This window comes from Fulvimarina thalattae, from assembly GCF_040239565.1.
In the GTDB taxonomy this organism is placed as follows: Bacteria; Pseudomonadota; Alphaproteobacteria; order Rhizobiales; family Rhizobiaceae; genus Fulvimarina.
Map to the genome: position 1 here is coordinate 112,688 of NZ_JBEHWS010000001.1, position 56,461 is coordinate 169,148.

Sequence of the window (56,461 nt, forward strand, 5' to 3'; positions counted from 1 at the left end):
GGGGCGCTCGCCTATCTTTCGATGTGCGATCCTGCCGGCCCGCGCGTGATCTGCGTCACCTATCAGCCGCACGAGGTCGACCCGCAAGTGAGCGTGCTGCTTGCGGGCGGTTACCAGCGGATCGACGAGAAGACCGTGCTTCTCGATCCATGCCTTGCCTACGACGAATGACGTCGGCCTCGTTTCATCTCTCTCGGCAGAGGAGTCCCATGCGGAAGTCGCCACGCATTGTCATGGCCATCGCGGCCTTCGCTGCCGTCTACGGCGCCATCGTTGTACGCCTCGCCGAATTCGCGAACGATAAGCCGACGCCGGCGGTGCTTGCGCTTTCATCACCATCGGCCGCGCGTCCGGATATCGTCGACCGCAACGGGACGACGATGGCGACCGATCTGCCGGCAAGCTCGATCTTCGCCGAGCCGCGGCGCATCGTCGATGTCGACGAGGCTGTCGAGAAGCTGACGGCGGCTTTGGGCGATCTCGATCCGGTGGCGATGCACCGGCTGCTTTCTTCCAAATCGGGCTTTGCGTGGATCAAGCGGCGCGTAACGCCGGCCGAGCGGCAGGCGGTGTTCGCGCAGGGCATTCCCGGCATCGGCTTTCGCACAGAGACCCAGCGGCTCTATCCGAACGGGCCGAGTGGCGCCCATCTCCTCGGAACGGTCGACGTCGACAATCGCGGGACGGCGGGGATCGAGCGCTGGATCGACCGTGAGGGGCATGCGAGCCTGCGAGACGCAGGCCTCGACTTCACGCGCGAGGATCTCGAGCCGGTGGCCCTCAGCATCGACAACCGGGTCCAGCACGCGGTGCGCGACGAACTCGTCGAGGCGATCGAGAAATTCGACGCGGTCGCGGGCTCCGGCCTCGTGCTCGACGTGAGATCCGGCGAGGTGATCGCTCTCGTCTCGCTGCCCGATTTCGATCCGAACCAGCCGTCCGATGCCCTCAAGCCCGACCGGATCAACCGGATGAATGTCGGCACCTACGAGATGGGCTCGACCTTCAAGGCGCTGAACACGGCGATGGCTTTGGATTCCGGCCGTTTCGACATTCGCTCGGTGCTCGATGCCTCGAAGCCGCTGCAGTTCGGGCGCTTCCGTATCAATGACTATCGCGGCGAGAAGCGGCCGCTCACAGTGCCGGAAGCCTTCATACACTCCTCCAACATCGCGATGGCGAAGATGGCGATGGAGATCGGCGTCGACGGACAGCGCGATTTCCTCAAGCGTTTCGGCCTGCTCGACCGGTTGACGACCGAGCTTCCGGAGACGGCATCCCCGATCCTGCCGAGAGACTGGCGGCTCTTGAACACGGCGACGATCTCCTTCGGCCACGGGCTTGCGGTGACGCCGCTTCAGGCGAGCATGGCGATCGCCGCGCTGGTGAACGGGGGAACGCTGATCCGCCCGACCTTCATCAAGGACGCGCCGCTCGATGGTCGCATCCTTCAGACGGGACTCGTCAGCGACCGGACGGGCGAGGCGCTGCGCTATCTGATGCGCCTCAATGCCGAGATCGGCTCTGCGAAGAAGGCAAATGTCGAAGGCTTCCATATCGGCGGCAAGACCGGAACCGCAGAGAAGGTGGTGAACGGCCGCTACGCCAAGGACAAGGTGCTCACCTCCTTCATGGGCGTCGTGCCGGCGGACGAGCCGCGCTACCTGATCCTCGTGATGCTCGACGAGCCGAAGGGCTCCAGTGAGACATACGGCTTCCGCACCTCCGGCTGGAACGCGGTGCCGGTCGCGGGCAAGCTGATCGAGCGCGTGGTGCCGATGCTGGGGATCGCGCCGGACTGGGAGCGGCGCCCGGCGTTTCCGCAGATGATCGCGGCGCACGCCTTCGGTTCGGAACGCTTTGGCCCGGGCCGGCAGGACTTGATGCTGCCCGTCGTCGAAGAGAGCTGGAGCGGGCCGCGGGCGGTCGAACGGCCTGAAGATGTTTCACCGTGATGAAAACGGGATTTCTGCTCCGGATCGACCTTTCGCGATCTGCCTTTCAACCCCCAACGAAAAAGGGCGGCCCCGAAGGACCGCCCCATGTGGATCAGGTGCTGTGTGCGCCTGAGCGTCGGACTTAGAAGTCCATGCCGCCCATGCCGCCCATTCCACCCATGCCGCCAGCGGGCATTCCGCCGCCGCCGCCGTTGTCCTTCTTCGGCGCTTCCGAGATCATCGCCTCGGTGGTGACGAGAAGGCCGGCAACGGAGCCTGCGTCCTGCAGGGCCGAACGGACGACCTTGACCGGATCGACGATGCCCATCTGGATCATGTCGCCGTATTCGCCGGTCTGTGCGTTGTAGCCGAAGGAGAGGGACTCGTTCTCGAGGATCTTGCCGACCACGATCGAGCCTTCGCCGCCCGCGTTCTGGACGATCTGACGGATCGGAGCCTGAAGCGCCTTGCGGACGATGGCGATGCCGGCGTCCTGATCGGCGTTTGCACCCGTGATGTCGAGGGCGTTCGAAGCGCGGAGAAGCGCGACGCCGCCGCCGGCAACGATGCCTTCTTCAACGGCCGCGCGGGTCGCGTTGAGGGCGTCGTCGACGCGGTCCTTCTTTTCCTTCACTTCGACTTCCGTCGAACCGCCGACGCGGATGACGGCAACGCCGCCAGCGAGCTTGGCGAGACGCTCCTGGAGCTTCTCACGGTCGTAGTCCGAGGTGGTCTCCTCGATCTGCGCCTTGATCTGGCCGACACGGGCCTTGATCTGCTCGGCTTCACCGGCACCATCGACGATGGTGGTGTTTTCCTTGGTGATCGAGACCTTCTTGGCGCGACCGAGCATGTCGAGGGTGACGTTTTCGAGCTTGATGCCGACGTCTTCCGAGACGACCGTGCCGCCGGTGAGGATCGCGATGTCCTCAAGCATGGCCTTGCGGCGATCGCCGAAGCCCGGTGCCTTGACGGCAGCGATCTTCAGGCCGCCGCGGAGCTTGTTGACGACGAGCGTTGCGAGGGCTTCGCCTTCGACGTCCTCACCGATGATGACGAGGGGCTTGGACGACTGAACGACCGATTCCAGAACCGGCAGCATCGCCTGAAGGTTGGAGAGCTTCTTCTCGTGGAGAAGGATATAGGCGTCTTCGAGTTCGGCGACCATCTTCTCGCCGTTCGTGACGAAGTACGGCGACAGGTAACCGCGGTCGAACTGCATGCCTTCGACGACTTCGAGCTCGGTCTCGGCGGTCTTGGCTTCCTCGACCGTGATGACGCCCTCGTTGCCGACCTTCTGCATCGCGTTGGCGATCATCTGACCGACTTCGGTCTCGCCGTTTGCGGAGATCGTGCCGACCTGTGCGACTTCGTCGGAGGTGTCGATGGAGCGGGCGGCCGTGCCGAGCGCTTCGACGACCTTCAGGATGGCGGCGTCGATGCCGCGCTTGACGTCCATCGGGTTCATGCCGGCGGCAACCGCCTTGGCGCCTTCGCGGACGATGGCCTGAGCGAGAACGGTCGCGGTGGTCGTGCCGTCACCGGCCTTGTCGTTGGTCTTGGAGGCGACCTCGCGCACCATCTGCGCGCCCATGTTCTCGAACTTGTCTTCGAGTTCGATCTCCTTGGCGACCGAAACGCCGTCCTTGGTGATGCGCGGAGCGCCGAAGGACTTGTCGATCACGACGTTACGGCCCTTGGGACCGAGCGTCACCTTCACTGCGTCGGCGAGGATGTCGACGCCGCGCAGCATGCGTTCGCGAGCGTCGCGGCCGAACTTGACTTCTTTAGCTGCCATGTGGGTTTCTCCTCAGCGTGCCGTCAAAGGCCACGCTTTGTTGAATGAAATTGGGAAGAGTTCGAAAGGCTGATCAGCCGGCTATTCAGCCGACGATGCCCATGATGTCGGACTCTTTCATGATGAGCAGGTCTTCACCGTTCAGCTTGACCTCGGTGCCCGACCACTTGCCGAAAAGGACGCGGTCGCCCTGCTTGACGTCGAGGGCAATGACCTTGCCGCTGTCGTCACGTGCGCCGGAGCCGACGGCGACGATCTCGCCTTCCTGCGGCTTTTCCTTCGCGGTGTCCGGGATGATGATCCCGCCAGCGGTCTTCGCTTCGGACTCGACGCGGCGGACGAGCACGCGGTCGTGAAGCGGACGGAAGTTCGCATCTGCCATGTTCTTTGAACCCTTGTTGTGCGACATGCCGGACCCTTTTTTAAGGTTTAGGCATCCGGCTCGAAAACTTTTAGCACTCATCGGTGACGAGTGCTAACGGCAGCGGAGATAGGAGAGGAAGCGCGTCCGCGTCAAGCGGGGACATGCAAAAAATGTCGCAGCGCGCGCCGGATGTGGAGACGGTTCGCGAGAACCACAAGAGGCAATCTTGACCCGGCTCTCCATATGCCCCTAACGCCAAGGGGCGACACGCGATTGAAGGAACTGCAATGGCCGAGACGACCGCCGAAGAGAGCCGAAGGATCGAGACGTTGAAGGACGTTACCGACGGATATGGCGCCATCATCTGCGACGTCTGGGGGGTCGTCCATAACGGGGTTTCGAAATTCGCCGCCGCCGAGGAGGCTTTGCTGTCGGCTCGGCACAACGGGCTGAAGGTCGTGCTTCTCACCAATTCGCCGCGTCCCCATGACGGCGTGGTCGCGCAGCTCGAGGGCATGGGCTTCGACGGCAATGCCTACGACGACATCGTGACCTCCGGCGATGCGACGCGCGAACTGATCGCCAAGGGCGAGGGGCCGATCTATCACATCGGGCCGGAGCGCGATCTCGATCTCTTCAAGGGGCTCGAGGCCGAACGGGTGCCGATGGAGGAGGCGACCCGCGTCGTTGCCAGCGGTCTCTTCGACGACGAGAGCGAAACGCCGGACGATTACCGCAAGCTGCTGAAGGATCTGCGCGACCGCGAACTGCCGATGATCTGCGCCAATCCCGATGTCGTCGTCCAGCGCGGCGACAAGCTGATCTACTGCGCCGGGGCAATCGCGCGCGAATATGCAGCGCTCGGCGGCTCGGTCGCCTTTGCCGGCAAACCGCACACGCCGATCTATGAACTCGCCGCCGAGCGGATCGGCTTCGGTGACGACGAGCGTTACAGGATTCTGGCGATCGGCGACGGCATGCCGACCGATATCCGCGGGGCGCATTCGTTTGGGCTCGATGTTCTGTTCATCACGCGTGGTATCCATGGCGATGAACTGGATTCGATCGATCCCAGCGCCGAGAGCGTGACGCGGCTTCTCGACAAGAACGGCCTTCGGGCCCGCTATTACATGCCGGCCCTGAGGTGATCTTGGCCGAGCCTTCCAAAGCGATCCGGCGGCTCGGCACCGTCGAGCATTGCCCGGACGACATCAAGGGCGGTGTCGTCGCGATCGGCAATTTCGACGGCGTGCATCGGGGTCACCAGGCTGTTCTGGAGAAGGCGGCGGAGATCGGGGCGGCCGAGAACCGGCCGCTTCTGTGCCTCACCTTCGAGCCCCATCCGCGCACGGTCTTCGTGCCGGACAGGCCCGTCGCGCGGATCACGCCGGCGCCGATGAAGGCGCGCATTCTGGGCCTTCTCGGCTTCGATGTGGTGATCGAGCAGCCCTTCACGAGGGATTTTGCCGGCATCGCACCGGAGGCGTTCGAGCAGGACGTGCTCGTCGAGGCGCTGGGCGCGGCCCATGTGGTCGCGGGTTTCGACTTCCATTACGGCGCGAAGCGCTCTGGAACGCCGGAAGGCCTCGGCAAAGCGGGGCTCGCCCTCGGCTTCGGCGCGACCCTCGTACCGGCGTTTGAGGACGAGGGTGGTGAGAGCGTTTCGTCGAGCCGTATCCGTGCGGCTTTGGGCGAGGGAAGGGTGGAGGAAGCGGCCGGCCTCCTCGGCTATCGCTTCACGATCCGGGGCGAAATCGTCCACGGCAAGAAGCTCGGCCGCACGCTTGGCTATCCGACGGCGAACCTCGTGCTTCAGGACGAACTGCTCGCCCACGGTATCTATGCGGTGCGCTTCCGCCGCGCCGATGGAACGCTTCTCGATGGGGTCGCGAGCTATGGCCGGCGCCCGACCTTCGACGACGGGGCGGCCCTCTTCGAGACCTTCGTCTTCGACTTTTCCGGCGATCTTTACGGTGAGACGGTCGAGGTATCGCTGGTCTCGCGCCTGCGTGGCGAGGAGAAGTTCGACAGCGCCGAGGCGCTGGTCGAGCAGATGAACCGGGATGCCGACGAGGCGCGGGCGGTACTGGCGGAAATCGCGCCGCTCTCGCCGCTCGATCGGGCGATTTCCTTTTGAACCACGGCGGTCCGGGCAATCCGGTCGCGCTGATCACCGGGGCGACCTCCGGTCTGGGTCTCGCGCTGACGCGTCGGTGGGCTGGGCGCTACCGGCTGGTTCTGACAGGCCGGCGCGCGCTGTTTCCGGAGGCGCTGCCGGACGGCGCTTTCTATGTCGCGGCCGATCTTGCGGATGGTGAGGAGGCAACCGCCCGGTTGGAGACGGCACTTGAGGAAGCCGGGATCGACCGGCTCGATCTCGCCGTCCTGAATGCGGGGACCGGCCGCTACGGCGACCCGTTCGAGGAGGATGCTGCCAGCATTCGCGAAACGCTCGCCGTGAATCTTGCCGCGCCCGTCTTTCTGTCGCGCCTTCTCTTTCCGCATCTCGAACGCACCCACGGCCGGCTTGTCCTGATCGGCTCGGTCGCGCATCGCGGTTCCGGCAACCTCGCGGCCTACGCTGCCTCCAAGGGCGGACTCGATGCGTTTGCCCGCGCGCTGCGCGAGGAATGGCGCGGCCGGGTCGGCGTTTCGATGATCCATCCCGGCCCGATCGCGACGGCGATGCACGAAAAGGCCGGCTTCGATCCGAAGGGTATGCGGCGGATCTTTGCCTCGCCGGAGCGTATGGCTGCGATGGTCGAGCGCGCGATGACAAAGGAGCGGGCGGTTCTCGGACTGGGCCGCGTGCTTGCGCACAAGCTGACCCATGGAGCGCGGTTTTGAAACGCGCGCTTGTGACCGGGGCGGCGGCTGGGCTCGGGCGGGCGATGGCCGAACAGCTTGCCGGCGAGGGCTGGGAGGTCACCGGCCTCGACCGGGACAAGGGTGCACATGTCGCGATCCGTGCCGATCTCGCCGACCCACAGGAGCTGGATCGCGCGTTGGGCGAAGCGATTGCTGCCGGTCCCTATGACCTCGTCGTTCTCAATGCCGGCGTCTCGGCGACGGGGCGGTTCGAGGCGATCCCGCAAGACGTTCATGGGCGGGTGCTCGCGGTGAATGCGGAAGCGTCGATCGTCTTTGCCAACGGTCTCGTCAGAACGGGTGCTTTGAAGCCGGGTGCGGGCCTCGTCTTCGTGTCCTCGCTCTCTCACTTCGTGGGCTACCCGGGCGCAGCGAGTTATGCCGCCTCGAAATCGGCCGTCGCGGTCTATGCGAAGAGTATTCGCAAGCCGATGAAGACGCGCGGCTATTCGGTGACGCTCGCCTGTCCCGGTCCGATGCAAACGGGACAGGCCGAACGCCATGCACCGCCGGCTGCGCGGGCAGACAAGCGGATGACGGCGGAGGCCGCTGCGAAAGCGATCGTGAAGGCCGCTCTCGCCGGGCGCTTTCTTGTTGTCCCGGGCGTGCCCAACCGCGTCTCATCACTCTTCGGTCGCCTCGCGCCGCGCCTTGCGACCCGCACGATGCGCAAGCTGATCTATGCCAAGCTCGATCGCGACGTCTGGTAAGACAGGCTGTTTCCACGACAGGCATAATCGCGGCTGGCTTTCTGGCACATACGGTTCACTTGAGCGTTTTCGCATTCCAGTCTCGCCGGAAGCCTTGGCTTCACGTTATCAAGCCTAACTGAAAAGGTAGGTCTGCAAGAAGTCGGGACGGGAAGCTTCAAGACGTCGTCCCGCTCGCGAGAAGAACGAAAGTGCTGTCCGATGCTCGAAATTGTCGAACAACTCGAAGAAAAGCGCACTGAGGCGCGTCTGGGCGGAGGGCAGGCGCGCATCGACAAGCAGCATGAGAAGGGCAAGCTGACGGCCCGCGAGCGGCTGGATGTCCTGCTCGATCCCGGCTCGTTCGAGGAATACGACACCTTCAAGCTCCACCGCGCCACCGATTTCGGCATGGGAAGCCAACAATATCCGGGTGATGGCGTCGTCACCGGCTGGGGCACGATCAACGGCCGGCCCACTTACGTCTTCTCCCAGGACTTCACGGTCTTCGGCGGATCGCTTTCGGAGACCCATGCCGAGAAGATCTGCAAGGTGATGGACCTTGCTGTCCAGAACGGCATCCCGCTGATCGGCCTCAACGATTCCGGCGGCGCGCGTATTCAGGAGGGCGTCGCCTCGCTGGGCGGCTATGCCGAGGTGTTCTGGCGGAACGTTCAGGCCTCGGGCGTCGTGCCGCAGATTTCCGTCATCATGGGTCCCTGCGCGGGTGGCGCGGTCTATTCGCCGGCAATGACCGACTTCACCTACATGGTCCGCGACACCTCATACATGTTCGTGACCGGGCCGGACGTCGTGAAGACCGTCACCGGAGAGGTGGTGACGGCCGAGGAGCTCGGCGGCGCGACCACCCATACCAAGAAGAGCTCCGTCGCCGATGCCGCCTTCGACAACGATGTCGAAGCGCTCATGGAGGTGCGCCGGCTCTTCGACTTCCTGCCGTCCTCATCGCGCGAGACCGCGCCGACGCTCGACGTTCACGATGATCCGAACCGGCTGGAAAATTCCCTCGATACCCTCGTGCCGGACAATGCGAACACGCCCTACGACATGCGCGAGGTGATCGAGAAGATCGCCGACGAAGGCGACTTTCTCGAAATCCAGAAGGATTTCGCTGGCAATATTCTGGTCGGCTTCATCCGCATGAACGGCCAGTCCGTCGGTGTCATCGCCAATCAGCCCATGGTGCTCGCCGGCTGCCTCGACATCGACTCATCTCGCAAGGCCGCCCGCTTCGTGCGCTTCTGCGATGCCTTCAACATCCCCATCCTCACGCTGGTCGACGTGCCGGGCTTCCTGCCGGGCGTCAGCCAGGAATATGGCGGCATCATCAAGCACGGTGCGAAGCTGCTCTTCGCCTATGCCCAGGCGACGGTGCCGAAGGTCACCGTCATCACCCGCAAGGCCTATGGCGGGGCCTACGACGTGATGGCGTCGAAGCACATCCGCGCCGACGTGAACTATGCCTGGCCCTCGGCACAGATTGCCGTGATGGGTGCCAAAGGCGCATCCGAGATCATCCACCGCAAGGATGCCGGCGATGCGGACAAGCTCGCGGCTCATACGAAGGAATACGAAGACCGCTTCGCCAATCCCTTCATCGCAGCCCAGCGCGGCTTCATCGACGAGGTGATCATGCCGCATTCGACGCGGCGGCGGGTGCTGCGGGCGCTGGAAATTCTCAAGACGAAGGACGTGCCGGAGCCGATGCGCAAGCACGACAATATTCCGCTGTGAGGCGAAAGCGCGTTCACGTTTCGACCGACGGTCCGTCACGGCTCGCCGTCGGCCCGAGCCTCGATATTTAGCCTCCTGCGATGCGCCGCATCGCCTCATGAATTCGAACGAAGACAGGTCCCAATCGATATGGCCGACGAAACCAAGTTTCCACCCGAAAAGAACCTTCCCGCAGGCTATGTGCCGGCAAAGGTCTGGAACCCGGACGTCGAATCCGGCGGCACCTTCGCCTCGATCAACCGGCCGACCGCCGGTGCGCGGGATGAAAAGGAGCTACCGGTCGGCAAGCACCCGTTGCAGCTCTATTCCATGGGCACGCCCAACGGCGTCAAGGTGACGATGATGCTGGAGGAGCTTCTCGCCGCCGGGCATGCGGACGCAGAATACGACGCCTGGCTGATCCGCATCCACAAGGGCGACCAGTTCGGTTCCGGCTTCGTGTCGATCAATCCGAATTCCAAGATCCCGGCGATGATGGATCACAAGCCGAAAGGCGGCGACGACCCGGTGCGCCTCTTCGAATCCGGCTCGATCCTTCTCTACCTCGCCGAAAAGTTCGGCGCCTTCCTTCCGAGCGACCTACGCGGACGTACCGAAACGCTCAACTGGCTGTTCTGGCAGATGGGCGCGGGCCCGTTCCTCGGCGGCGGCTTCGGCCATTTCTACGCCTATGCGCCGATGAAGATCGAATATGCCATCGACCGCTTCGCGATGGAGGTGAAGCGCCAGCTCGATCTTCTCGACAAGCAGTTGAAGGAGAACGAATATATCGCGGGCAGCGACTACACGATCGCGGACATGGCGATCTGGCCTTGGTACGGACGCCTTGCGGCCCACGGTGCCTATGACGATGCCGGCACCTTCCTCGCCGTCGACGAATACGAGCATCTTCAGCGCTGGCGGAAGCAGATCGGCGCGCGCGAGGCCGCCAAGCGCGGCTCGATGGTCAATTCCACGACCGGCGATCCCTCGACCCAGCTCCACGAGCGCCACGACGCCTCGGACTTCGAGACGAAGACGCAGGACAAGATCGGGGACGGCGAATAGTGGCTGACTGCCCCGAGATGACTGGCTACCCCGGCAGTCCTTCGGGATTGCCGGGGAGCGGCTTACAGTTCGCGCTTTGTCGCGCCAATCCGAACGGCACGACGACGGTGATCGAGCGGCAATCTCGATGCGGGTCGCCTCTTCTGGCTCTTCAACCGAGAGATTGTGCCCGTCGAGCATCCATTCGACCCGCAATAATACGAAGCCCTGCTGCGCATCGACGAAACCATCGCCCGTAAGACGAACCCCGAGGTTTTTCAGGAGGTGCTGGAAGTATAACCGTTAGATCACCTCTGTTTCAACCAGAAAGACCGCCGGTTACCCGGTCAAAAGATTGGCCAACACGAAGCAAGATCATCGATGTCTAAAGAAACCAGTAAGTTCCTGTCCTACATCCTGCGTCATGCGCCAGACACTATCGGTCTGACGCTGGGCGAAGGCGGCTGGGTTGGAGTGGACGAATTGATCTCGAAGGCGCGAGCGGCAGGTAAACAGCTCGACGAAGAGACGCTGAAGCAGATCGTGGCAACTAGCGACAAAAAGCGCTTTACGCTTTCAGATGATGGCCGACACATACGAGCGGCGCAGGGGCATTCGGTGACGGTTGCGCTCGGCCTCGAACCAGTCGAGCCCCTCGACGTGCTATATCACGGTACCGCAACTCGGGTCCTCGATGTCATCTTGGCTGAAGGTCTGGCTCCACAAAGCCGCCAGCAGGTCCATCTGTCGTCTGATGAAGAGACGGCGGTGAAGGTCGGTATGCGTCACGGCAAGCCGGTTGTCCTAGCAGTCGACGCCAAGCGTATGCAGGCTGACGGTCATCGTTTTTTTCGGGCTGACAACGGCGTCTGGCTGACGGACGCCGTGCCGCCCGCATATCTTGAAGTTCTTTCGCCTAGAGGTTGATTTCAGTGTTCAGTAAAATCCTCATCGCCAACCGGGGCGAGATCGCCTGCCGGGTCATGAAGACCGCCAAGGAGATGGGGATCGCCACCGTGGCGGTCTATTCGGATGCCGATCGCGATGCCGTCCATACGCGGATGGCGGACGAGGCAGTGCATATCGGACCGGCGCAGGCGAACCAGTCCTATCTGGTCGCTGACAGGATTATCGCGGCCTGCAAGGAGACCGGGGCGGAGGCCGTCCATCCGGGCTACGGCTTCCTGTCGGAGAACGCGAAGTTCTGCGAGGCGCTGGAAGCGGCAGGCATCACCTTCATCGGGCCGAAGCCCAAGGCCATCAAGGCGATGGGCGACAAGATAACCTCCAAGGAGATCGCGGCGAACGCGGGCGTTTCCACCGTGCCCGGCCATATGGGCCTGATCGGGGATGCCGAGGAAGCCGCCAGGATCGCCGCCGAAATCGGCTATCCGGTGATGATCAAGGCGTCGGCCGGCGGCGGCGGCAAGGGCATGCGCATCGCCTGGAACGACGAGGAGGCCAAGGAAGGCTTCGCGCGTTCGAAATCCGAGGCCGCGTCCTCCTTCGGCGACGACCGCATCTTCATCGAGAAGTTCGTTGAGGAGCCCCGGCATATCGAGATTCAGGTTCTCGCCGACGCCCATGGCAACTGCATCTATCTGAACGAGCGGGAATGCTCGATCCAGCGGCGCAACCAGAAGGTGATCGAGGAGGCGCCGTCTCCCTTCCTCGACGAGGACACCCGCCGCAAGATGGGCGAGCAGGCGGTGGCGCTGGCGAAAGCCGTCGACTACCAGAGTGCCGGCACGGTCGAGTTCATCGTCGACAAGAACCGCAATTTCTACTTCCTCGAAATGAACACCCGGCTTCAGGTGGAGCATCCGGTGACGGAGCTGATCACCGGCGTCGATCTCGTCGAAGAGATGATCAGGGTCGCGGCCGGCGAAAAGCTGTCGCTCACCCAGGGCGACATCGGCATCAAGGGCTGGGCGATCGAGTCCCGCATCTATGCGGAAAACCCCTATCGCGGCTTCCTGCCCTCCACCGGCCGGCTCACCCGCTACCGCCCGCCCGAAGAGGGCAAGGCGGCGGACGGCACGATCATCCGCAACGACACCGGCGTCACCGAAGGCTCGATGATCTCGATGTTCTACGACCCGATGATCGCCAAGCTCTGTACCTGGGGTGAGACGCGCGATAAGGCGGTGGCCGCGATGTCGGATGCGCTCGACGCCTTCGTCGTCGACGGGATCGAGCACAATGTGCCGTTCCTCTCGGCCATCATGCGCCATCCGCGCTGGCAGTCCGGCGAGATTTCCACTGGCTTCATCGCCGAGGAATATCCGGACGGGTTCGAGAACGTCGAGCCGGACGCCGAGACCTTCACTCGCATGGCGGTTGCCGCGACGCTGATGGCCCAGCGCGCGACGCGCCTGCCGAGGGATGCGAGCGGCCAGCGGCTCGAAAGCCTGCTGCCGCAACAGGAGGGCTTTACCCGGGTGGTGATGGTGCCCCTCGGCGAGGGCGAGCGCACAGTCTCGATCACCGAGGCAGGCATCTCGGTGGACGGCGCAGAGCCGGTCGAGGCCGAGATCGCGTGGCAGCCCGGCGCGATTACAGCCGAACTAACCTTTGGTGGCCGCACGAGCATCCACCGGGTCAATCCGATCACCTCGGGCTACCGGCTGCGCGGCGCAGGCTTTGACGTCGCGCTGAAGGTCTACCCGCCGCATGTCGCGCCGCTCGCCAAACTGATGCCGGAAAAGCTGCCGCCGGACCTTTCGAAATTCCTGATCTCGCCAATGCCCGCCGTCGTCATGACGCTCTCGGCCAAGGAGGGCGATCAGGTTCACGAGGGCCAGATCCTCGCGGTGATCGAAGCCATGAAGATGGAAAACGTGCTAAGAGCCGAGCGCAGCGGCACGGTCTCGAAGGTCGCGGTCTCCGAAGGCGACAGCCTAGCGGTGGACGACGTGATCATGGAGTTCGAGTAGAAGAGAAGGCGCGGCGGTAAGGGCCGCTGGCACCAGTTCTTTGCCGGCGCGACGCGACACGATCATTTTGAGCGAGACATTCGATACCGTCGAATGCGACCTTGCTCTCAATCGGCTTTCGAACGGAGGAGTTCGAGCGACATGGACGACAAAGCGGCAACCGATCTTGACCTCAACGCGGCTCCCGCCAGCGATGCGCCCTCCTGGGAGGAGATCGCGAAAAAGGAGCTGAAGGGCCGCGACATCCTCGATCTGTCGACCAAGACGCCGGACGGGCTGACGATCAAGCCGCTCTACGGCCCGGACGACCTGCCCGAAGGTGTCGGTGAGGCCCTGCCTGGCGTCGCGCCGTTCATGCGGGGGCCGCGCGCCACCATGTATGCCGGCCAGCCCTGGACGATCCGCCAATATGCCGGCTTCTCGACGGCGGAGGAATCCAACGCCTTCTATCGGCGCAATCTTGCGGCCGGGCAGAAGGGCCTCTCCGTCGCCTTCGATCTCGCCACCCATCGCGGCTATGATTCCGATCATCCGCGCGTTTCCGGCGATGTGGGCAAAGCGGGCGTCGCGATCGACAGCGTCGAGGACATGAAGATCCTCTTCGACGAGATTCCTCTCGATCAGATGAGCGTCTCGATGACCATGAACGGCGCGGTCATCCCGACCCTCGCGATGTTCATCGTCGCGGCGGAAGAACAGGGCGTCGAAAAGACAAAGCTCACCGGGACCATCCAGAACGATATCCTGAAGGAGTTCATGGTCCGCAACACCTATATCTATCCGCCCGAGCCATCGATGCGGATCGTCGCGGACATCATCGCCTATACGGCTGCCGAGATGCCGAAGTTCAACTCGATCTCGATCTCCGGCTATCACATGCAGGAGGCCGGAGCGACGACCGCGCAGGAGCTCGCCTACACGCTGGCTGACGGTATGGAATATGTCCGGGCCGCCATGGCGCGCGGGCTCGACGTGGACCGGTTCGCACCGCGCCTCTCCTTCTTCTTCTGCATCGGCATGGACTTCTTCAAGGAGGTCGCGAAACTCCGCGCCGCCCGGATGCTGTGGGCGAAGATCATGGAGGATTTCGGCGCGACGGACGACCGCTCCAAGATGCTGCGCACCCACTGCCAGACCTCGGGCGTATCGCTCACCGAACAGGACCCCTACAACAACATCGTCCGCACGGCTTACGAGGCGCTGTCGGCGGTGCTTGGCGGCACCCAGTCGCTGCACACCAACGGCTTCGACGAGGCGATCGCCCTGCCGACGGATTTCTCCGCCCGCATCGCCCGCAACACCCAGCTCATCCTCCAGCACGAGACCGGCGTCACCCGCACGGTCGATCCGCTCGGCGGGTCTTATTACGTAGAGGCACTGACGAAGGACCTTGCCGACAAGGCACTGGAGCTGATCGAGGAGATCGAGCAGGCCGGTGGCATGACCAAGGCCGTCGGGGCCGGCATTCCGAAGTCGCGCATCGAAGAGTCCGCCGCCGCCCGGCAGGCCCGCATCGATCGCGGCGAGGACGTGGTGGTCGGCGTCAACCGCTACCGGCTGGAGAACGAGGACGCGATCGACTTCCTCGTCGTCGACACCGAGGATGTGCGCAAGAGCCAGATCAAGCGCCTGAAAGAGGTTCGACGCACACGCTCGAAGACCGAATGCGAGGCGGCGCTCTCCAAGCTCGAAGACCTCGCCCGCTCCGGCGAGGGCAATCTTCTGGAAGCGGCAGTGGAAGCCGCCCGCAAGCGCGCGTCCCTCGGCGAAATCTCAACCGCCATGGAACAGGGTTTCGGAGGCCGGCACGTGGCGACCCATACCCTCAACAAGGGCGTCTATGCCGATGCCTATGAGGGCGACCCGGAATACGACGTTCTGAAGAAGCGCATCGCCGAACACGTCGAGACGACCGGAAAAACCCCCAAGGTGCTCGTCGCAAAGCTCGGCCAGGACGGGCATGATCGCGGCGCCAAGGTCATCGCCTCGGCCTTTTCCGATCTCGGCTTCGACGTGGAACTGTCCGATCTCTTCGCGACCCCGCAGGATGCCGCGAAACGTGCATCGGAACTCGGCGTCGACGTCGTCGGCGTCTCGACCCTCGCCGCCGGCCATCTGACCCTCGTGCCGCAGCTCATCGAGGAGCTGAAGACGATCGGCAGCGAAGACATCCAGGTCGTCTGCGGCGGCGTCATCCCGGCACGCGATTACGAGCCCCTTTTCGAGGCCGGTGTCGCCGAAGTCTTCGGCCCCGGCACCAATGTCCTAGACGCCGGCCGCTCTCTCCTTGGCATCATCCAGGGCGAGCGCCGTAACACGCGCGTGCCGCTGCGGGAGCAGACGAAGGACGGCTCGCGCAGGCAGGCGTAACCGCAAGTCCACGGGAAGGAGCCGAGATGAGAGCCCTGTTGAGCGAAACGCCCGGCGGGCCGCAATCCCTGCGGCTGGTCGAGATCGACACGCCGGAACCGGCGGCAGATGAAATCCGCATCCGCATGGAAGCGGTGGGCGTCAACTATCCCGACATGCTGATCATCGAGGACCGGTATCAGATCCGGCCCGAGCGGCCCTTCGCACCAGGCAGCGAGATTGCCGGAACGGTGGAGGCGATCGGCTCCGATGTCGAGGGATTTTCGATTGGCGATCGCGTGATGGCGGTGCCTCTCTACGGCATGATGGCCGAGAGCGTCTGCGTGAAGGCCGGGTTCTGCCATCGCTTTCCAGACGATATGCCGTTCGAGACCGCGGCAGCACTCCAGATGACCTACGGCACTGCCCTCTATGCTCTGACGGAGCGGGGCGATTGCAAGCCGGGAGAAAACGTTCTCGTGCTGGGTGCAGCCGGCGGCGTCGGGCTCGCCGCCGTCGAACTAGGCAAGGCTCTCGGTGCGCGCGTCGTCGCCGCGGCTTCTTCTGAGGAGAAGGTCGCGATCACGGTCGAGCATGGCGCGGAAGACGGTATTGTCTATCCCAAGGGCGAGATCGACAAGGAGGCTTCCAAAAGCCTTGGCAAGGCGTTCAAGTCTGCCTTCGGCGGTAAGGGGCCTGACATCGTCGTCGATATCGTTGGCGGCGCCTACAGCGAGCCGGCGCTGCGGTCCCTGCGCTGGGGTGGCCGCCATCTCGTGGTCGGCTTTCCCGCCGGCATCGCCTCGATCCCGCTCAATCTCCCGCTTCTGAAGAGCTGCGATATTCGCGGCGTCTTCTGGGGTGAGGCGGTGTCCCGCGATCTCGATGCCCATCACAAGGCGATGGACCGCCTCATCGAATTTGCCCGGACCGGCGCGATCAAGCCGCGCATCCACGCGACCTACTCTTTGGCAGAAGGCGCCGATGCAATCGCGGCTCTCGGCTCGCGCGGCGTTATCGGCAAGGTTGTGGTCGTGCGGTGATTGCTTGTCGGACTTAGGTTCGGAACCTTATCGGCCGCTTGTTCAGGCGGCTGCTCCGGTCTCTGCAATTCCCAGCGTCCGGTGCAGATAGCCCTTGTTCTTTGTGAGATCGGCGATGGTATAGCGGCCGAGGGTGGAGAGAAACGCCTCCAGCGCCTGACGAAGGGCGGAGTTCAGTTCGCAGCTGAAGATCAGCGGGCAGTCGGCGCCCGCCTCGAAGCACTCGGCCATCAGGAAGCTTTCTTCCGTCAGCTCCACGACCTCGCGCAGATTGATCTCGGAAGCCTCCCGCGCCAGCCGGATACCGCCATTGCGGCCTCGAACCGTCTCCACGAAACCGGCCGAGACCAGCGGGTTCAGGATCTTGAACATGAAGGGTTCGGGAGCGGAATAGGATCTGGCGATCTCGCCGAGCCGGCTGAGCCGATCTTTGTTGACCGCCAGATACATCAGAATCCGGATCGCGTAATTCGTCTGCCGCGTAAGGCGCATGGACGGTCCCGTCTAAACAAGAGCTGCTCTCTCCAATTTAGAACGCTTCCAGAGTGAAGGAAAGGGCCCAGCGCGTGTCGATTTGCCGCAAAAAGGAAAACGAGCAGAGCGGTGGCACGTTTTGCCGCGTAACATCGTCCGTTTTTCGGCTGCGCCATGACCGTCCGTTGCGATCCTGGCCCCGCCGATCGGGATTGGGTGCCTGATGGGCTTTTAATGCGAAAAATTTGGCCTCGCCCATCCTGCGCAGAGGGCTGGGCCGTATGAGAGCCCTGTTCGGCCGCGACGATCCCTAGAAGAACTGACGGGAAGCGATCCAGTGGCGGGCTTAGAATTCGAGCCGGGCCGAAAAGCCGAACGAACGGCCCGGACTTCTCGGAGGCTCGACCGAGGAGAATTCCTGGCCGTAGCGAGCGGCCGGAATAGGTCTCGTCGAAGATGTCGTCGGCCTTGGCCTTGAGGGTGAGGTTCTCGAACTCATTCGGGTTTTACTCCATGACGGCGTTGACCACGGTGTAGCCTTCGAGCGACCGGGTCGCATCACCGTCGATACCGCCACCTGCCGGCGGGTCTTCATCGAGGGCGAATTCTGCATCGGCGCCGCAGGTCAGCCTGTAACGGTCGATCCGCTGGACTGCCGCCAGGGTGAAGACATCGCCGAGAGGCGCGGTGAAGTAAGTGCCGTAAAAGGCGTCCGCTCTGGAGCCGTCGATCTCTTTCTTGATGCTGGCGAAGCCCGCATTCACTGAGCCCATCGAGACGTGGAATTCGTTGGCGACCGTTCCGTTGAAGCTCTCCCCATCGCCGTCATAGGAAGTCACCAGATCGCTGAAGAGCGCGTGTTCGGGCGTCGTCAGGCTTTCTAGGCGGTCTTGCCGAGACCGCTCAGTAGACCCGGGCCGGTGCCGTCCACCTCGAAGCCGTCGTCGTCCTCATAGGCGTCGCCATCGACCCGATTGGCGAAGCCGAGGATCTCGTAACGAAGGACCGCGCCATTTTCTCTGGCGTTTGCCGCGGCCATCGAATAGAAACATGACTATCATAGTCAAATTCAATTGGAGCTCGGGATCGCGTGATATCCGGGGCTGTTGCTCCGCTGCATTGAAGCCGGAGGAGTACCAGAGAGAAGTGAGCATTCATCGCATATGATATTCGCAGCGTTCGTGCCATCGGCAGGCCTGGGCCGTTGCTGATGTCAATTGAAAGCGAGCGCTCTGAGCTTTCGTTTATTCGAAGGTTTTGCGTACCAAGCTTGAAGCGCATGAGCTGGAGCGGCTTGCATGAACGCATTAGAGATAACGCAGCGTATTGCATCGTCGCTGTCATTTCCGGCCGGTCATAGAAGTGCCCTGAGCGCGGACCACTCAATTGCGTCGTATCGGCCTCGCTCGGAGGTCCTTTTCGTTTATAAACCTGATCAGGTCCGCACGATACGATGGTTCGGGCCTTGCCGCCCGGTTCGCCCGCCGCCCCGCCGCGATGGAATTCGCCAGCCCTATGCTTCGACGCTTCTTTGCTTACTACCAGCCCTATAAGGGGCTGTTCCTTCTCGATTTCGGCTGCGCGGTGCTGGCCGGGCTTCTCGAGCTCGGCTTTCCGATCGCCGTCAAGGTCTTCGTCGATGATCTTCTGCCGGGCGGAAACTGGCCGTGGATCGTCGCCGCGACGGTCGGGCTCCTCGTGATCTATCTCCTCAACACCGGACTGATGGCGATCGTGACCTATTGGGGTCATATGCTGGGGATCAATATCGAGACGGAGATGCGCAGGCGGGCCTTCGACCACCTGCAGAAGCTCTCCTTCGGCTATTTCGACAACGTCAAGACCGGCCACCTCGTCGGCCGCCTCACCAAGGATCTCGAAGAGATCGGTGAAATCGCCCATCACGGGCCGGAAGATCTCTTCATTGCGGTGATGACCTTCATCGGGGCGTTCCTGCTCATGCTCTTCGTGCATGTCGAGCTGGCGTTGATTACCGGCGTCATCGTGCCGGTCGGGGCATGGCTCACGACCCGCTACGGGGCGCGCATGACAGCGACCTGGCGCGCGATCTATGCCTCGATCGGCGACTTCAATGCGCGGATCGAGGAGAATGTCGGCGGCATCCGCGTGGTGCAAGCCTTCGGCAACGAGCATTACGAGCGGCGGCTGTTTTCGCGCAACAACGCCGAATATCGCCGCCGCAAGCTCGACGCCTACAAGATCATGTCCTGGTCGCAGTCGCTGAACTACTTTTCCATGCGGCTCACCCAGGTGATCGTCATGGTGGCGGGCACCTATTTCGTCATCGCCGGCGACCTCACCAATGGCGGCTTCGTCGGCTTCCTTCTGCTGGTCGGGGTGTTCTTCCGCCCGGTGGAGAAGATCGCTGCGGTGCTGGAGACCTATCCGAAGGGCATTGCCGGCTTCCGCCGCTATTGCGAATTCCTCGATACCGAGCCCGAGATCGAGGATCGGCCGGGAGCGGTCGATATGAAAACCGTTCGGGGCGCGGTCGCCTTCGACCATGTGCGCTTTGCCTACGGCAACGGCCTGCCGGTACTGAAGGATGTAAACTTTGCGGCGAAGCCTGGTGAGACGATCGCATTTGTCGGCCCCTCGGGAGCCGGCAAGACGACAATCTGCGCCCTCCTGCCGCGCTTCTACGATGTCTCGGGCGGCGCGATCCGTATCGACGGCACGGATATCCGCGATATGACGCTCGCCTCGCTGCGCGAGCATGTCGGCGTCGTCCAGCAGGATGTCTTCCTCTTCGGCGGAACGGTGCGCGAGAACATCGCCTATGGCCGGCTCGATGCGAGCGAAGAAGAGATCGTTTCGGCGATGCGCCGGGCCTCGCTGGAGGCGACTGTCGCCGCGCTCCCCAACGGCCTCGACACGATCGTCGGCGAGCGGGGCGTGAAGCTCTCGGGCGGCCAGAAGCAACGGCTGTCGATCGCCCGCATGTTCCTGAAGGACCCGGCGATCCTCATTCTAGACGAGGCCACCTCGGCGCTCGACACGGCGACAGAGCGGCAGATCCAGGCGGCGCTCGCCGAGCTTTCGAAAGGCCGCACCAGCCTCGTCATCGCCCACCGCCTCTCGACCATCCGCCATGCCGACCGCATCTGCTTCGTCGAGGGCGGCGAGATCGTGGAGACCGGCTCACATGCCGATTTGATGGCAAAGGGCGGCGCCTATGCGAAGCTCGTCGAGGCGCAGTCCGATCTCGACTGGAATTCGGACTTCGTCGCAGCCAAGGGCAAGGCGCGGCTGAGCCTCGCCTGAGTGGGCGGAGCGAAGGCTCCCGCTGACGGCAGGCCTCTTGGGAGTAGCTTCAGGCAGCTTCGTCCGTCTCACACACGCTTCGGGCAGGTGCCGCAGAAGCGGCGGCTGACGCAGGTGTATTTCAGGCAACAGGTCTCGCGAACCGGGCGCATGGCGACGCCGTTCGGCTCGCCGGCATCGCTCAGATCGATGTGACGCCAGCCGATTGCGGGAGCGAGATCGGGTGCGATCGCTTCCATGAACCGCATGAGTCCTACGCGCACGGGCTCTTCCGGCGCGCCATGGCGGCGCAGGACGAGAAAAGGCGCGGCGAGGCCGATCGCATTGTTGCTTGCCAGGAGCGAGGGGGCGATGGTGGCCTTCGGCAGGCTGATCGTGTTCAGGACGTCGATGGTCAACCCCACCAATGCGCGACAATCGGAGATGCTGCCGGGTCGAACCGCTGCGAAATGAGCGATGGGCCGCCGGGCCTCCTTCGGGCGATCGGCGAGCCGAACACTTTCATGCGCCGATCCCGCGGGGACTTCACCGCGGATGAGCCAGAGCGTCGCGACCGCCGAGAGGATGGAACGGGAAAGCGCGCGGTGTAACTGCGCATGGGCGATCTTGTTGGAGGGGGCACCCAGCGCCCTCTGCTTCATGCAGGCTTTCGTCAGAGCGGCGGGGCCGAGCCGGCGTGCCAGGGTGTCGCCTGCTTCTGGCGATCCCGTCGCGGACACCGCGAGTGCTTCGAGCTCCTGCAAGCCGGTCGGTGCGGCGAATTCCGCAAGCTTGAGGAAGTCGCTCCGCAGGGCGTTCCCCTCACCCGCATTCGGCGTTGTGACGAGACCGTTATCTGCTTCGACAAACCCCATCAGCGCATTTGGAAGCGGATCGGAACCGAAAAGCTCATCGAATTCCGCCCGGCTTCGCGGGGGATCGGCGGGAAGGGCGACGCCCGGCGCACGGTGTCCACGGCTGCCTGGTCGATCAGTCGGTTGCCGGATGACCGGACGAGGCGGATGCCCGAAGCCCCGCCGCGCGCCGTCACGGTGAAGGAGACCGTCGCTGTGCCTTGCGCGCGCTGGCGCCGCGCCGATGCCGGATAGCGCTGCGCGCGGCGGATGCGGGCGAGCACCTGACCGGAATAGTTCGAGCGCGCCTGCGAGGAGTTGACGCCGGAACGACCGCCGCCACTTCGTGCCGCGCGGCCGCTCTCGCGTGAGCCGCGTTGCGCATTCGCCTGCTGGCGGCCCTTATTGCCGCTGCGTGCCTTTGTGCGCTCTGCCCTCTGTGCCTGTTTCTTTTTCTGTGGCTTGGCCTGCTCCTGCCGTGCCTTCGATCTCTCCGGCGGATCCTGGGCGACGCGGCGTGGCGGCGGATTCGGCCGGCGTGTCGGCTGGGGCACGTTGTCCGGCTGCGCCGGCATCGCTTCCACCGTCTCGGTGACCGTGGCGAAGCTCGTCGCCTCCGGTTCGATGGCTGCGACCTCCGCCTCTTCAGACATCTCCGCCGTTTCGGTGGGGTTCTCGGTGACTGTTTCCACGGCCTCGGGCTGTACGTCCGGCGCCGTTTCGGCGACCATCGTCTCGGGCGGCGCTTCCTCGACCGCTTCGGCCATCTCGACCGGCTCGGTGACTTCGGATGTCTCCGCTTCCACGGTCTCTGTGGTTTCGGCCGCGGTCGCGGTTTCCGCCTCGCTCGTCTCCTCGCCCTCGGCTAGCGCATCGAAGGGGTCGCCGGAGACCGCCATTTCGAGGCCCGGCCCGCCCTCCATCATTGCCGGCTCCTCGTTGCTGGCAGCGGAGGCCAGCCAGAGCGCGACGCCTCCATGGATGGCGAAGGAGAATACGAGGGCCGAAGTCATTGCGCGGCGGGAAAGGGCCATGGCTTAAAGGCTCCCGCCTGAACGGGTGACGATCCGGGCCTCGAAGCCCGCCTTTCGCATGGCGCGCAGTAAGGCGATCAGGTCCGTCGCGGGAAGCGCGCGATCGGCGGTGACCGCAACCGGTTCGCCCGCGACCTGCGCATCCGCGCCGTCGGATTCGCCAGCAGGGACCGGCGCGGCACGGGTCTCAGCGAGCATCGCGAGGAGCGCCTCCTCGCTCAGCGTCTGACCGCCGTAGAGAAGCCCGCCATCAGCCGTGATGCCGACGGGCTCCGCCGGCGGACGCGTGCGTTCTGCCTCGCTGGTGCGGATCAACTGGATATCGCCGTCGGTTTGCGTGGCGATCGTACCGGCGAGCAGGAAGAAGATCAGCATCAGGAAGACGATGTTGATGAGCGCTATCGTCGGGTCCTGGCCGCGGCGTTTGACGGGGCGGGTGAGCTTCATGGGACGGTATCCGAACCTTTTACGTCAATCCGCGACGGAAATCGCGGCGAAGCCGGCGCGCCGGGCTGCTTCGACCGCCCCCACCAGCGTCTGGCTGTCCGCGCCCTCGTCGACCTTGATGAGAAGCTTCTCGCCGCCGGCCTCGCGCAGGCCGGTCAGATGGGCGACGAGGCCGTTCTGCTCGATGGTCTCGCCGTTGATGGAGATCGCCCCTTCGGCTTGCGCACGAAGCAGGACGTCCGGCACCGAGCCGCCGCTCGCGCCCTCGGGCGCGGGGGCTGCGATATCGACCTGCTGGTGGCGTACGAAGGTCGAGGTCAGCATGAAGAAGAGGAGCAGCAGGAAGATCACGTCGATCAGCGACGTCATCGACAGGCCTGCGCGTCGTGCCCGTTTCGCCGCGATGCGCATGGCGTCACTCGCCCGGCGCGAGGCCGGCCTGAGTGGACGGCGCGGCGCGTTCCGATGCAGCCGCGCGCGGCTTGGCGTCTACCGCGCGATCGGTGACGCGGCGGGTGAAGATCGCGGCGATCGCGGTTTCCATCGCGACGCGCTCGTTCTCGATGCGCCCGTCGAACCAAGTCGTAAGCAGCTGGGCGGGCATTGCGACGGCAAGGCCGACAGCCGTCGTCAGGAGGGCCACCCAGATGCCGCCGGCAAGCTGGGAGGGGTCGATATCGGAGCCAGCGCTCTGCATCGCCTGAAAGGCCTCGATCATGCCGAGCACGGTGCCGAAGAGGCCGAGCAGCGGCGCGATCTGCGCGATCGCTTCCAGCAGTCGAAGGCCGGAGCCGAGCGAATGGAGCCGCTCGGTCGCGATCCGCTGGACATCTTCCTCGACGGTCTGACGCGCCAGCGAGGACGTCATCGAACCGCGAATGGCCGAAGCGACGACACCGGAGACCGGTCCGCGTCCGCTTTCTGCCGCCTTCAGCGCGCCGGCATTGTCACCGCTAACCCAGGCTTCGATCGCCCTATTGCTCCCCCGCCGGCGGCCGACGCCCTCGCGGGAAAACTGCCAGAGCTTGAGGATAACGACGGCAAAGGCGACCACCGACAGGACGGCCAGAATGACGACGACGAAGCCACCGAGCTCGTAGATATCGGTAATGGGCTGAAGCAGCAGGGAAGCATTCATTGGATCAAAACGCTCGAATAAAACCGAAAAGACGCCGCCCGTATGGGACGGGCTGAATCAGAGGCCGAAGGTGATCTCGCCCCGCGAGCTGGCCGAGAGTGCCGAGGCGCAGGTCTCGTTGGTCACACCCTCGCCCTCGCAGGCGGAAACGTCGTTGACGAGAACCCGGTCGATCTTGTCGCAGGACGAGCCCGACAGATTGAACTCGCGCACCTTCGTACGGCCTTCCGGCATGGTGCCGAAATCGAGAACGAGCAGGCGCTCGATCAGGCCCTCTGGATTGAAAAGCACGATTTCGAAGGCCGCCTTGGAGAGATCGGTACCAAGCTTGTTCGTCGTGACGAAGCCGAGCCGACAGCCGTTATCGGTTGGGACGGCGCGATTGAGCTCGATCGAAAAGGCCTGTTTCTCTGCGGCAGATGCGGCGTCGGCCGCTTTTTCCTGCGCGAGCGACGGACCGGAAATGATGAGAGCGGCAAGGCTTGCGAAGGCGGCGGCGCAGCGCAGGCGGTATGAGATCGGCATTCGATGTCCTGAGAAGCGGTTGGCGTTTCCCACGCCGTACATAAATAAGATTATTGAAGTCAAGTTATTGGCGCAGATTACTCTCGTTATCCGAGCGTCATGACGGCAAATGACCTCCCGTTTCACTCGGATTTGACCTTAGAAGCATTCTAGTCTCTGTTTTTGGAGTATTCTAAACTGCCGGTTGGAGTAACTCGGCTCTCACTTTTGCGGACCACGACCTCGAAGGCAAGTCAGATATTTGACAAAAAGAATCGAGTTCATGCAGTCATGTCCCGGTACTCGCTCCCTTCGGGTGCCATCCCATAAGGATCGTCATGACCTTTTCCGCACGCCCAGCCGTTTTCGGCCGCACTCCGATGGCCGCCCTCGTGCTCCTTGGGGCTTTCAGCTTCGCCGCACCGGCGTTCGCCCAGAACTCCGGCGATGCCGAAACCCTGACAGTTCAGACCAATCAGGGTGAGACGAGCGTTCCGAAAGATCCCAAAACCGTCATCGTCTACGATCTGGCGTCCCTCGATACGCTGGATGCGCTCGGCGTCGGCATAGACGGCGTGCCTGACGCACCTTTCCCGGAGACGCTCGCAAAGTTCGGCGAGGATGGGACGGAAAAAGCGGGCACGCTGTTCGAGCCCGATCTCGAAGCGGTCAAGGCGCTGCAGCCGGACCTTATCGTGACGGGCGGGCGCTCGATGGGGAAGACAAAAGCCTTGTCGAGCATCGCGCCGACCATCGACATGACCGTAGACGCGGACAATTTCGTCGAAAGCGCATTCGACCGCGCCGAAGTTCTGGCGGAAATCTTCGGTCGCCAGAAAGAGGCTGAGACCAAGATTGCCGAACTTCGCGCCTCGATCGAAGAGCTGAAAAGCGAGGCGAAAGATGCCGGTACTGGGCTCATCCTATTGACGACCGGCGACAAGATCAGCGCCTTCGGGCCTGGCTCCCGCTTCGGCGTGCTGCACGATGCCTATGGTATCGCGCCCGCCGATACGGGCTTCGGGAAGGGCGACCACGGCGAGGCGGTCTCGTTCGAATACATCGCCAAGACCGATCCGGACTGGCTCTTCGTCATCGACCGCGATGCGGCGGTCGGTCGGGGTTCCGCCGCGGCACTGCTCGACAACGAGCTCGTGCACGGCACGAAGGCGTGGTCGAAGGGGCAGGTCGTCTATCTCGATCCGGGTGACTGGTATCTGGCGGCCTCGGGCCTGCGCGCGATGCGGAGCGCGGTCGATCAGTTGAGCGAGGCCTTGGCGAAAAAAGGATCGTAGACGGCGGTTACAGCGGAGCGGGGCGCTGGAGCGAGGCATGCGATGGGGATCGCGTGCCTCGCTCGCTTTCACTGGTCCGGCCGCCCGCCAATATTCCGCGAACCCGGTCCGTCGCCTCCGCCTTAGAATTTTCACCGGATCACAGTTACCCATCGCTCGATCCTTTTGGCGGGAAGGCTCGGGCTTCTCTGTCTCGCCGTCATGAGCCTGATGGTCGGTGCTGGCGATCTCTCCGCCCGCTGATCGTTCCCGCCATGGACGAGGATGCTTGGCGATCGACGAGGAAGAGAACGAGGGATGTAGCCTCGTTCGCAGTGAGCTGCGGCAGGGCGCCGTCCACAGCGCCGACACCATCTCCCTTGCCGAGCGCTTCGCCGCCGGTCCCGATCGCGCCGTCCAGAACATAGAGAAACGGCGAGAGGCCCGGCATTGTGAGAACTTCGATCTCGTCTCCCGCATCGAGGCGCGTGTCGAAGACGTGAACCGCGTTTCGAAAGGTCAGCGGAGCCTCGCTTCCCTCCGGCCCGGCGACATGGCTCCACTCACACCTCGGCGTTCCCTCCGGCCGGTCGAAGAAGGCGATCTCGGGCGATAAATCGGCATCGCGGGGCCGCACGAAGATCTGAAGCATTTCGACGGGCTCGTCGGGCGTTCGCTCCTCGTGCCAGAAGCTCTTCCCGGCATTCATCATCATCAGCTTGGTCGCCGAAATCGGGATCTTATGGCCGGTCCTGTCCGCGTGCAGCATGGCGCCGCGCCACATGTAGCTGAGGATCTCGTCGTTGACGTGCTTATGCATCGGAATGACCGTCCCGACATCGAGACTGGCGTGGTCGAAGGACGCGAGCGGTCCGAAGGCAGGGTCCGTCGAGGCGCCGGCGATCAAACCCGGTCTCACCCGCTCGATGCGAAAGGGGCCCATCGTGAAGGTGATGCGCTGCGATGCGCGCAGGATCTGCATGATGTGATCTTTCTCGGACGAAACGGAGTGGGGCCAGCAAAGCGGTAGCTTTTTCGATTAATCCGCCCTGCCTAATTATTCGCCTTCGCGCGGTCCTCTCTGCCGGTGAACGGGTGCTCAAATGGCGTGACGGCGCGATAGCCGGCATTGACGGGGATCAAAAGGAGGACCGCCAGAAGAATGGCGGCGTGGGCCTATTCGCCATGCACGATCACCGTTGCGGCCGCAGCCGCCATCAGCGTAGCCGCAAGAGCGGTGGCGAAAAGTCGTGTTTTCGGAACAGCGATCAGAAGGGCTGCCGTCAGTTCCAAAAGACTGGTCATACCATAAAACCCGTCCCGATAGCCGTAGTGACGCTAATCCTCGACGATCGCTTCCGGCGGAAAGAGATTGATCGAATCGCCGAGGACGAAGAACGCGGCGAGCGCCCGTCATAGAGATTTCGCCAATCTGGCCTGGTCATCCCGTTTTCCTCGATCGAAGTGTCGTGCCGCATGAATGCTTAGTTGGCACTACGGCCGGCAGTGCGGCTGGCGGGTTGCCTCGCCGATGCAGCGCCTGTGTCAGGATGCAAGCGCTCCATATTGCCGGCGGTGCCAGAGCAACGGAGCGCGATCGGTCGCGGTCTCGATGTCGACGACGCAGCCGGCGAGGAGCCAGTGACTCGGTGTTTCGATCGCACCGATCACCTCGCAATCCATGGCGACGAGAGCGTTCTCGAGCTTGGGATGGCCGGATTTCCAGGCATTCCATCGACCATTCTCGAAGCGTCTTTGGGGATCGCCGAAACCGGCAAAGGCGTTCGCGATGCCGCTCTGGTCTTCGGCGAGCATGGCGAAGGAAAAGCCGCCGATGGTCCCGACACGTTTGGCGAGCTGACTTGTCCGGTCGAGCGAGATCAGGATCGTGGGCGGTTCGACCGATAGGGAGAAGAAAGATGTGACCGTCCGGCCCAGGCGCTCGCCGCCCGATCGCACCGTCGCAAGGCCGACGGTCGCGCCGAGGGAGGCCATGGCGTCGCGATAGCGGGCTTTGTCGACGACCGGCCGCAGGGGCGTTTGCAGACGCATCAGGTCCGATCGCAGATCGTTTTCGGATACTCTCACGAGTAACGCTCCCGGCTTTCGATTGTGGCAGCGCATGTCGCGCTACCTTTGTCGGCGGGACTCTTCGAGGGGCCCGCCGCTGTCGGCCGCAGCATGCCACCGGCACGGCCTTCGTCGGGGTTTACAACGAAGGACCGCCCCAGCGGATTGCGGCCAGGCTCGCCTCAGCCGAGATTGGCTTCGGCGAACTCGTAATTGGCGAGATTGTCGAGGAAGTTAGTCACATAGTCAGGACGACGGTTACGGAAGTCGACGTAGTAGCTGTGCTCCCAGACATCGAGCCCGAGAAGTGGCTTGCCTTCGCCGGTCGCGATCGGGTTTGACCCGTTGGCAGACTTGGTCGCCTTCAGCTTGCCATCCGTTCCGAGCACGAGCCAGGCCCAGCCCGAGCCGAACTGACTGGTGGCCGCCGTCTTGAAGGCCTGCTTGAAGGCCTCGACCGAGCCGAAGTCTTCCGTGATCTTGGCTTCGAGCTTGCCCGGCAGCCGGCCACCTTTCGGCGAGAGCGCGTTCCAGAAGTGGATGTGGTTCCAGTGTTGGCCGGCCTGGTTGAAGACCCCGGAACGGTCCGCATCGTCCTTCACCAATGCGATGATCTCTTCCAGCGATTTGCCCTTCAGGTCGTCGTTCTTGTCGACGAAGCCGTTGAGCGCCGTGACATAGGCCTGATGGTGCTTGTCGTGGTGGAGTTCGAGTGTCTCCTGGCTCATGCCACGGGCGGCGAGAGCCGAATGGGCATAGGGGAGGGCGGGAAGTTCGAAAGCCATGGGAAATCTCCTGTTTTCAGGCCCCGGCGCTTGCGTCGAAGCGATGGGACGATTATTTTCCAAGTAGAAGCTTTGAAAAACGTCGCAAGGAATATGTCAAGCAATCTCTTGGAAAATTCTGTGCACGCCACCCGAAAGCCATCGGACCGGATTCTGATGACCCTCAAGATGCACGGGGCGATGACCGCGGCGGCACTGGGGCGCAAGCTCGGCACGACGGCTGAAGCCGCGCGCCAGCAGCTCGTGCGGCTCGGTGATGAAGGGCTTGTCGCCGCGACGAGCACGCCGGCCGGCCGTGGCCGCCCGACGCAGAACTGGGAGCTGACAGAGGCCTCGCAGACGCGCTTTCCCGACACGCATGCCGCGCTGACCGTGGAGCTCCTCGACAGCATCCGTTCGACGCTCGGCGAGGAGGCGCTGAACAGCGTCATCGCCACGCGTGAAGCCGCCACACTCATGACCTACCAGCCAGTGATGGAACAGCGCGAGCGCCTGGGAGACCGCGTCGCAGCGCTCGCCGAACTGCGCTCCGCCGAGGGCTATATGGCCGAGTGGGAAGAGCGCGACGACGGCTCGCTGCTCCTCATCGAGAACCATTGTCCGATCTGCGCCGCGGCTTCGTCCTGCCAGGGTTTTTGCCGGGCCGAACTGCAAATCTTCAAGGCGTTGCTTGGCCCAACCGTCGCGGTGGATCGGACCGAGCACATCGTCGGCGGTGGGCGCCGCTGCAGCTATGTCATACGGGAGGCCTGAGCCTTGGCGACGTCACGCCTCACCGCAGCGCGTGCTGCGGGTACCGTTCCGACCCGCTCTCTGCCCGGCCTCGACGAGACGTTGATCCGCCGCGTGGTTTCGCGGTTCTATGCGGCCGCGCGCGAGGACGATCTCCTTGGGCCGATCTTCAGGCGCGTCGTACCGGACGAGGACTGGCATCATCATCTCGACACGATCGCCGACTTCTGGAGTTCGTCCTTTCTCGGCACAGGCCGTTACGACGGCCGGCCGATGCCAAAGCATCTGGCGATCCCCGAACTGGACGACGCGCATTTCCGCCGCTGGCTCGCGCTTTTCAGGGCGACTGTCGAAGAGACCTGCCCGCCAAGCGTCGCGGGTGCCTTTATCGAACGCTCTGAGCGGATCGCCAACTCGTTCCGCATCAACATCAAGATGCGCCGTGGTGAGGATATTCTTCACCTGCAGCCATTAGAGCGGGAGCATCTCGACGCCGGCGGCGTTGGGACGGACAGTTCAACACGGTCCCGAGAAAGACGAGCGAATGATCAGCGCTGATCCGAAGACTGTGGGAGCGGAGGCGGACTTCGACCTCACGCGCCGCAATACGCTCGGACTGGCGGCTCACGCGCGGTATGGTTCTCTTGTGCAGACGGTGGACGAGATCGAACCGCTCGTCCGTTTCGCTGAAGATTCGGGGCTTCCACTCGTGGTGCTTGGCGGAGGGAGCAATGTCGTCCTGGGGCCCAAGATCGAGGCCGTGGTCGCCGTCCTCGCGACAAAAGGGCGTAGGTTCGAAAGACAGGACGACGGCAGCATCCACCTCACCGCGCAAGCCGGCGAGGACTGGCCCCACTTCGTCGAATGGAGCGTCGAACAGGGCTTTGGCGGGCTGGAAAATCTTGCCGGCATTCCCGGAACGGTAGGCGCCGCGCCGGTGCAGAACATCGGTGCCTACGGCGTCGAACTCGCCGATCGCTTCGAGGCTCTGACCGCCTTCGACCGGGTGGAAAAACAACTGCGCGTCTTTCGCAAGCAGGATTGCCGTTTCCGCTATCGCCAGAGCGTCTTCAAGGACAATCCCGGCCGCTTCGTCATCGTCGAAGTGACGTTCCGGCTGCCCGGAGACTGGCAGCCGATCCTCGGCTATGCCGGTCTCGACAGCCTCACCGGAACCGCCGACCCGAACACCGTCATGCAGCGTGTCCTCGCCCTTCGCGGCAGCAAGCTGCCGGACTGGCGGATCATCGGAAACGCCGGGTCCTTCTTCCACAATCCCGTCGTATCGCAGGCGGTTGCCGACGGCATCGAGGGGGTGCCGAAATATCCGCAAGCCGACGGCACGGTGAAACTCTCGGCCGGTTGGCTCATCGAGAGTTGCGGCCTGAAGGGCCACCGGGTCGGTGATGCGGGCGTCTACGAGAACCATGCCCTGATCATCGTCAATCACGGTCACGCCGATGCGCACGACATCGACAACCTCTCCAAGACGATCAGGACCGCAGTTGAGAAGCGCCACGGCGTCACGCTGCAGCAGGAGCCGCTGGATATCCGTTGATGTTCAGCGCGCCTCAGGCGCTTGCCATTTGTCTGCAGGCGACGCCGGTGTCCAAAAGTACTCGCCTGAAGCGACATGCTATGCTGAGGCTATAGCCCTCGAAGAATGGGACGGCAACGAAGACCGGCGGCGACATCGTCCCCGCTGACGACCCGGTAAACCTCGCCTCATAGACGGATCTCTGCGAGCGCGGTATCTCGACCATCCATCAGGTTTCGGTCTCCCCGCCCAATCTCTCGATCAGCGGCAACATCTTCATGGGCCGAGATATCCCCGGCCGGGCTGGCGGCATGGACATCCGTTGCTCGGACTACACGACATGCCGCTGCTCATCGGCGGCCCGAACCTCCTCAATGAGGATGAGATCGGCGACACGGTGAATTCCTTCGGCAGCTATGGCTTGCAGGACCACACCGACATGGCGGCCTGACCCAGAGCCAATTCAATCTCGCGGACTGATTTTGACGGCGATCACTTCGGAGGCCGCCGTTTTCTCATTTGTAGCTGGCAACAAGCGTCCTCACGCTATCTCGTGGATGGTCGCGGAGAGCGAGTTCCCTTCCATTCGGAGGGTAGCGAGCGTTATGGGAAGCCGGAAGCGTCTGGGGCCGGCGCTGCCCGGATTCAGATAGAGAAGGCCATCGACAATCTCGGTGCCGGGTCGATGGGAATGGCCCGAGATCACGACGTCATGCCCTTCATCGGCGGGGTCGAACGTGAGATCGTTTCGGTCGTGGATGATGAAGATGCGCCGGTCCAGCAGTTCAACGCATGCCGTTTCCGGAAAGTCCTGCGCCCAGTCCGCATGGTCGATATTGCCGCGAATGGCCGTGACCGGCGCGATCTCGGCAAGGCGCGTGACGATATCCGGTTTGCCGATGTCGCCGGCATGGATGATGTGTGACACCCCTTCGAGCATCTCTATGGCTTCGGGGCGCAACAGGCCGTGCGTATCCGAAATGACCCCGATAACCGATGTTTCGCTCACCGTGCCCGACCCCGTGTCATGATCCTGGCCGTCGACGAACAGCCTCTTTTACGTTCCGCAGAACGTACGATAGGGCCCTTTTCGTTCCGGCGGCAGGTTTGCAAAGTCGGCGAACTCCGCGCGTTCCTCAAAAGGTTTCGCAAGCGCCTCGTTGAGGCGCTCGAACGGCGTGAGATCATTGCCTAACGCTGCGGTGAGAGCTTCTTCCACCAGATGATTTCGCGGAATGATCGCCGGGTTCACCGCATCCATTGCGGTACGGCGCTCGCCTGTGTCCCTCGGCTCTGTCGCAAGGCGTTCACGCCAGCGGGCTGCCCAGCCGTCGAAACCAGCCGGCTCGTCGAACAGGTCGCGTGGAGAGGTATGGCCTTCCTTGTCCTCTGTCGCTTGGCTCAGTTTGCGGAAGGTCAGGGTGAAATCCGCCTTCTGGTGCGCCATGAGGGCTAGAAGATCGTTGATCAGTTCGGCATCTGCCGGTTGCGAAGTCTGCAATCCGATCTTGGCTCTGAAACCGTCGAGATACGAGGTCTCGAATGCCGACGCGAAGCCGGACAGGATTTCTTCCGCGATCTTGACGGCCTTGTCCTGATCGGGATCGAGAAGCGGCAGCAGGCACTCGGCGAGACGCGCGAGATTCCAGCTCGCGATGCTCGGTTGATTGCCGTAGGCATAGCGCCCCTGCCGGTCGATCGAGGAGAAAACCGTGGCCGGATCGTAGCTGTCGATGAAGGCGCAGGGACCGTAATCGATCGTTTCACCAGCGATCGACATATTGTCCGTGTTCATGACGCCGTGGATGAAGCCGACATGCATCCATCGGGCAACGAGGCTTGCCTGACGCATGGCCACAACCTCCAACAGCGCCTCGTATGGATTGGGTGCTTTCGCAATCGCGGGATAGTGCCGCTCGATGACATAATCGGCGAGCTGGCGTATCGCGGTTTTATCGCCCCGTGCGGCGAAGAACTGGAACGTGCCAACCCGCACATGGCTCGAAGCGACGCGTGTGAGGATTGCCCCAGGAAGCTCCGTTTCCCGGTAGACCGGATCGCCGGTTGCGGTCGCGGCGAGTGCGCGCGTCGTCGGTATGCCGAGTGCGGCCATCGCCTCGCTGACGAGATACTCGCGCAGGACCGGGCCGAGCGCGGCCCGCCCGTCGCCGCTGCGGGAAAAGGCGGTCGGCCCGCTCCCCTTCAGCTGGATGTCCCGGCGCCGGCCATTCCCATCGACGATTTCGCCGATGAGGATCGCGCGACCATCGCCGAGCTGTGGGACGAAATTACCGAACTGATGCCCGGCATAAGCGGCAGCGATCGGATCGGCGCCGGAGGGCAGCCGATTGCCTGACAAAATCTCGGCCCCTTCGGCTGTATCGAGCGCATCCGCGTCGAGCCCGAGTTCCTCGCAGAGAGGTCGGTTCAGCTTGATGAGGCGTGGAGCCGTCACCGGCGTCGGCATGATCGGCTGGTGAAAGCTCTCGCCGAGCCGCGCATAGCTGTTGTCGAAGGAAAAATGTGCCGTCATCCGTTCCGCCCTGATCTCGTCGCCCGTTCTTTCATTCGAACGGAAACGTGGCGTCGATGATGCCCGATTGCGAGAGTTTCACCGGGCGAATTCGGCACGAAACTCCCGCCTAATCCGGCCGCGTAGCCGAAATCGCATAGCGGTGCTGGGCAACGCGCTCCAGCCATTTCGATAAGCCAAAGCTCCGCCGTTGCGCCGCATGAATGCGCCAGAGGCGCTTCTCGATCCGGATATCGATGAAGCCCGCTTCGGCCAGCATCCTGGCAATTTCTTCGGCGCGCGCGCCATCGGCGAAGTGAACACGCGAGAGAATATCGCGGTGCGTCCGCATTCGCTGCGTCAACTCAGCTGGTCCTTGTGCGCGCAGTGTTTGCCGGAGTTCTGAAAACCAGGCCAGGGCTCTGGCCGTGCGGCTCTGGTTCACGAAGTCACCATCGACGAGGAGCAGGCGCCCGCCCGGTCGCAGAACCCGGTGCCACTCGCGGAAAGCGGCGACCGGGTCGACCAGCGTCCAGACGAGATGCCGCGTGACGACCGCATCATAGGTCTGGTCGGGCTCCATCGTACGCTCGGCATCTGCGGTGAGGAAGCGGATATTGCGACCTTGTGCTTTCGCCTTTTGGCGCGCCCGTTCCAGCATGGGCTCGGACCAGTCGAGCCCTGTCACGCGCCAGCCGAGACCGTCGAGGAGGAGGGAGACGACGCCGGTACCGGAGGCGAGATCGAGCACCATCCGCCCGCCGCCTTCGCCAAGATGCCGACGCATCAGTTGCTGCCATGCAGCTTCTTCCGCGCCCGGCACGATCGCATGACCCGGTTCGTCATCGAAGTTTTCCGCCCGATCGGACCAATAGGCCTTGATCTCCTCGCGCAGGCCGAAATTCGCAGTACTCAACGCCACGATCCCCGTTAAACGTCTTTCGATGTCACTTTAGACTTATTCCAGTTCTAAAGAACGATCATCGAAATCGCTGAAAACTCTCTTTGAAACGATTCTAATCTTTACAAGTTAGAATGGTTACAGATTATATTATTTGACACCAAGATCATCGCGCAATAGCGTCGCCGCGAATTCTCTTCAGCGGAACCGATCGATGTTCAGACACAGCCGATGGGCGGGCAGCCTTGCTGCGGCCTCATTCTATTTCCTTGCCTCAATGACGGCCGGCGCGGAAACCGTGACCATCGAGGACATTGCCGGGCGCAGTGTGGAAGTCGACGTTCCCGTGAAGAGCACGATCCTCGGCGAAGGGCGGCTGATCTATGCCCTTGCCGCGATCGAGACCGAAGACCCGTTCGGCAAGGTGGTCGGCTGGCGCGACGATCTGATGAAGGCGGACCCCGACACCTATGATGTCTATCAGGCGAAATATCCTGAGATCGACGATCTGCCGACGTTCGGCGGCATCAAGGACGGCACGTTCGACGTCGAGCAGGCGATTGCCCTCGATCCGGACATCATCGTTATGAATCTGGAAGCCAAAGGCGCGACCGAGGACGCTGGGCTGGTCGAAAAGCTCGCCGCCGTCGACATTCCGCTGGTCTATATCGATTTTCGCGAAGCGCCGATCGAGCATACCAGCAAGAGCCTCGAAATCCTCGGCACGCTGTTCGGCAAGGAAGATCGGGCGCGCGAACTGATCGAATTCCGCGATGCCGAGATCGCCAAGGTCGCGGACCGTCTCGCCGAAGCGAACCCCGATAAGCCACTGGTCTTCGTCGAGCGCGCTGCAGGCTATTCGGAAGAGTGCTGTATGTCCTTCGGCAACGAGAATTTCGGCAAGATGGTCGAAATGGCCGGCGGCATCAACATGGCGAGCGAATTCATTCCCGGCACGTTCGGCACGGTCAATCCGGAGCAGATCATCGCCTCCGATCCGGACGTGGTCATCGCAACGGGGGCCCAGTGGGAGGCCTATGTGCCCGGCGGCGCGTGGGTGGGCCTCGGGCCCGGCTCGGACATGACGGAGGCACGGCGCAAGCTCGCCGCACTGACCGAGCGTCCTGCCTTTACCGGTGTGAAGGCCGCCGAGAACAACGAATTTCATGGCGTCTGGCACCAGTTCTATAACAGCCCCTACCAGTTCGTCGTGATCCAGCAGATGGCAAAGTGGCTGCACCCGGAGCTTTTCGAGGACCTCGACCCCGAGGCGACCTTCAGGGAGCTGCATGAGCGATTCCTGCCGGTCGACTACCAACCAGGCTATTTCGCATCACTCGCTGCCGATCCTTCATGACATTGGCGGTATCCGAAACAGGGACTGGACGGACCATGACAGGGCGCGAGCGATATCGCGCCCTGTCGGCGCGTCGTCTCGCCATTCTCGTGGCGCTCGGGGTCGCGCTCTGCCTGTCGGTGGCAGTCGATCTGTCGCTAGGGCCGGCGCGCTACAGCCTTTCCGAGGTGCTTTCCGCTCTCTTCGATCCTTCGGGCGTCGATCGCCAGCTATCCGTCGTGATCTGGGAGATCCGCATGCCGGTCGCGCTGATGGCGATCAGCGTCGGCGCCGCGCTTTCGCTTGCTGGCGCAGAGATGCAGACGATTCTCGCCAATCCGCTGGCAAGCCCCTTCACTCTTGGCATCTCGGCGGCCGCAGGCTTCGGTGCCGCCGTTGCGATCGTCTTCGGCGCTGCACTGATTCCGGCGCTTGTCGATTACGTGGTGCCGGTCAACGCCTTCCTGATGGCGATGCTCGCGGCCGTTCTGATCCATGTTTTCAGTCAGATGCGCGGGGTCACGGTGGAGACGATCGTCCTCCTCGGCATCGCGCTGGTCTTCACCTTCAACGCCCTTCTGGCGCTTCTCCAATATCTCGCAAGCGAACAGGCGCTCGCGGCGGTTGTATTCTGGACGATGGGCAGCCTCATGAAGGCGACCTGGGGAAAGGTCGCGTTGACCACTGCCATCGTCGTTCTCGCCGTCCCATTTCTCGCCCGCAACGCCTGGGCGCTCACGGCCTTGCGGCTCGGTGACGACAAGGCGGCGAGCTTCGGCGTAAAGGTCTCGCGGCTTCGGCTGGAGACGATGCTGCTCGTCAGCCTTCTCGCAGCCGTTCCGGTGTCATTCGTCGGCACGATCGGCTTCGTGGGTCTCGTCGGGCCGCATATCGCGCGGATGCTGGTCGGCGAGGATCAGCGCTATTTTCTCCCGGCCTCGATGATCTCGGGGGCGCTGATTCTGTCGGCGACGTCTGTCGTCTCCAAGACGCTGCTGCCGGGTGCGATCCTGCCGATCGGCGTCATAACCGCGCTCGTCGGTGTGCCGTTCTTCCTCTCCCTCGTCTTCGCCAGCCGGAAGCGCGTATGACCAGCCTCACGCTTCAGGATGTCGGCGTCTCCTACGGCCGTCGCACGGTCATATCCGGGGTGTCGACCCCCGTAATCACCGGTGGCACGCTGACGGCACTGATCGGCCCCAATGCCGCCGGTAAATCCAGCCTCTTCAAACGGATCGCCGGTCTCGTTTCCGGTCCCGGCACCGTTTCGCTCGGCGGCGGAGCGGACAAGAATTCTGTCGCCTACATGCCCCAGGACACCGGCGCGAACGCAGTCCTCACAGTCTATGAATCGGTGTTGCTCGCCGCCAAGCAGGGCTCGGCAGGATGGGCGGTTGCCGACGGTGATCTCGGAGCCATCGATGAGACGATCGCTTCGCTCGGCATCGGTGATATCGCCTTTCGCGATCTCGGTACCCTGAGCGGTGGCCAGCGCCAGCTCGTCGCCATCGCCCAGGCTCTGGTGCGTCGGCCGCGCGTTCTCCTGATGGACGAGCCGACCTCGGCCCTCGATCTTCATCGCCAGATCGAAGTCCTCACCCTCATGCGCGATCTTGCCGGGCGAAACGGCATGGCCGTCCTCATCGCGCTCCACGACCTCAACCACGCCCTGCGCTACTGCGAGACCACCATGGTTGTCGCCGATGGCACACTCGCGGCATGCGGTCCGAGCGAGCGGATCATCACGACCCAACTCCTTGCGGAGGTCTATCGCGTCTCGGCCCGCGTAGAGCGCTGCTCGGCCGGCAACCCTTTCGTCATCGTCGACGCACCGCTGGAAAGAAGCGTCGCGTAGCGAAGCTTATATCCGAAGAGGGCCTCCGATCTCGGTCGCGTCGCTTCAGGACCGTCGCTCCAGGAATATCCGCCAAGTCCGCAGGCGTTATCGGATTGCTGAAGATTGGCCGGCCAAGCAAATAAAGTCGTCTGAACCGAAAGCTCCTCGAAACATGCCAAAGCCCTGGTGTGTCGAGGCCTAAGCTTTTGTTTTTGAATGCTGCAATGCGGGAAAATCTCTTGGCGCGCGATTTCGCCAACCACGGCTCTTGAAGCGGTTCTTTGTCGCAACAGCCTCTCTTCGGAAAGAGGCGGCATTCGCTTCAAACCGGTGCGAAGGAGATAATCTCATGAGCTCGTCGATAGTATCGCCTCGGTTGTTGCGCTTGCGCTCGGGATTGAAAAATACAGCTGCAATCGGACTTTGCGCGTTCGCGCTTTCGATAGCGCCCGCCGCCTACGCCCAGGACAATGGCGGAGGCGGAAACGCCGAACAACCGTCGGCCAATTCCGACAGCAATTCCCAGAATAGCGGGACCAGCGCCCAGAACTCTAAGCAGGATGAACAATCCCAAGGCAGCGGCTCCGATTCCGAGAGTTCGCAAAGTCAGGGCGAAGGCGGGGATGACCCCGACGCCGGCTCGCAGAACGCGGCGTCCGAGGGATCGGATGCCAGCGGCAGCTCCGGCGAAGACGATCAGGCTGCAAGTTCTGAGAGTGGCGGCGAGGACAGTGGCAGTTCGGAGAGCGCCGCGTCCGAAAACTCCGACAATGGTGGCGCTTCGGGCGAAGGCGCTCAATCCGCGAATTCGCAAGGAGAAGGAAGCGCCGGAGATGCTTCAGAGGGGCAGGAGAACGACCTCGCCGAACTGAGCAAGGACCCGAACCAGTGGGTCATGCCCGGCAAGAATTACGGCGGCACGCGCTACAGCGAACTCGACCAGATCAACACCGACAATATCGGAGATCTGCAGCTCGCATGGACCTTCTCGAACGGCGTGAACCGGGGGCAGGAATCGATCCCGCTCGTGGTCGATGGCATGATGTACATCGTGAGCCCATGGCCGAACAATCTCTTCGCCCTCGACGCGACCACCGGCGAACTGAAATGGACGTTCCAGCCGCCGACTGCGCGTGCCGCCCAGGGCGTTGCCTGCTGCGACGTCGTCAATCGCGGCGCGACCTATGCCGACGGCAAGATCATCTACAACACGCTCGACAACCACACCGTGGCGGTCGATGCGAAGACGGGCGAACTCGTCTGGAAGTCCAAGCTCGGAGAGATCTCCAACGGCCAGACCATGACGATGGCGCCGCTTGTCGTGAAGGATAAGGTGCTCGTCGGCAATTCCGGCGGTGAGATGGGCGTGCGCGGCTGGATGACCGCGCTCGACGTGTCCAGCGGCGAAGTCGCCTGGCAGGCCATGCACACCGGCAGCGACGACGAGGTGCTGATCGGCGACGATTTCAAGGCGCCCTATGCCTGGATGGAGGGCGAGGACCTCGGCATCAAGTCCTGGCCGAAGGATCGCTGGCAGACCGGGGGCGGCACGGCCTGGGGCTGGATAACCTATGATCCCGAGCTCGATCTCATCTATTACGGGACCGGCAATCCAGGTCCGTGGAACTCCAACCAGCGCGAGGGCGACAATCTCTGGGCCGCGACCATCTTCGCGCGCGATCCGGATACGGGGCAGGCGAAATGGGCCTATCAGACCTCGCCGCATGATCTCTGGGACCATGACAGCATCAACGAGGTGATGCTGCTCGATCTGGAGATCGAAGGTGAGACGCGGCAAGTGGCTGTCAGGCCCGGCCGTAACGGTTTCATGTATGTGCTCGACCGGGCGACGGGTAAGGTGATTTCGGCCGATCCGTTCTCCAAGGTCACAGTCTATGAAGGCGTCGACATGGAGACCGGCAAGCTGATTCCGGTGGCCGACAAGGACCCGGCGCTCGGCAAGACGATCACCGATATCTGCCCGGCACCCCCCGGCGCGAAGGACTGGCAGCCGACCGCCTATTCGCCGAAAACCAAGCTTCTCTACGTGCCGCATCAAACGCTCTGCGCCTCGATGACCACCTCCGAGGTGAGCTATATTTCCGGCACGCCCTATCTCGGTGCGACGGTCGACATGTATGCAGGGACGGAAGAGGGTACGCGCGGCCAGTTCATGGCCTGGGATCTCGTCAAGCGCGTGCCGGCCTGGCAGATCACCGAAGAGTTCCCGGTCTATTCGGGGACTGTCGTCACGGCGGGAGACGTCGCCTTCTACGGAACCATGGACCGCTGGTTCAAGGCGGTCGATGCCACGAACGGCGAGCCTCTCTGGCAGTTCCGGGCACCCTCCGGAATCATCGGCCAGCCCTCCACATTCATGGGCTCCGATGGCCGGCAATATGTAGCCATCATGTCCGGTGTGGGCGGCTGGGCCGGGGCGATCGGCACCGCTGAACTCGATGGCCGTGTCCGCAATGGCGCGCTGGGCTTCTCCGGTGCCAGTCAGGACCTGCCGGCCTATACCCGTGGCGGCTCGACGCTCATGGTCTTCGCGCTGCCGGAAGGAAGCGGGAAGAGAGAGAGCTCATCTGGTGAGGGCGGTGAGTCCGGACAGGCAAGCCAGTCTTCCGACGGCGGCTCTTCGAACGGATCGGGCTCTGGTGAGGGCCAGGAGCCGCAGGCCGATGGAGGTTCGAATTCGGGCGATGCGTCCGGCGAGGAGGCCGCCGATGGCGCGGCTGCGCAATAAACCAGTCCTCGGTTTGGCACTGGCGGGGATCATCCTCGCCGCATCACCGGCGATCGGGCAAAGTCAGTCCGGCCATGCCCGGTCGGACGGCGTCGCGGTGGCGGCCAAGACCGCGACCGAGACCGCAGAAATCTCTCCATACGATGCCGAAGGCTCGTCCCTTCGTGTCTGCGCCGATCCGAACAACCTGCCCTTTTCCAACGCGGAAGAAGAGGGTTTCGAGAACAAACTCGCCGACCTCGTCGCGGACGAACTCGGGACTAAGGTTGAGTACACCTGGTGGGCCGAACGGCGCGGGTTTCTGCGTAATACGCTGAATGCCGGCGCGTGCGACGTGGTGATGGGCACGCCGCCGCTCGACTTCCTGACGCCGACCCAAGCTTATTACAATTCGACCTATGTGTTCGTCAGCCGGATCAAAGACGAACTCGACGTCGCGACCCTTACCGATCCCGTGTTGCGCGAACTCTCCATCGGCGTCCATCTGATCGGTGATGACGGCGCCAATACGCCCGCCGTTCATGTGCTGGGGCAGCAGGGTATCGTCGACAACGTCGTCGGATATTCGATCTACGGCAATTACGAAGAGGACTCGCCGCCATCTCGCCTCGTGAAGGATGTCGCGGCGGGTAAGATCGACGTCGCCATCGTCTGGGGCCCTCTCGCCGGCTTCTACGCGCAGAAATCCGAGACGGCGTTGAAACTGACGCCCCTCGAAGAGACCGAAAAGCTGCTGCCGCTCGTCTTCCAGTTTCCGATCGGCATGGGTGTGCGCAAGGACGATCATGACCTGAAGGATCGCCTGAACGCCGTCATCGCGGAAAAGCGCGAGGCGATCGACCAACTGCTCGATGAATACGGAATCCCGCGGGTCTAGGCGCGGAAAAACGAACGCCGCGTCGGATCGAGGCGGCATCACCAAGGAGGCACCCATGATGCCAGTATCGGACATGCCAGCATTCTCGACGCAATTGAGATCGCTCCGCCTGGCCGGAGTTGCTGCCCTTGCCATGGTCGCCTGCACGCCGGCGCTGGCGCAATCGGATGGGGAGGAGCAGCCGCAGGCCCAGAGCGAAGAAGACGGTGATATCGGCAATGCGACGATCGGCGAAAACAGCAATGCCAACGGCCCGGCCCCGAACGCGGACGAAGAGCAGGCGAAGGCTGACAACGCCAATTCGCCCGATGCCGAAAGCCTGATGAAGGTCGACGTCAACACGATCTATCCCGGCGCGGCGCCTGGCGAAACGGAACTGAGCCTGCCGGCCATGGACGAAGCGGCCGCGACAAGCGGCATGGATTATTTCAACACGATGAACTGCATCGGCTGCCACGCGCCAAACGGCGCTGGCGGTATGGGCCCCGCGCTTTCCAACAATGTCTTCATTTATGGGGGAGAGCCTGCGGAAATCTTCCTGACTATCAAGCAGGGGCGTCCAAACGGGATGCCGGCCTATGGCACGATGCTGCCGGACGCCGCGATCTGGCAGCTCGTCGCCTATGTGAAAAGCATCAGCAAGGATCCGAACGCCGAAAACTGGGGAACGACGGTCTCGCTCGACGCCATGACGATCGAGCAGGTGCCAGCGGAATATCAGGACACCGCCGATCCGTGGTCGAACACGAAGGAGTTCAGCTATGGCCAGGACCCTTACGCGAATTCCGAGCCGCCGGTGAAGGAAGCGAACGCGCAATCGGGCGGTCAGGGCGAAGAGGATGCCGGCGGTCAGAATGGCGAAAGCCAGAACGCTTCATCCGGACAGACTTCTTCCGGTGATGGATCGGGTGAGGAAGCACAGATTGATCAGGGCGGATCGAACGGCAGCGAGCAGCAGGAGCAAGAGCAGGATAGCAGCAGCCAGTGACGTACCGGACAGACGGAAGCAGACGGCGCAGGGAGGGCAGCGAGTACTTTGGCCTCTCCGTTGCTGATCGGGTAATCGGACAGGATCAAGACACCCCTTTCGGCTCTGCATGGCGAGACGTCAGCGAGTCTGCTGTCCGTTGCCTCGCGCCATTGTTTGCCGTGGTGCTTTCCATGTGCCCACCGGCGAATGCTGCGGCTGACGCGACGAAGACGACCGGCGAGGATGTCGACTGGACGGTCGAAGAAGAGGCGACCGGGACGACCTACACGCTCAAAGGCGACAACAGCCGCCTGTCTGTCGAATGCGTTTCGAAACGGTTCGGCGGAGGCGCAGTCATCAGCATGGTCGTCGATGGCCGCGATCCTATCCCTCGATCGCGGAGCAATGTCATCATCGGCGAGCGCATCTTCGATGTGCGACACGATTTCGTCGGTGCCGGCGTCACCGACTGTCCGGAATGCTCAGCCGATTTCGAAGCGCTGTGGTCGGCTTTGCGCGAGCCGGAGACCGATGAGATCACACTCAAATCCGGCGAAGACCGCCGATATCTCTCCTCGCGCGGCGGCGAAACCGCGCTGGGCGAGTGCATTACGGACTTCAAGCGGGACAATCCATGAGGGGATGTCAGTGTGATGAGTTGGGGGCGAAAACTCGCAATCTCCGTCTCGAGGATGCTTGGAAGCGTTGCAACGCGATGCGAGGCGGAAGACCTGGCCGCGAACCGACGGAGACGCTTCCAGTTTTGTTCTCAAGGCTCTAGCCTCTGAGCAGAGCCATGCAATGTGCGGTGCGCGGGAGGAGGTGCATCCATGAATGTCGTGACTATCGGTTCGTTCCTGGCGTTCACCGCATTTGTCGCCATCGCATCCTATTTCTGGGTCCGGGGCACTGATGAGGGGACCTCCGACGGATATTTTCTCGGAGGCCGCTCCCTCACCGGCGTTGTCATCGCCGGTTCGCTGCTTCTGACGAATCTCTCCACTGAACAGATCGTCGGGCTCAACGGGCAGGCTTTCCAGGCGGGTGTCGCCGTTATGGCCTGGGAGACGACCTCCGCAATCGCACTTGTCTTCACGGCTTTCTATCTGCTGCCGCGATACCTCAAGGGCGGGATTTCGACGATCTCGGAATTCATCGGCGAAAGGTTCGATCATCTGACGCGAACGCTCGTCGCGGCCCTGTTCCTGATCGGCTACATCGTCTTCTTCCTGCCGACGGTGCTTTATTCGGGCGCGCTCGCGCTGGGGAATATCTTCGACGTCTCGGGCATTTTCGGCGTCGGCGATACGGTCGCCCTCTGGATCACGGTCTGGGCTCTCGGCCTGGTCGGTTCCGTCTACGCGGTCGCCGGCGGCCTCAAGGCCGTCGCCGTCTCCGATACCATCAACGCGGTCGGCCTCTTCACCGGCGGCCTGCTAATACCGATCTTCGGTCTCGCCTATATCGGCGATGGTAGCATCCTTTCGGGATGGTCCACCTTATGGGAGGCTCATCCCGAAAAATTCGATGCACGGGGCGGAGAAGACAGTCTCCTGCCGTTTTCGGTGCTCTTCACAGGCCTGATCTTCAATCAGCTCTTCTACTGGGGCACCAATCAGGCCATCGTCCAGCGGGCCTTTGCGGCCAAAAACCTGCGAGAGGGGCAGAAAGGTCTCTTGCTTGCCGGCCTTTTCAAGGTGCTGGTGCCTTTCATCGTGGTGCTGCCGGGCATCATCGCCTTTCATATCTTCCAGGGTGAATTGCAGAACCCGGACGATGCCTATCCTGCCCTCGTCGCCGAAGTCCTGCCCACGTGGTTGCTCGGTTTCTTTGCAGCGGTGCTGTTCGGCGCGATCCTCTCTTCGTTCAACTCGGTTCTGAACAGCTCGGTGACGCTCTTCGGCATCGATATCTACCGTCAACAGTTCCGGCCCGAGGCGAGCGATGCCGAGGTCGTGCGCGCGGGCAAGATCTGCGGGATCGTGCTGGCAATTCTCGCCATGACGATCGCGCCCTTCATCGCCAATGCTCCGGAAGGGCTCTACAGCCTGCTCCAGGAGCTGAACGGCGCCTATTCGATCCCCATCCTTTCGGTCGTTCTCATCGGTTACATGACCAAATGGGTTCCGGCGATCGGGGCCAATATCGCGCTCGTCTTCGGGCTTGTCTTCTACTGCGTCAGCCAGTTCATCGTCGCCCCGTATTTCGGCGATGCCTATCCGCACTTCCTGCACATCCAGGCGATCAACTTCGCAATCTGCGTGGCGATCATGCTGGTGGCCTCGAAGCTGCGGCCGAGGAGCGACGCGTTCAAGCTCGCCTCGTCCGGCGCAGTGGAGATGGACAGCTGGAAGATGGCTCCCATCGCCGGCGTGCTCGTCACCACGCTGGTGATCGGGACCTACTTCATCTTTACGGGATAACCGGAGAAAAGATGGATTTGCGCACGCCCAATCTCTCCTGCTGGTTAAACCGACACAGGTGAGTCGAGCTCTTTGGCGGAAATGATGGCGGGCGAAGCCGAAGCCTTGTCAGGCCATGCTTTCTGTATCGGGTGGCAGCCGAACATTCAGGGACAAGCTGTTATTGGCGAGAGGAGGGAAATCGCTGGAGCGCGAATCTCGGATCCTGTTCAAATCCGCGCCAGCGATCGCAATTTGAAAAGCGGTCCTCAAACCTGTCGCGGAGCACCTCGATCAAAACGGAAAACCGCATGGGGTGATCATCTGCACGACCACCAGCCTCTTCGTCATCTTTGCAGTCCGTTGATATCGCGCTTTTTCGAATATTTGCCGGCGAGATGAAATCTGCTATAAATGTGGATACTGATCATCAAGTTTAGCGCCGCGCGAAACGTCGGTGGTCGATCATATTGAAGGGGTCGCGCCGTTTATGACTGTTAACGCCATCCGCCTCGACGTCCCGCCACAGGTAGCGCTTGAGGGCGATAGCGTGGTGGTGCCCTTTTCGCGAAGGGGGTGCCCGACGACGGCCTTTCGTCGCTCGGAGCTTTCGGAGGCGGATTTCGACCGGCTCAACCGGCTTCGCTGGCTTGCCCTGAAAAGCCGGCTCCAGCCTCGCCCGGATATCGAACGGGCCTGCTATCTTCTCGCCGCCGACCGGGTGCGCGCGATCGAACCGGTCGCGAATGCGTTTTTCCGCGGTCTTGCGAGCCATGGCTCGACATCTATCGAGCTCTATCGTCCGGGTACTCGGCATCCGTCCAGCGATGAAATCTGGATGTTGCGCCTGCTTGCGGCCTTCGCGGAAGGCCGGGAAAAGGAAGCGGCAGCCCTCGTGACTTGGCGCGTGCGGAGAGAGGGTCGCCGCTGGATGCGCTTTCTGGCGGCATCCCTGTCCGAACTCGTGATGGGGAAAGACGCGGCTCAAGCGTCTTGAGCCAAGCGAAAGGTTGCGAATGATACATATATCGCCGAATGAACCGTTGAAATCTCCGGGCGCTTGTATTACCTCGGATTCAGCTATTTAGAATCATTCCAAACTAGAAGGAGATGGCATCATGGGCCTCGTCGCAGCCAAGATGGAACCCAACGCCAAGGAAGAGATCGTAGAGGGGCTGACCCAGGCGCTTGCCGAAACCACGGTCACGACCATGAAGGCGCAGAACTTCCACTGGAACGTCACCGGCATGGCCTTCGGCCCGCTGCATGAGCTGTTCCAGAAGATCTACGAGGATCATTTCGAGGGGCAGGACTTCCTCGCCGAGCGCATCAAGGCGTTCGACGCCCATGCCGAGGGCCGTTACTCGGTCTTCCTCGATCGCTCCGCGATCGAAGAGCATGACGGCAAGACCGATGCCAAGACCATGATCGAGGTCCTGATGAAGGACCAGGAGACGCTCTCCTCGACGCTGTCTGCGCTGGCCGAAGTTGCAGAGCAGCACGGCGACTGGGCCACCAACGACATGGCGACCAACCGCATCGAGGTTCATGACAAGTTCGCCTGGATGCTGCGCGCCCACCTGAAGACGAGCGCCTGAGCCGCTTCAGGCCCGTTCGCTAGCTGGCGATCGCCATCACAGACCATGAAGAAGCTGCCGACGCTTTAAGGAGCGTCGGCGGCTTCTTGCTGTGTGACCGTGCGTCGCCAAGACTGCCGGAGATGCTCCGTCCACCTTGGACGATGCCTATTCTTCGATCTCGATAGGGCAGGGAACGCCCTCGCGCTCGCATTTGTGGCGATAGGTATAGGCCCAGAAGGCCGGATTGCGGCCGATCTCTTCGAGACTCGCGATCAGGTTCTCGATGAAGGCCTTCTTCTGCTCCGCGCTGCCGGATTCGGGAAACATCTGCTTTTCGATTTTGGTCATCGAGCAGCCGATACAGCGGCCTTTGCGCTTGTACTTGCACACGTCGATGCAGGGGCTCGGCGCCTGGGCCCAGAGTTCGGCTTCCTCCGGTGTGAGATCGGATGGACGGGTGTTCACGGTCATGGGGCTCACGGGGCACTTGATTTCGCTCACGCCGAAGATCGATAGACGAGCCGTCGATTGCAAGCGGCCGGTGATGCGAAAGCGCGATGCGCGCGTGACGTCCGGTGCTCAGGCACGCCGTGTTGGCGGAACGCGCCTGAGAAGGCGCTCGACCGGCGGCCACCGGCCTCTCTTGCAAGACAAAGCCAATGGCGGCCCCACGATAACGAGACTTCTCACCATGGCGGCCGCCGCGGTCTTTGCGATCTACGATACGCGGTTGCTTGCGCGCGTAGATTCATTGCCGGGGGTGATCGATCTTATCCCAAGACCTCAGCGACGGCCTCTTTAGTGCGGGCAACCACCGTATCGGCTTCTTCCGCCGTCAGGCAGAAGGGCGGGGCAAAGCCGAGGATATCGCCCTGGGGCATGGCGCGGCCGATGACGCCCTTTTCGGCAAGGGCGGCGGCGATGCGCGGTCCGACCTTTTCCTCGGCCTCGAAGAACACCCGGTCGTCGCGGTCTTTCACGAATTCGACCGCCGCCAGCAGGCCTTCGCCGCGCACTTCGCCGACATGGGCATGATCGCCGAGCGCATCCTTCAGGCCGTTTCTGAAGCGTGTGCCGACGCTCTTCACGTTCTCGATGAGGTCGAGATTGTCGATCAGTTCGAGATTGGCGACGCCGGCGGCCGCGCAGATTGGATGGGCCGAATAGGTCCAGCCATGGCCGATCGAGCCGAGCTGGTCCGAGCCCGAGACGAGGACGTTCCACATATCCTCGCCGACGATGGTGCCCGAAAGCGGCGCGTAGGCCGAGGTCAGCCCCTTGGCGATGGTGATGAGGTCCGGCTTCATGCCGTAATGCTCTGAGCCGAACATCGAGCCGAGGCGGCCGAAGCCGGTGACGACCTCGTCGGCGATCAGCAGCACGTCGTATTTGTCGAGAACCGCCTGGATCTTCTGCCAATATGTCGCCGGCGGAGGCACGATGCCGCCGGTGCCGAGAACGGGCTCGCCGATGAAGGCGGCGACGGTTTCGGGCCCTTCGGCGAGGATCATCTCCTCCAGCTTCTCGGCGCACCAGGTGGCGAATTCCTCCTCGCTCTGGTCGCGGTTCGGCCGGCGATAATAATAGGGCGCCTCGGTGTGAAGGATCGGAGCACGCGGCAGGTCGAAGGCGTTGTGGAACAGGTGGAGGCCGGTGAGCGAGCCGGTCATGACGCCCGAGCCGTGATAGCCGCGCCAGCGCGAGATGATCTTCTTCTTCTCAGGCCGTCCGAGAACGTTGTTGTAGTACCAGACGAGCTTGATGTTGGTCTCGTTGGCATCCGAGCCGGAAAGGCCGAAATAGACCCGGCTCATATGGTCCGGCGCCCGATCGACGATCATCTTGGCGAGGCGGATCGAGACTTCCGTGCCGTGGCCGACATAGGCGTGGTAATAGGCGAGCTCATGGGCCTGCTTGGCGATCGCGTCGGCGATCTCGGTGCGGCCATAGCCGGCGTTCACGCAATAGAGCCCGGCGAATGCGTCGAGGCTTTCCTTGCCGTCCCGGTCGACGATCGTCGCATCCTTCGCGGTCTTGATGATCCGCGTCGGCGACTCGCCGCGCGCATGGGTGCCCATATGCGTGGAGGGATGGAAGAAGTGGTCGCGGTCGAATGCGCCGAGTTCGTTGTTGCGGTCGAGCATGTCCGGCTGCCTTCTTTTATGAAATAGATGGGAGGTTTCGCGCGCCCTCGTTGTGGCGCAAGGTTGGTGTCAGCCTATCAAAGTCGCGGTGGGAAGCTCCTGCCAAACTGGCGAGGAGCAGGCGAACAAACGTCTGCTGATCGGGAGGCGAGGCGAGAAATCGTTGGAAAGCCGTGGGGCCCAATCCAACACGCTAGCGCGCGGACTCGATCATGCTGATCGGAATACCGGTCTTCTTCTTCTGTCCGATCGTCGGATAGGAGAAATAGCGCTTCACCCCGGCATTGGATGCTAGAAGCCTTTCGACGACCTCCTGATAGGTCGTCAGATCGCGGGTCACGAACTTGCACAGATAGTCGAATCCCCCCGACACGCACCAGCATTCGGTGACTTCCGGCGTCTGCTCGATCTCGGCCTCGAAGGCCGTGAAGTCCTCGGTGCGATGGCTCTCGATCTCGATCAGGACGAAGAGCACCGTCATCGGCCCATAGGCGCTTTCGGCGATGCGCGCGCCATAGCCTTCGATGATCCCGGACTCTTCCAGCCGGTTGAGGCGCTCCCAACAGGGCGTCGGCGAGAGGTTCACGCGCTCGGCAAGCGCCGCCTTCGAGATGCGGCCCTCCTCTTCGAGGATGGACAGCATCTTGATGTCGCGATCATCCAGTTTGATGCCGCCCCGTGCCATGAGCCCCCCAATGCGTATTCCCGAGACCTCCGACATAGAGCCATCGCCGCGGGCGCGTAAAGCGTTGTTTCGGGGGATGTGCTTCCAGCGCGCGATCCTAATAATGGTCAGCGCACCACGAGGCAGGGGATCGAGGCCAGAGACGTCACCTTGTAGGAGACCGAGCCGAGGAGATAGCCGCCGATATCGCCGGTGCCCCGGGCGCCGAGCACGATGAGATCGGCTTTGTGGTCCTCTGCGAATTCGACGATAGCGCGCGAGGGCTGGCCGCGCTTTGCATAGGCGCGGGCATCGCCGAGCCCCTCGCGGATCGCTTCGTCGCGGGCATCGCCCGCAATGTCGCTGGCATAGACTTTCAGCGCATCGTCGGGCCGTTCGAGCAGCTTCGGCTTGACCATCGAGAGGGACGCCTCGAGCGGCGAGTGGTGGCGGTAGACGCAGAGCGTCAGGAGCTGCGCGCCAAAAGTCTTCGCCATCTCGATCGCGGTCTTGAGCGCCCGTTTCGACTGGTCCGAACCATCGACTGGCACGAGGATCGTTCCGTACATTCTATCCCTCAGACAGGTTCAATCGGCGTGATCGATTGCATCAGCGGAACGCCAGATCGCGCAGGAAGAGGGCGATCGGCGGGTAGACGATCAACAGGACGCTGACGAGAAGCAAGATGACGATGAAGGGCGGCGTGCCGCGGATGACCTCCATGTAAGGTCGCCTGAAGATCGCGATCGCCGTGAAGATGTCGCATCCGAAGGGCGGCGTCGCCGAGCCGATCGCGACCTGCAGTGTGATGATCGTGCCGACGAGAACCGGATCGAGGCCCAGCCCGTCGATGAGTGGCGCGAAGATCGGCGTCAGGACGAGAATGACGACGATCGGATCGACGAACATGCAGCCGATGAAGAACGCGATCGAGATCGCGATCAGCACCGTGTAAGGGCCGGCTTCGGCAAGGCCTAGCGCGCCGAGGATCGCCTGCGGGATCTGCTGGAAGGAGATCACCCAGGAGAAGGCCGCACCGGCCGCAACGAGGATGAAGACGACGGCGGTGATGAGGCCGGTGGATTTGGCGATATCGAGGATGTCGCCGAGCTTCAGGGACCGGAAGATGACAAGTTCGAGCAGAAGCGCATAGCCGACGCAGACCGAAGCCGCCTCGGTGGGCGAGAAGATGCCGCCATAGATGCCGCCCACGACGATGACAGGGAAGCCGAGAGGCCAGACCGCGGCGCCCGCGGCCTTCATCCGCTCGTTCCATGATGACTTCGGCTCGGTCGGGATGTCGTTGATCCGCGCGTAGATGTAGGCGTAGGCCGAAAACAGGATGAGGATCAGGATGCCCGGGCCGACGCCTGCGATGAAGAGCTCGGAGATCGAAGTGCCCGAGACGACCCCGTAGATGATCATGGCGATCGAGGGCGGGATGAGCATGGCGATGTCGGACGAATTGATGATCAGCGCCAGGGTGAACGGGTCGGAATAACCCGATTTCAGCATACGCGGGCGAAGCGGGCCGCCGATGGCGACGACTGTCGCCTGGGTCGAGCCCGAGACCGCGCCGAACAGCGTGCAACTTGCCGCCGTCGCGACCCCGAGGCCGCCGCGCACATGGCCGACGAAGCGCATGACGAGATCGATCAGGCGGTCGGCGGACTGGCCCTTGGTGATGATATCGGCCGCGAGGATGAACATCGGCACCGCGATCAGCGCAGCCGGCCGGATTCCGGCCAGCATCTGCTGGATCATGATGTCCGCCGGGATCGGCAGATAGATCAGGAAGCCCACCAGCGTCGCCGCGATCAGTGGGATCATCATCGGAAAGCCGAGGAGAAGGAGAACGATCATCGTGACGATCATTGCGGTCGCCATGTCAGTGTACTCCTCGCGTTACGCTTGTCGGGATAGTTGGCGAGGGCGCGCCGGGCGCTGAGAGAACGCCGCCGCTCAAAGCGCCGTCTCCGTATCGTCGTAGGAGTCGATGACCGAGACCGAGAGGTAGACGTCGCGACGGGTGAGATTGGCGACGACGGTCAGAACATACTGGATGCCGGTGATGACGAAGCCGATCGGCAACCAGACAAGGGTCAGGAAGATCGGGATGCGCGTTACCGGCGCGATGCGGCCCGTGTCGTAGACGCTGAGAACGTAAAGCAGCGAGTACCAGGCGAGCAGGAACATGATTGCTGCCGTCACGAGGGCGATAATAATCATCAGGCCCTTGCGCGCCTTGTCCGGCAGCTCGTCGTAGAGGGCGGACATGCGGATATGCCGGCCGTGCCGGGCGGCAAAGCCGATGCCGGCGAAGGTGACGAGGATGACGAGGAACTGCGTCGCTTCTTCCGCGAAATAAAGGCTCTGGCCGAAGGCGAAGCGCCCGATGACGTTCGCCACCGAAATGACCGCCATGGCCAATATGCCGATGGTGAGGATCGCGGCCTCGAAGAAGGCGAGCCCGCGATCGATCAGGCCGAGCGGCTTGAGGACGCCGGTGAAGCCCGGTGTCGTCTCGCCCGCGTTTGCGCCGGCGGCAGCGCTCGTCTCGGTCGATGCATGGGGCGGTTCGCCCGGGTCGGGCTTGTTCTTCGAGCTATCGGCGTTGGGCATGGGCGATCCCGGCTTGGAACGTCTCATCCGCGGCGCCGGGCGATCCGGCACCGTCTCTCATCGAAGGTGAGCCTCCGGCGGCCGGCTGTTCACCGGCCGCCGAAGCTGCTCAGCTTTTCAATCAGTTGGCGCTCGTCGAGGCTTCGGTGGCCTCTTCCGAAGCTGCTTCGTCGGACGATCCGCCGCCGACGCGCTCCTCGGACGCCTTGATGTCCTCCTCGAAGCCGTCGAGGATCGCCTGACCGCTTTCGCCGGTCATCTCGGCATAGCTCTGGCGCACCTTCTCGGCAGCCTGGCGGAAGGGCTCGCGCTGCTCGTCGGTGAGGCGCGTGACCGTCATCGAGGGCTTGGCCTCCATGATCTTGTCGAGCGACTCTTCTTCGAGACCCTTCTGGTACTCGATGATGTAGTCATAGGCCTGGTCGGCGGCTTCCTGAACCAGCGCCTTGTCCTCTTCCGAGAGGCCCTCGTAGAAGCTCTGGTTCGCCGCGACGGCGGTCGTGAAGGTGTTGTGACCCGTGAAGGTGATGTGGTCCGTCACCTCGTACATCTTCGTCGATTCGACGAAGAACATCGGGTTTTCCTGGCCCTGGATCATGTTCAGCTGCAACGCACCGAAGACCTCGCCCCAGGGCAGCGGTGTCGCGGTGGCGCCGAACTGGTTGTAGGTCTCGACGAGGAGCGGCGTCGTCATCACGCGGAACTTCACGCCGTTGAGGTCGGCCGGCGCCTCCACCTTTTCCTTGGTGGTCATCACCACCTCACCCTCCGGGAACATGTCGATGAGATGCAGCGACTGTTCCTCATAGAGCGCGGCGAGGTCCTCGTTGATCGTCGGCGAGGTCTCGTAGAAGTCAGCGAGGACTTCCGGGTCCTCCGGCAGCGTATAGGGCAGGAGGAAGACCTGCAGTTCGGGGATCAGGCTGCCGGTGAAGCCTGGCGAGAGATCGACGAACTGGATCGCGCCCATCTGGGCAAGTTCCGTGGTGTCGGCGGATTCGCCGAGCGTGCCGAAGGGAAAGATCGAGACCGTGTGGTCGGAATTGGCCTCGACATATTCCTTGAACTTGGTCGCATAGACGCCCTGGACCTCGTCGATGGCCTCTTCGATCGCGTACTTCCATTCGGCGGCGGATGCCGAGCCCGCCGAGAGCGCGAGGGTCGCGGTCGTCGCGAGAGCGGTGGCGAGTGCGCTGCGACGGGTCAGACGGAAAAAGTCGGTCATAGGCTGATCTCCTCGATCAATTGAGTTTGGGAATGGCCGGAGCACAGACGGCGGATTGGGGCCGAGGCGACGGTTCGAACGCCTTTGCGCGGCAGGGCGCGGGTTCGCAGATCGTCATGTCGGCCGGATACGGTCAGTAGCACCGAGCCACGGATGGACGGCGCCGATCGAGCAAGGGCGAGGGTCCGTCGAAATCCGCCGGAAGCCGGACGCAAGCGCGGCCACAAGGGGCGAGACGACATGCGTGGTTCGGGATTTCTCGGACGGTTCAACCTCGTTGGGCCTCTCTTCGATCAGGGCGACGTGTGGCTGGCCACAGATGGTTACCCAGCGGCCGATCCGAGTCGAGCGAGCGATGTCCTTTAGAGCCAACGATAAGCAGACGATTTATCTGGTGAAACCACGTTTTCGGCGAGGATTTGCCGCATTTTGCGGCATGCCTTGATTGCGGGCAGTTTCTGGGTCTGAAGTCACGGGAACAGGTTCGGCCCGAAAGCGAGTCGTGAGATATTTCGCTTCTCCGGTTTCCGAACGCCGCTTCGAGAGATGAAAGTGATGTGGGACGAATGCGGGGTGGACGCGAGCGCATTGCGCTTCGAGGTTGAAGCGCCTCGACGCGTGGGTCTCGTCGCGCTCTCGACCGACGAGACCAGCGAGCGTGACTATGCCCGCGTCTTCTCGGGGACGGGGATCGAACTCGTCGTTAACCGCATCGCCTTCGCCAATCCCGTGACCCATGCGAACCTTCTGGCGATGGCGGAGCGGCTGACGGACGCTGCCTCCGCGATCCTGCCGGCACAGCCGATCGACGTTCTCGCCTTTTCCTGCACCTCCGCATCCGTTCTGATCGGCGATGACGTGGTGGAGGCTGCCCTGAAGGCGGCGAAGCCGGAGGCTCTGGTTGTAACGCCGCCGCTTGCCGTCGCGGCGGGCCTCAGAGCGCTCGGTGCTCGGCGGATCAGCATTCTGACGCCTTACAGCTTCGAGGTCAGCCGGCCGATGGCCACCTATTTCGAAATGAAGGGCTTTTCCGTCGACCGCCTCACCGCGCTCGAGATCGAGGACGATGTCGCGATGGCGCGGCTGAAGCCGGACGTGATCGCGGAGCTTGCCGCAAAGGCGATTTCGGAACATTCGGACGCCCTTTTCATCTCCTGCACTGCACTTCGCTCCCTCGATGTCGTCGACCAGATCGAGGCGGTGATCGGCAAGCCGGTCGTCACCAGCAATCACGCGGCGACCTGGCAGTGCCTGGACCTGCTCAAAATTCGCCCCGGCTCTTTCGCGGCCGGCCAGCTGATGCGGCGGAGGGCCGGTTCCGAAAGTGCCGCAATTCCAGGGATTGCCGCGTCGTGACCATGGTCTCTCTCGGCGACATCGAGGAAGCGGCGGCCCGGATATCCGGCCATGTCCGGCGCACGCCGATGGAGCTTTCGGCGAGCCTTTCTGCAAAGGCTGGGGCGCCCGTTCATCTTAAGCTCGAACACCGGCAGATCACCGGCGCCTTCAAGCTGCGCGGTGCGACGAATGCGGTTCTTCGGCTCGCGGAGAAGTCCCGGCCAGCCGGCGTCTCCTGCGCTTCCACCGGCAATCACGGCCGCGCGCTCGCTTATGCTGCCAAGGCGGCGGGCATCCCGGCCTTCATCTGCATGTCGAAGCTCGTGCCCCGGACCAAGGTGGAGGCGATCGAAGCGCTCGGTGCCGAGGCGCGCATCATCGGCAGGAGCCAGGACGAGGCGCAGCTGGAGGTCGATCGGCTGGTGGCCGAAGAGGGCTTTGCGGACATTCCGCCCTTCGACCATGCCGACATCATAGCCGGCCAGGGCACGATCGGTTTCGAAATCGCGGAGGACTGCCCGGATGCCGGGACCGTCGTGATACCGCTTTCGGGCGGTGGGCTCATCGCGGGAATTGCCCGCGCCGTGAAATCGCGGCTGCCGCACGCTCGGGTTGTCGGCGTTTCGATGGAACGCGGTGCAGCGATGCAGGCGAGCCTTGCAGTCGGCCATCCCGTTGAGGTCGAGGAATTGCCGAGTTTCGCCGACTCCCTGGGCGGCGGCATAGGGCTGAAGAACGCCTATACGTTTCAGATGGTGCGTGATCTCGTCGACGAGGTGATCCTGCTCACTGAGGCCGAGATCGCCGAAGGCATGCGGCACGCCTATTTTCAGGAACGCGAAATCATCGAGGGCGGCGCGGCGGTCGGCATCGGCGCGCTGCTTGCTGGCAGGCTGAAGCCGAACGGCCCGACGGTTCTCCTGCTCTCGGGCCGCAATGTCGACATGCGCCAGCATCGCGCCGTGATCAACGGCGCGAACAGTCTGGAGGAGATCGCCTGATGCCGGACATCCGCATCCTGACCGAGCGCGAGCTCAGGGCCGAGATCGGGCTGGACATCGGCCTTGTCGACGCCGTCGAGGACGCATTTCGGGCGCTCGCAACGGAGCCGGTCGTCATGCCGCCGATTCTGAGGCTCGACATCCACGAGCATCGCGGCGAGATGGACGTGAAGACGGCCTATGTGCCGGGCCTTTACGGCTTCGCCCTGAAGGTCAGCCCCGGTTTCTTCGACAATCCGAAGCTCGGACTTCCAAGCGTCAACGGGCTGATGATGCTCCTGTCCTCCACGACCGGGCTCGTAGAGGCGCTCTTTCTCGACAACGGATACCTGACCGATCTCAGGACAGCCGCCGCCGGCGCTGTCGCGGCAAGAGATCTGGCGCGCGCCGATGCGAAAACCGCCGCGATCCTCGGAGCGGGCGTCCAGGCCGGCCTCCAACTCGAAGCCCTGACGCTGGTGCGGCCGATCGAGCGCGCGGCGCTCTGGGCGCGCGATCCTAAGAAGGCCGTAGCAAAGGCGCGGGTTCTGTCGGATAAACTTGAAATCCCTGTCGATGCCCTGTCTTCAGCACGGGAGGCGGTCGAGGACGCAGACGTGATCGTGACCACGACGCCTTCGAGCACTCCGATCATCGACGCCGAATGGCTCAAGCCCGGCCAGCACGTTACGGCGATGGGCTCAGACGCCGAGCACAAGAACGAGATCGACCCGCAGGCCATCGCTGGCGTCGATCTCTACGTCGCCGACAGCATCGCTCAGACGCGCAGGCTGGGCGAATTGCATCACGCGATCGAAGCCGGCGTCATCCCGAACGATGCGAGCTTCCCGGAACTCGGCGCCGTCATCGCCGGAATCGCACCTGGCCGCCCATCCGACACCGCCGTCACCATCGCGGACTTGACGGGAACCGGCGTTCAGGACACGGCCATCGCAACGCTTGCCCATGCGCGGATCGTGAGTACCGGCGCAGGCACGACCATCCACAACTGACCCCATCTCAGAAAGCGCCGCAGATGCGTGAACCGGACCTTAAATTCTCCCGCGCCGAATATGCCGATCGCCTTTCGAAGACGCGCAAGGCCATGGCTGCGAAGGGCATCGACTGCCTCTACGTCTCCGACCCCTCCAACATGGCCTGGCTGACGGGCTATGACGGCTGGTCTTTCTACGTGCATCAGGGCGTCATCGTCGGGCCGGAGGGTGAGCCGGTCTGGTATGGCCGCAACATGGATGCGAACGGCGCCAAGCGCACCGCCTACCTCGCGCACGACAACATTGTCGGCTATGCGGACCACTACGTTCAGTCCACCGAGCGCCATCCGATGGATTTCCTCGCGACCGTGATCACCGATCGCGGCTGGGGCGAAATGACCATCGGCGTCGAGATGGACAATTACTGGTTCTCGGCCGCCGCCTTCGCCTC

At 62.9% G+C, this 56,461-nt stretch carries 57 protein-coding genes (2 of these 57 cut by a window edge); 32 read left to right on the forward strand and 25 right to left on the reverse strand.

Annotated elements, in window-relative coordinates; translation table 11 throughout:
* On the forward strand, positions 1-171 hold the 3' end of the coding sequence (locus ABRA89_RS00520) for a hypothetical protein (RefSeq protein ID WP_349939496.1). Its footprint begins 267 nt before the window's first position; 171 of the gene's 438 nt are visible here — the last part of the coding sequence; its start codon lies beyond the left edge, outside the window; its stop codon occupies positions 169-171.
* A 38-nt stretch (positions 172-209) separates the two neighbouring features.
* Positions 210-1,955: a peptidoglycan D,D-transpeptidase FtsI family protein gene (locus ABRA89_RS00525; RefSeq protein WP_349939497.1), complete on the forward strand. Its 1,746-nt coding sequence runs from the start codon at positions 210-212 to the stop codon at positions 1,953-1,955.
* 124 nt (positions 1,956-2,079) lie between these two features.
* Here the strand turns inward: ABRA89_RS00525 and groL are convergent, their stop codons facing one another.
* Positions 2,080-3,735 (reverse strand): chaperonin GroEL, encoded by a 1,656-nt coding sequence (groL, locus tag ABRA89_RS00530; protein ID WP_349939498.1) that lies wholly within the window; start codon positions 3,733-3,735, stop codon positions 2,080-2,082.
* 85 nt (positions 3,736-3,820) lie between these two features.
* A complete protein-coding gene (groES, locus tag ABRA89_RS00535; RefSeq protein ID WP_349939955.1) occupies positions 3,821-4,117 on the reverse strand; it encodes a co-chaperone GroES in 297 nt (98 codons plus the stop codon).
* Positions 4,118-4,386: 269 nt separating this feature from the next.
* Here groES and ABRA89_RS00540 point away from each other — a divergent pair, with 269 nt between their 5' ends.
* The 10 genes from ABRA89_RS00540 (at position 4,387) to ABRA89_RS00590 (ending at position 16,765) form a co-directional block, all read left to right on the forward strand.
* Entirely contained in the window at positions 4,387-5,247 is an 861-nt protein-coding gene (locus tag ABRA89_RS00540) for a TIGR01459 family HAD-type hydrolase (RefSeq protein WP_349939499.1), read from the forward strand.
* Entirely contained in the window at positions 5,244-6,236 is a 993-nt protein-coding gene (locus ABRA89_RS00545) for a bifunctional riboflavin kinase/FAD synthetase (protein ID WP_349939500.1), read from the forward strand. Before ABRA89_RS00540 ends, ABRA89_RS00545 begins: the two co-directional genes overlap by 4 nt.
* Positions 6,233-6,946, forward strand: coding sequence for an SDR family NAD(P)-dependent oxidoreductase (locus ABRA89_RS00550; RefSeq protein WP_349939501.1), 714 nt, complete (start codon positions 6,233-6,235; stop codon positions 6,944-6,946). The genes ABRA89_RS00545 and ABRA89_RS00550 overlap by 4 nt, the downstream gene beginning before the upstream one ends.
* Positions 6,943-7,677, forward strand: a complete 735-nt coding sequence (locus ABRA89_RS00555) for an SDR family NAD(P)-dependent oxidoreductase (protein ID WP_349939502.1) — start codon at positions 6,943-6,945, stop codon at positions 7,675-7,677. Before ABRA89_RS00550 ends, ABRA89_RS00555 begins: the two co-directional genes overlap by 4 nt.
* A 201-nt stretch (positions 7,678-7,878) precedes the next feature.
* Positions 7,879-9,411, forward strand: a complete 1,533-nt coding sequence (locus tag ABRA89_RS00560; RefSeq protein WP_349939503.1) for an acyl-CoA carboxylase subunit beta — start codon at positions 7,879-7,881, stop codon at positions 9,409-9,411.
* Positions 9,412-9,540: 129 nt separating this feature from the next.
* Entirely contained in the window at positions 9,541-10,458 is a 918-nt protein-coding gene (gene yghU, locus ABRA89_RS00565) for a glutathione-dependent disulfide-bond oxidoreductase (RefSeq protein WP_349939504.1), read from the forward strand.
* Between the two features lie 360 nt (positions 10,459-10,818).
* The gene (locus ABRA89_RS00575; protein WP_349939505.1) at positions 10,819-11,364 is read left to right on the forward strand and encodes an RNA 2'-phosphotransferase; all 546 of its coding nucleotides are present in this window, start codon (positions 10,819-10,821) and stop codon (positions 11,362-11,364) included.
* A 5-nt stretch (positions 11,365-11,369) separates the two neighbouring features.
* A complete protein-coding gene (gene accC, locus ABRA89_RS00580) occupies positions 11,370-13,373 on the forward strand; it encodes an acetyl-CoA carboxylase biotin carboxylase subunit (RefSeq protein ID WP_349939506.1) in 2,004 nt (667 codons plus the stop codon).
* A 141-nt stretch (positions 13,374-13,514) separates the two neighbouring features.
* Positions 13,515-15,743 (forward strand): methylmalonyl-CoA mutase, encoded by a 2,229-nt coding sequence (gene scpA / locus ABRA89_RS00585; protein WP_349939507.1) that lies wholly within the window; start codon positions 13,515-13,517, stop codon positions 15,741-15,743.
* 26 nt (positions 15,744-15,769) lie between these two features.
* Complete coding sequence (locus ABRA89_RS00590) at positions 15,770-16,765, forward strand: NADPH:quinone oxidoreductase family protein (protein ID WP_349939508.1); 996 nt, start codon at positions 15,770-15,772, stop codon at positions 16,763-16,765.
* Between the two features lie 42 nt (positions 16,766-16,807).
* Here the strand turns inward: ABRA89_RS00590 and rirA are convergent, their stop codons facing one another.
* From rirA to ABRA89_RS00605, 3 genes are all read right to left on the reverse strand, one after another.
* Entirely contained in the window at positions 16,808-17,257 is a 450-nt protein-coding gene (gene rirA, locus ABRA89_RS00595; RefSeq protein WP_349939509.1) for an iron-responsive transcriptional regulator RirA, read from the reverse strand.
* Positions 17,258-17,745: 488 nt separating this feature from the next.
* Positions 17,746-18,078, reverse strand: coding sequence for a hypothetical protein (locus ABRA89_RS00600; protein WP_349939510.1), 333 nt, complete (start codon positions 18,076-18,078; stop codon positions 17,746-17,748).
* 41 nt (positions 18,079-18,119) lie between these two features.
* Entirely contained in the window at positions 18,120-18,278 is a 159-nt protein-coding gene (locus tag ABRA89_RS00605) for a hypothetical protein (RefSeq protein ID WP_349939511.1), read from the reverse strand.
* A 476-nt stretch (positions 18,279-18,754) separates the two neighbouring features.
* Here ABRA89_RS00605 and ABRA89_RS00610 point away from each other — a divergent pair, with 476 nt between their 5' ends.
* A complete protein-coding gene (locus ABRA89_RS00610) occupies positions 18,755-20,524 on the forward strand; it encodes an ABC transporter ATP-binding protein (RefSeq protein WP_349939512.1) in 1,770 nt (589 codons plus the stop codon).
* Between the two features lie 68 nt (positions 20,525-20,592).
* Here ABRA89_RS00610 and ABRA89_RS00615 read toward each other — a convergent pair whose 3' ends face one another.
* Genes ABRA89_RS00615 through ABRA89_RS00640 form a run of 6 tightly spaced genes read right to left on the reverse strand, consistent with a single transcriptional unit; the run spans position 20,593 to position 24,501 of the window.
* On the reverse strand, positions 20,593-21,378 hold the full coding sequence (locus ABRA89_RS00615; protein WP_349939513.1) for a (2Fe-2S)-binding protein: 786 nt from the start codon (positions 21,376-21,378) through the stop codon (positions 20,593-20,595).
* The gene (gene tolA, locus ABRA89_RS00620; protein WP_349939514.1) at positions 21,378-22,391 is read right to left on the reverse strand and encodes a cell envelope integrity protein TolA; all 1,014 of its coding nucleotides are present in this window, start codon (positions 22,389-22,391) and stop codon (positions 21,378-21,380) included. Before tolA ends, ABRA89_RS00615 begins: the two co-directional genes overlap by 1 nt.
* Positions 22,392-22,394: 3 nt before the next feature.
* Positions 22,395-22,838: an ExbD/TolR family protein gene (locus ABRA89_RS00625; RefSeq protein ID WP_349939515.1), complete on the reverse strand. Its 444-nt coding sequence runs from the start codon at positions 22,836-22,838 to the stop codon at positions 22,395-22,397.
* 24 nt (positions 22,839-22,862) lie between these two features.
* Positions 22,863-23,207 carry an ExbD/TolR family protein gene (locus ABRA89_RS00630; protein ID WP_463671226.1) on the reverse strand — a complete coding sequence of 115 codons (345 nt, stop codon included), beginning with the start codon at positions 23,205-23,207 and terminating at the stop codon, positions 22,863-22,865.
* A 46-nt stretch (positions 23,208-23,253) separates the two neighbouring features.
* Entirely contained in the window at positions 23,254-23,976 is a 723-nt protein-coding gene (locus ABRA89_RS00635) for a MotA/TolQ/ExbB proton channel family protein (RefSeq protein WP_349939517.1), read from the reverse strand.
* A 57-nt stretch (positions 23,977-24,033) separates the two neighbouring features.
* Complete coding sequence (locus tag ABRA89_RS00640) at positions 24,034-24,501, reverse strand: hypothetical protein (protein WP_349939518.1); 468 nt, start codon at positions 24,499-24,501, stop codon at positions 24,034-24,036.
* A gap of 359 nt (positions 24,502-24,860) precedes the next feature.
* On the opposite strand from ABRA89_RS00640, the gene ABRA89_RS00645 reads away from it, so the two are divergent.
* On the forward strand, positions 24,861-25,775 hold the full coding sequence (locus ABRA89_RS00645) for a siderophore ABC transporter substrate-binding protein (protein WP_463671240.1): 915 nt from the start codon (positions 24,861-24,863) through the stop codon (positions 25,773-25,775).
* Between the two features lie 199 nt (positions 25,776-25,974).
* Here ABRA89_RS00645 and ABRA89_RS00650 read toward each other — a convergent pair whose 3' ends face one another.
* The 4 genes from ABRA89_RS00650 to ABRA89_RS00665 all read right to left on the reverse strand — a co-directional run bounded on the left by ABRA89_RS00650 (position 25,975) and on the right by ABRA89_RS00665 (position 28,609).
* Positions 25,975-26,736: a pirin family protein gene (locus tag ABRA89_RS00650; protein ID WP_349939520.1), complete on the reverse strand. Its 762-nt coding sequence runs from the start codon at positions 26,734-26,736 to the stop codon at positions 25,975-25,977.
* Between the two features lie 194 nt (positions 26,737-26,930).
* Positions 26,931-27,059 (reverse strand): hypothetical protein, encoded by a 129-nt coding sequence (locus ABRA89_RS00655; protein ID WP_349939521.1) that lies wholly within the window; start codon positions 27,057-27,059, stop codon positions 26,931-26,933.
* Between the two features lie 240 nt (positions 27,060-27,299).
* Positions 27,300-27,842 carry a flavin reductase family protein gene (locus tag ABRA89_RS00660; protein WP_349939522.1) on the reverse strand — a complete coding sequence of 181 codons (543 nt, stop codon included), beginning with the start codon at positions 27,840-27,842 and terminating at the stop codon, positions 27,300-27,302.
* Positions 27,843-28,006: 164 nt separating this feature from the next.
* Positions 28,007-28,609 carry a superoxide dismutase gene (locus ABRA89_RS00665; RefSeq protein ID WP_349939523.1) on the reverse strand — a complete coding sequence of 201 codons (603 nt, stop codon included), beginning with the start codon at positions 28,607-28,609 and terminating at the stop codon, positions 28,007-28,009.
* Between the two features lie 156 nt (positions 28,610-28,765).
* On the opposite strand from ABRA89_RS00665, the gene ABRA89_RS00670 reads away from it, so the two are divergent.
* The 4 genes from ABRA89_RS00670 to ABRA89_RS00685 all read left to right on the forward strand — a co-directional run bounded on the left by ABRA89_RS00670 (position 28,766) and on the right by ABRA89_RS00685 (position 31,329).
* A complete protein-coding gene (locus ABRA89_RS00670) occupies positions 28,766-29,362 on the forward strand; it encodes a helix-turn-helix transcriptional regulator (protein ID WP_349939524.1) in 597 nt (198 codons plus the stop codon).
* 3 nt (positions 29,363-29,365) lie between these two features.
* A complete protein-coding gene (locus ABRA89_RS00675; RefSeq protein WP_349939525.1) occupies positions 29,366-29,899 on the forward strand; it encodes a group III truncated hemoglobin in 534 nt (177 codons plus the stop codon).
* Positions 29,886-30,899, forward strand: a complete 1,014-nt coding sequence (murB, locus tag ABRA89_RS00680) for a UDP-N-acetylmuramate dehydrogenase (RefSeq protein ID WP_349939526.1) — start codon at positions 29,886-29,888, stop codon at positions 30,897-30,899. Before ABRA89_RS00675 ends, murB begins: the two co-directional genes overlap by 14 nt.
* Positions 30,900-31,200: 301 nt before the next feature.
* Positions 31,201-31,329, forward strand: coding sequence for a hypothetical protein (locus tag ABRA89_RS00685; RefSeq protein ID WP_349939527.1), 129 nt, complete (start codon positions 31,201-31,203; stop codon positions 31,327-31,329).
* Positions 31,330-31,419: 90 nt separating this feature from the next.
* Here the strand turns inward: ABRA89_RS00685 and ABRA89_RS00690 are convergent, their stop codons facing one another.
* The 3 genes from ABRA89_RS00690 to ABRA89_RS00700 form a co-directional block, all read right to left on the reverse strand.
* Positions 31,420-31,887, reverse strand: a complete 468-nt coding sequence (locus tag ABRA89_RS00690) for a metallophosphoesterase family protein (protein WP_349939528.1) — start codon at positions 31,885-31,887, stop codon at positions 31,420-31,422.
* 48 nt (positions 31,888-31,935) lie between these two features.
* Positions 31,936-33,411, reverse strand: coding sequence for a protein adenylyltransferase SelO (locus ABRA89_RS00695; RefSeq protein ID WP_349939529.1), 1,476 nt, complete (start codon positions 33,409-33,411; stop codon positions 31,936-31,938).
* 109 nt (positions 33,412-33,520) lie between these two features.
* The gene (locus ABRA89_RS00700) at positions 33,521-34,315 is read right to left on the reverse strand and encodes a class I SAM-dependent methyltransferase (RefSeq protein ID WP_349939956.1); all 795 of its coding nucleotides are present in this window, start codon (positions 34,313-34,315) and stop codon (positions 33,521-33,523) included.
* 190 nt (positions 34,316-34,505) lie between these two features.
* Here ABRA89_RS00700 and ABRA89_RS00705 point away from each other — a divergent pair, with 190 nt between their 5' ends.
* From ABRA89_RS00705 to ABRA89_RS00750, 10 genes are all read left to right on the forward strand, one after another.
* Positions 34,506-35,648 (forward strand): ABC transporter substrate-binding protein, encoded by a 1,143-nt coding sequence (locus ABRA89_RS00705; protein ID WP_463671227.1) that lies wholly within the window; start codon positions 34,506-34,508, stop codon positions 35,646-35,648.
* On the forward strand, positions 35,645-36,718 hold the full coding sequence (locus ABRA89_RS00710; protein ID WP_349939530.1) for a FecCD family ABC transporter permease: 1,074 nt from the start codon (positions 35,645-35,647) through the stop codon (positions 36,716-36,718). Before ABRA89_RS00705 ends, ABRA89_RS00710 begins: the two co-directional genes overlap by 4 nt.
* Positions 36,715-37,482, forward strand: coding sequence for an ABC transporter ATP-binding protein (locus ABRA89_RS00715; RefSeq protein ID WP_349939531.1), 768 nt, complete (start codon positions 36,715-36,717; stop codon positions 37,480-37,482). The genes ABRA89_RS00710 and ABRA89_RS00715 overlap by 4 nt, the downstream gene beginning before the upstream one ends.
* Positions 37,483-37,813: 331 nt before the next feature.
* On the forward strand, positions 37,814-40,213 hold the full coding sequence (locus ABRA89_RS00720; protein WP_349939532.1) for a PQQ-dependent dehydrogenase, methanol/ethanol family: 2,400 nt from the start codon (positions 37,814-37,816) through the stop codon (positions 40,211-40,213).
* Positions 40,194-41,090 carry a substrate-binding domain-containing protein gene (locus tag ABRA89_RS00725; RefSeq protein WP_349939533.1) on the forward strand — a complete coding sequence of 299 codons (897 nt, stop codon included), beginning with the start codon at positions 40,194-40,196 and terminating at the stop codon, positions 41,088-41,090. Before ABRA89_RS00720 ends, ABRA89_RS00725 begins: the two co-directional genes overlap by 20 nt.
* Before the next feature lie 55 nt (positions 41,091-41,145).
* Complete coding sequence (locus tag ABRA89_RS00730; RefSeq protein WP_349939534.1) at positions 41,146-42,078, forward strand: c-type cytochrome; 933 nt, start codon at positions 41,146-41,148, stop codon at positions 42,076-42,078.
* 173 nt (positions 42,079-42,251) lie between these two features.
* Positions 42,252-42,698 (forward strand): hypothetical protein, encoded by a 447-nt coding sequence (locus ABRA89_RS00735; RefSeq protein ID WP_349939535.1) that lies wholly within the window; start codon positions 42,252-42,254, stop codon positions 42,696-42,698.
* A gap of 192 nt (positions 42,699-42,890) precedes the next feature.
* Positions 42,891-44,483 (forward strand): solute:sodium symporter family transporter, encoded by a 1,593-nt coding sequence (locus tag ABRA89_RS00740; protein ID WP_349939536.1) that lies wholly within the window; start codon positions 42,891-42,893, stop codon positions 44,481-44,483.
* A gap of 469 nt (positions 44,484-44,952) precedes the next feature.
* Entirely contained in the window at positions 44,953-45,459 is a 507-nt protein-coding gene (locus tag ABRA89_RS00745; RefSeq protein ID WP_349939537.1) for a hypothetical protein, read from the forward strand.
* A 121-nt stretch (positions 45,460-45,580) separates the two neighbouring features.
* A complete protein-coding gene (locus tag ABRA89_RS00750; RefSeq protein ID WP_349939538.1) occupies positions 45,581-46,060 on the forward strand; it encodes a Dps family protein in 480 nt (159 codons plus the stop codon).
* A gap of 147 nt (positions 46,061-46,207) precedes the next feature.
* Here ABRA89_RS00750 and ABRA89_RS00755 read toward each other — a convergent pair whose 3' ends face one another.
* From ABRA89_RS00755 to dctP, 7 genes are all read right to left on the reverse strand, one after another.
* Complete coding sequence (locus ABRA89_RS00755) at positions 46,208-46,543, reverse strand: DUF1289 domain-containing protein (protein ID WP_349939539.1); 336 nt, start codon at positions 46,541-46,543, stop codon at positions 46,208-46,210.
* Between the two features lie 269 nt (positions 46,544-46,812).
* Positions 46,813-48,186 carry an aspartate aminotransferase family protein gene (locus tag ABRA89_RS00760; RefSeq protein ID WP_349939540.1) on the reverse strand — a complete coding sequence of 458 codons (1,374 nt, stop codon included), beginning with the start codon at positions 48,184-48,186 and terminating at the stop codon, positions 46,813-46,815.
* A gap of 193 nt (positions 48,187-48,379) precedes the next feature.
* Entirely contained in the window at positions 48,380-48,907 is a 528-nt protein-coding gene (locus ABRA89_RS00765; protein WP_349939541.1) for an Lrp/AsnC family transcriptional regulator, read from the reverse strand.
* A 71-nt stretch (positions 48,908-48,978) separates the two neighbouring features.
* Positions 48,979-49,419, reverse strand: a complete 441-nt coding sequence (locus tag ABRA89_RS00770) for a universal stress protein (RefSeq protein ID WP_349939542.1) — start codon at positions 49,417-49,419, stop codon at positions 48,979-48,981.
* 40 nt (positions 49,420-49,459) lie between these two features.
* A complete protein-coding gene (locus ABRA89_RS00775; protein ID WP_349939543.1) occupies positions 49,460-50,737 on the reverse strand; it encodes a TRAP transporter large permease in 1,278 nt (425 codons plus the stop codon).
* Positions 50,738-50,812: 75 nt separating this feature from the next.
* Positions 50,813-51,472, reverse strand: coding sequence for a TRAP transporter small permease (locus ABRA89_RS00780; RefSeq protein WP_349939544.1), 660 nt, complete (start codon positions 51,470-51,472; stop codon positions 50,813-50,815).
* A gap of 121 nt (positions 51,473-51,593) precedes the next feature.
* Positions 51,594-52,697 carry a TRAP transporter substrate-binding protein DctP gene (dctP, locus tag ABRA89_RS00785; protein WP_349939545.1) on the reverse strand — a complete coding sequence of 368 codons (1,104 nt, stop codon included), beginning with the start codon at positions 52,695-52,697 and terminating at the stop codon, positions 51,594-51,596.
* 546 nt (positions 52,698-53,243) lie between these two features.
* Here dctP and ABRA89_RS00790 point away from each other — a divergent pair.
* The 4 genes in view from ABRA89_RS00790 to doeA are tightly spaced (at most 23 nt apart) and all read left to right on the forward strand, a layout consistent with a single transcriptional unit that may run on beyond the window.
* Positions 53,244-54,053 carry an aspartate racemase/maleate isomerase family protein gene (locus ABRA89_RS00790; RefSeq protein WP_349939546.1) on the forward strand — a complete coding sequence of 270 codons (810 nt, stop codon included), beginning with the start codon at positions 53,244-53,246 and terminating at the stop codon, positions 54,051-54,053.
* Positions 54,054-54,055: 2 nt separating this feature from the next.
* A complete protein-coding gene (gene eutB / locus ABRA89_RS00795) occupies positions 54,056-55,036 on the forward strand; it encodes a hydroxyectoine utilization dehydratase EutB (RefSeq protein WP_349939958.1) in 981 nt (326 codons plus the stop codon).
* A complete protein-coding gene (gene eutC, locus ABRA89_RS00800; protein ID WP_349939547.1) occupies positions 55,036-56,028 on the forward strand; it encodes an ectoine utilization protein EutC in 993 nt (330 codons plus the stop codon). Before eutB ends, eutC begins: the two co-directional genes overlap by 1 nt.
* A 23-nt stretch (positions 56,029-56,051) precedes the next feature.
* A protein-coding gene (gene doeA / locus ABRA89_RS00805) for an ectoine hydrolase DoeA (protein WP_349939548.1) crosses the window boundary here: on the forward strand, positions 56,052-56,461 show its 5' end (the start). 772 nt of this gene lie beyond the right edge of the window; only the first 410 of its 1,182 coding nucleotides appear in the window; its start codon is at positions 56,052-56,054; its stop codon lies beyond the right edge, outside the window.

Coding starts and splice junctions, on each gene's coding strand:
- ABRA89_RS00725 (WP_349939533.1), top strand. CDS start 40,194: ATGGCGCGGCTGCGCAATAAACCAGTCCTCGGTTTGGCACTGGCGGGG.
- ABRA89_RS00760 (WP_349939540.1), bottom strand. CDS start 48,186: ATGCTCGACCGCAACAACGAACTCGGCGCATTCGACCGCGACCACTTC.
- ABRA89_RS00695 (WP_349939529.1), bottom strand. CDS start 33,411: ATGACGGCACATTTTTCCTTCGACAACAGCTATGCGCGGCTCGGCGAG.
- ABRA89_RS00750 (WP_349939538.1), top strand. CDS start 45,581: ATGGGCCTCGTCGCAGCCAAGATGGAACCCAACGCCAAGGAAGAGATC.
- ABRA89_RS00670 (WP_349939524.1), top strand. CDS start 28,766: ATGACCCTCAAGATGCACGGGGCGATGACCGCGGCGGCACTGGGGCGC.
- ABRA89_RS00575 (WP_349939505.1), top strand. CDS start 10,819: ATGTCTAAAGAAACCAGTAAGTTCCTGTCCTACATCCTGCGTCATGCG.
- groES (WP_349939955.1), bottom strand. CDS start 4,117: ATGGCAGATGCGAACTTCCGTCCGCTTCACGACCGCGTGCTCGTCCGC.
- tolA (WP_349939514.1), bottom strand. CDS start 22,391: ATGGCCCTTTCCCGCCGCGCAATGACTTCGGCCCTCGTATTCTCCTTC.
- eutC (WP_349939547.1), top strand. CDS start 55,036: ATGCCGGACATCCGCATCCTGACCGAGCGCGAGCTCAGGGCCGAGATC.
- eutB (WP_349939958.1), top strand. CDS start 54,056: ATGGTCTCTCTCGGCGACATCGAGGAAGCGGCGGCCCGGATATCCGGC.
- ABRA89_RS00710 (WP_349939530.1), top strand. CDS start 35,645: ATGACATTGGCGGTATCCGAAACAGGGACTGGACGGACCATGACAGGG.
- ABRA89_RS00540 (WP_349939499.1), top strand. CDS start 4,387: ATGGCCGAGACGACCGCCGAAGAGAGCCGAAGGATCGAGACGTTGAAG.
- ABRA89_RS00720 (WP_349939532.1), top strand. CDS start 37,814: ATGAGCTCGTCGATAGTATCGCCTCGGTTGTTGCGCTTGCGCTCGGGA.
- ABRA89_RS00610 (WP_349939512.1), top strand. CDS start 18,755: ATGCTTCGACGCTTCTTTGCTTACTACCAGCCCTATAAGGGGCTGTTC.
- ABRA89_RS00650 (WP_349939520.1), bottom strand. CDS start 26,736: ATGCAGATCCTGCGCGCATCGCAGCGCATCACCTTCACGATGGGCCCC.
- ABRA89_RS00645 (WP_463671240.1), top strand. CDS start 24,861: ATGGCCGCCCTCGTGCTCCTTGGGGCTTTCAGCTTCGCCGCACCGGCG.
- ABRA89_RS00635 (WP_349939517.1), bottom strand. CDS start 23,976: ATGAATGCTTCCCTGCTGCTTCAGCCCATTACCGATATCTACGAGCTC.
- ABRA89_RS00730 (WP_349939534.1), top strand. CDS start 41,146: ATGATGCCAGTATCGGACATGCCAGCATTCTCGACGCAATTGAGATCG.
- scpA (WP_349939507.1), top strand. CDS start 13,515: ATGGACGACAAAGCGGCAACCGATCTTGACCTCAACGCGGCTCCCGCC.
- rirA (WP_349939509.1), bottom strand. CDS start 17,257: ATGCGCCTTACGCGGCAGACGAATTACGCGATCCGGATTCTGATGTAT.
- murB (WP_349939526.1), top strand. CDS start 29,886: ATGATCAGCGCTGATCCGAAGACTGTGGGAGCGGAGGCGGACTTCGAC.
- ABRA89_RS00615 (WP_349939513.1), bottom strand. CDS start 21,378: ATGGGGTTTGTCGAAGCAGATAACGGTCTCGTCACAACGCCGAATGCG.
- ABRA89_RS00745 (WP_349939537.1), top strand. CDS start 44,953: ATGACTGTTAACGCCATCCGCCTCGACGTCCCGCCACAGGTAGCGCTT.
- ABRA89_RS00715 (WP_349939531.1), top strand. CDS start 36,715: ATGACCAGCCTCACGCTTCAGGATGTCGGCGTCTCCTACGGCCGTCGC.
- ABRA89_RS00525 (WP_349939497.1), top strand. CDS start 210: ATGCGGAAGTCGCCACGCATTGTCATGGCCATCGCGGCCTTCGCTGCC.
- yghU (WP_349939504.1), top strand. CDS start 9,541: ATGGCCGACGAAACCAAGTTTCCACCCGAAAAGAACCTTCCCGCAGGC.
- groL (WP_349939498.1), bottom strand. CDS start 3,735: ATGGCAGCTAAAGAAGTCAAGTTCGGCCGCGACGCTCGCGAACGCATG.
- ABRA89_RS00780 (WP_349939544.1), bottom strand. CDS start 51,472: ATGCCCAACGCCGATAGCTCGAAGAACAAGCCCGACCCGGGCGAACCG.
- ABRA89_RS00735 (WP_349939535.1), top strand. CDS start 42,252: ATGTGCCCACCGGCGAATGCTGCGGCTGACGCGACGAAGACGACCGGC.
- ABRA89_RS00630 (WP_463671226.1), bottom strand. CDS start 23,207: ATGACGTCGCTGATCGACGTGATCTTCCTGCTGCTCCTCTTCTTCATG.
- ABRA89_RS00655 (WP_349939521.1), bottom strand. CDS start 27,059: ATGACCAGTCTTTTGGAACTGACGGCAGCCCTTCTGATCGCTGTTCCG.
- ABRA89_RS00560 (WP_349939503.1), top strand. CDS start 7,879: ATGCTCGAAATTGTCGAACAACTCGAAGAAAAGCGCACTGAGGCGCGT.
- ABRA89_RS00640 (WP_349939518.1), bottom strand. CDS start 24,501: ATGCCGATCTCATACCGCCTGCGCTGCGCCGCCGCCTTCGCAAGCCTT.
- ABRA89_RS00770 (WP_349939542.1), bottom strand. CDS start 49,419: ATGTACGGAACGATCCTCGTGCCAGTCGATGGTTCGGACCAGTCGAAA.
- ABRA89_RS00765 (WP_349939541.1), bottom strand. CDS start 48,907: ATGTCGGAGGTCTCGGGAATACGCATTGGGGGGCTCATGGCACGGGGC.
- ABRA89_RS00665 (WP_349939523.1), bottom strand. CDS start 28,609: ATGGCTTTCGAACTTCCCGCCCTCCCCTATGCCCATTCGGCTCTCGCC.
- dctP (WP_349939545.1), bottom strand. CDS start 52,697: ATGACCGACTTTTTCCGTCTGACCCGTCGCAGCGCACTCGCCACCGCT.
- ABRA89_RS00740 (WP_349939536.1), top strand. CDS start 42,891: ATGAATGTCGTGACTATCGGTTCGTTCCTGGCGTTCACCGCATTTGTC.
- ABRA89_RS00590 (WP_349939508.1), top strand. CDS start 15,770: ATGAGAGCCCTGTTGAGCGAAACGCCCGGCGGGCCGCAATCCCTGCGG.
- ABRA89_RS00625 (WP_349939515.1), bottom strand. CDS start 22,838: ATGAAGCTCACCCGCCCCGTCAAACGCCGCGGCCAGGACCCGACGATA.
- ABRA89_RS00775 (WP_349939543.1), bottom strand. CDS start 50,737: ATGGCGACCGCAATGATCGTCACGATGATCGTTCTCCTTCTCCTCGGC.
- ABRA89_RS00705 (WP_463671227.1), top strand. CDS start 34,506: ATGTTCAGACACAGCCGATGGGCGGGCAGCCTTGCTGCGGCCTCATTC.
- ABRA89_RS00790 (WP_349939546.1), top strand. CDS start 53,244: ATGAAAGTGATGTGGGACGAATGCGGGGTGGACGCGAGCGCATTGCGC.
- ABRA89_RS00605 (WP_349939511.1), bottom strand. CDS start 18,278: ATGGCCGCGGCAAACGCCAGAGAAAATGGCGCGGTCCTTCGTTACGAG.